General features: G+C 70.5%; 55 protein-coding genes, 2 pseudogenes and 1 riboswitch (1 of these 58 only partly in view). Of the genes and pseudogenes, 38 read left to right on the plus strand and 19 right to left on the minus strand.

From position 1 onward, the window contains the following. Positions 1-18: 18 nt before the first annotated feature. From rplS to ACIBJG_RS17915, 12 genes are all read left to right on the plus strand, one after another. Positions 19-369 (plus strand): 50S ribosomal protein L19, encoded by a 351-nt coding sequence (gene rplS, locus ACIBJG_RS17860; RefSeq protein WP_399308457.1) that lies wholly within the window; start codon positions 19-21, stop codon positions 367-369. Positions 370-414: 45 nt separating this feature from the next. Then, the gene (lepB, locus tag ACIBJG_RS17865; RefSeq protein ID WP_399308458.1) at positions 415-1,185 is read left to right on the plus strand and encodes a signal peptidase I; all 771 of its coding nucleotides are present in this window, start codon (positions 415-417) and stop codon (positions 1,183-1,185) included. Next, positions 1,178-2,257: a signal peptidase I gene (lepB, locus tag ACIBJG_RS17870; RefSeq protein ID WP_399308459.1), complete on the plus strand. Its 1,080-nt coding sequence runs from the start codon at positions 1,178-1,180 to the stop codon at positions 2,255-2,257. Before lepB (ACIBJG_RS17865) ends, lepB (ACIBJG_RS17870) begins: the two co-directional genes overlap by 8 nt. Further along, the gene (gene lepB, locus ACIBJG_RS17875; RefSeq protein WP_399308556.1) at positions 2,154-3,071 is read left to right on the plus strand and encodes a signal peptidase I; all 918 of its coding nucleotides are present in this window, start codon (positions 2,154-2,156) and stop codon (positions 3,069-3,071) included. Before lepB (ACIBJG_RS17870) ends, lepB (ACIBJG_RS17875) begins: the two co-directional genes overlap by 104 nt. Before the next feature lie 49 nt (positions 3,072-3,120). Next, positions 3,121-3,870: a signal peptidase I gene (gene lepB / locus ACIBJG_RS17880; protein WP_399308460.1), complete on the plus strand. Its 750-nt coding sequence runs from the start codon at positions 3,121-3,123 to the stop codon at positions 3,868-3,870. Next, positions 3,860-4,348 (plus strand): NUDIX hydrolase, encoded by a 489-nt coding sequence (locus ACIBJG_RS17885; protein WP_399308461.1) that lies wholly within the window; start codon positions 3,860-3,862, stop codon positions 4,346-4,348. Before lepB (ACIBJG_RS17880) ends, ACIBJG_RS17885 begins: the two co-directional genes overlap by 11 nt. Positions 4,349-4,412: 64 nt before the next feature. Then, entirely contained in the window at positions 4,413-4,721 is a 309-nt protein-coding gene (locus tag ACIBJG_RS17890) for a DUF2469 domain-containing protein (RefSeq protein WP_003965949.1), read from the plus strand. Between the two features lie 84 nt (positions 4,722-4,805). Further along, on the plus strand, positions 4,806-5,165 hold the full coding sequence (locus ACIBJG_RS17895; RefSeq protein ID WP_399308462.1) for a YraN family protein: 360 nt from the start codon (positions 4,806-4,808) through the stop codon (positions 5,163-5,165). Continuing rightward, the gene (locus ACIBJG_RS17900) at positions 5,165-6,790 is read left to right on the plus strand and encodes a YifB family Mg chelatase-like AAA ATPase (RefSeq protein ID WP_399308463.1); all 1,626 of its coding nucleotides are present in this window, start codon (positions 5,165-5,167) and stop codon (positions 6,788-6,790) included. The genes ACIBJG_RS17895 and ACIBJG_RS17900 overlap by 1 nt, the downstream gene beginning before the upstream one ends. 29 nt (positions 6,791-6,819) lie before the next feature. Beyond that, on the plus strand, positions 6,820-7,974 hold the full coding sequence (dprA, locus tag ACIBJG_RS17905; RefSeq protein ID WP_399308464.1) for a DNA-processing protein DprA: 1,155 nt from the start codon (positions 6,820-6,822) through the stop codon (positions 7,972-7,974). Positions 7,975-8,263: 289 nt separating this feature from the next. Then, entirely contained in the window at positions 8,264-9,100 is an 837-nt protein-coding gene (gene whiG, locus ACIBJG_RS17910) for an RNA polymerase sigma factor WhiG (protein ID WP_399308465.1), read from the plus strand. Positions 9,101-9,272: 172 nt separating this feature from the next. Beyond that, complete coding sequence (locus ACIBJG_RS17915; RefSeq protein ID WP_399308557.1) at positions 9,273-9,848, plus strand: TetR/AcrR family transcriptional regulator; 576 nt, start codon at positions 9,273-9,275, stop codon at positions 9,846-9,848. Positions 9,849-9,893: 45 nt separating this feature from the next. On the opposite strand, the gene ACIBJG_RS17920 is transcribed toward ACIBJG_RS17915, so the two are convergent. After that, positions 9,894-10,496 (minus strand): peptidoglycan DD-metalloendopeptidase family protein, encoded by a 603-nt coding sequence (locus ACIBJG_RS17920; RefSeq protein WP_399308558.1) that lies wholly within the window; start codon positions 10,494-10,496, stop codon positions 9,894-9,896. On the opposite strand from ACIBJG_RS17920, the gene ACIBJG_RS17925 reads away from it, so the two are divergent. The 10 genes from ACIBJG_RS17925 (at position 10,411) to ACIBJG_RS17970 (ending at position 20,855) form a co-directional block, all read left to right on the plus strand. Next, a complete protein-coding gene (locus tag ACIBJG_RS17925) occupies positions 10,411-10,647 on the plus strand; it encodes a hypothetical protein (RefSeq protein WP_399308565.1) in 237 nt (78 codons plus the stop codon). The genes ACIBJG_RS17920 and ACIBJG_RS17925 overlap by 86 nt on opposite strands. Positions 10,648-10,949: 302 nt before the next feature. Next, positions 10,950-11,888 (plus strand): 30S ribosomal protein S2, encoded by a 939-nt coding sequence (gene rpsB, locus ACIBJG_RS17930; protein ID WP_399308466.1) that lies wholly within the window; start codon positions 10,950-10,952, stop codon positions 11,886-11,888. A 100-nt stretch (positions 11,889-11,988) separates the two neighbouring features. Continuing rightward, the gene (gene tsf / locus ACIBJG_RS17935; RefSeq protein WP_399308467.1) at positions 11,989-12,825 is read left to right on the plus strand and encodes a translation elongation factor Ts; all 837 of its coding nucleotides are present in this window, start codon (positions 11,989-11,991) and stop codon (positions 12,823-12,825) included. Positions 12,826-12,983: 158 nt separating this feature from the next. Then, a complete protein-coding gene (gene pyrH / locus ACIBJG_RS17940) occupies positions 12,984-13,760 on the plus strand; it encodes a UMP kinase (protein ID WP_359135755.1) in 777 nt (258 codons plus the stop codon). Between the two features lie 171 nt (positions 13,761-13,931). Beyond that, positions 13,932-14,489, plus strand: a complete 558-nt coding sequence (gene frr, locus ACIBJG_RS17945; protein ID WP_362966856.1) for a ribosome recycling factor — start codon at positions 13,932-13,934, stop codon at positions 14,487-14,489. Then, positions 14,489-15,574, plus strand: a complete 1,086-nt coding sequence (locus ACIBJG_RS17950; RefSeq protein ID WP_399308468.1) for a phosphatidate cytidylyltransferase — start codon at positions 14,489-14,491, stop codon at positions 15,572-15,574. Before frr ends, ACIBJG_RS17950 begins: the two co-directional genes overlap by 1 nt. 104 nt (positions 15,575-15,678) lie before the next feature. Next, positions 15,679-16,785 (plus strand): 23S rRNA (adenine(2503)-C(2))-methyltransferase RlmN, encoded by a 1,107-nt coding sequence (gene rlmN / locus ACIBJG_RS17955; RefSeq protein WP_399308469.1) that lies wholly within the window; start codon positions 15,679-15,681, stop codon positions 16,783-16,785. Between the two features lie 41 nt (positions 16,786-16,826). Then, positions 16,827-16,943, plus strand: a riboswitch (TPP riboswitch). An 80-nt stretch (positions 16,944-17,023) separates the two neighbouring features. Continuing rightward, complete coding sequence (locus ACIBJG_RS17960; protein ID WP_399308470.1) at positions 17,024-18,127, plus strand: thiamine ABC transporter substrate binding subunit; 1,104 nt, start codon at positions 17,024-17,026, stop codon at positions 18,125-18,127. An 86-nt stretch (positions 18,128-18,213) separates the two neighbouring features. Continuing rightward, the gene (locus ACIBJG_RS17965) at positions 18,214-19,827 is read left to right on the plus strand and encodes an ABC transporter permease (RefSeq protein ID WP_399308559.1); all 1,614 of its coding nucleotides are present in this window, start codon (positions 18,214-18,216) and stop codon (positions 19,825-19,827) included. A gap of 2 nt (positions 19,828-19,829) precedes the next feature. Further along, on the plus strand, positions 19,830-20,855 hold the full coding sequence (locus ACIBJG_RS17970) for an ABC transporter ATP-binding protein (protein ID WP_399308471.1): 1,026 nt from the start codon (positions 19,830-19,832) through the stop codon (positions 20,853-20,855). A 13-nt stretch (positions 20,856-20,868) separates the two neighbouring features. Here the strand turns inward: ACIBJG_RS17970 and ACIBJG_RS17975 are convergent, their stop codons facing one another. Together ACIBJG_RS17975 and ACIBJG_RS17980 are read right to left on the minus strand one after the other, a co-directional pair. Continuing rightward, a complete protein-coding gene (locus ACIBJG_RS17975) occupies positions 20,869-21,570 on the minus strand; it encodes a response regulator (RefSeq protein WP_399308472.1) in 702 nt (233 codons plus the stop codon). Beyond that, positions 21,564-22,784, minus strand: coding sequence for a sensor histidine kinase (locus tag ACIBJG_RS17980; RefSeq protein WP_399308473.1), 1,221 nt, complete (start codon positions 22,782-22,784; stop codon positions 21,564-21,566). Before ACIBJG_RS17980 ends, ACIBJG_RS17975 begins: the two co-directional genes overlap by 7 nt. Before the next feature lie 141 nt (positions 22,785-22,925). Between ACIBJG_RS17980 and ACIBJG_RS17985 the strand changes: the two genes are divergently transcribed. The 5 genes and pseudogenes from ACIBJG_RS17985 to ACIBJG_RS18005 all read left to right on the plus strand — a co-directional run bounded on the left by ACIBJG_RS17985 (position 22,926) and on the right by ACIBJG_RS18005 (position 27,261). Beyond that, the gene (locus ACIBJG_RS17985; RefSeq protein ID WP_399308474.1) at positions 22,926-24,185 is read left to right on the plus strand and encodes a glycosyltransferase 87 family protein; all 1,260 of its coding nucleotides are present in this window, start codon (positions 22,926-22,928) and stop codon (positions 24,183-24,185) included. Then, entirely contained in the window at positions 24,110-25,252 is a 1,143-nt protein-coding gene (locus ACIBJG_RS17990; protein ID WP_399308475.1) for a glycosyltransferase family 4 protein, read from the plus strand. Before ACIBJG_RS17985 ends, ACIBJG_RS17990 begins: the two co-directional genes overlap by 76 nt. A gap of 121 nt (positions 25,253-25,373) precedes the next feature. Further along, positions 25,374-25,661 (plus strand): annotated as a pseudogene (locus ACIBJG_RS17995) (transcriptional regulator); the annotation flags it as partial. Positions 25,662-25,779: 118 nt separating this feature from the next. Further along, the gene (locus ACIBJG_RS18000) at positions 25,780-26,910 is read left to right on the plus strand and encodes a serine/threonine-protein kinase (RefSeq protein WP_399308476.1); all 1,131 of its coding nucleotides are present in this window, start codon (positions 25,780-25,782) and stop codon (positions 26,908-26,910) included. Between the two features lie 63 nt (positions 26,911-26,973). Beyond that, positions 26,974-27,261, plus strand: coding sequence for a hypothetical protein (locus tag ACIBJG_RS18005; RefSeq protein ID WP_399308477.1), 288 nt, complete (start codon positions 26,974-26,976; stop codon positions 27,259-27,261). Here ACIBJG_RS18005 and ACIBJG_RS18010 read toward each other — a convergent pair. From ACIBJG_RS18010 to ACIBJG_RS18040, 7 genes and pseudogenes are all read right to left on the minus strand, one after another. After that, positions 27,227-27,763, minus strand: coding sequence for a hypothetical protein (locus ACIBJG_RS18010; RefSeq protein WP_399308478.1), 537 nt, complete (start codon positions 27,761-27,763; stop codon positions 27,227-27,229). The genes ACIBJG_RS18005 and ACIBJG_RS18010 overlap by 35 nt on opposite strands. 24 nt (positions 27,764-27,787) lie before the next feature. Continuing rightward, a pseudogene (locus ACIBJG_RS18015) lies at positions 27,788-28,470 on the minus strand (transposase). 335 nt (positions 28,471-28,805) lie between these two features. After that, positions 28,806-29,927 (minus strand): LOG family protein, encoded by a 1,122-nt coding sequence (locus ACIBJG_RS18020; RefSeq protein ID WP_399308479.1) that lies wholly within the window; start codon positions 29,925-29,927, stop codon positions 28,806-28,808. 69 nt (positions 29,928-29,996) lie between these two features. Continuing rightward, entirely contained in the window at positions 29,997-31,178 is a 1,182-nt protein-coding gene (locus ACIBJG_RS18025; RefSeq protein WP_399308480.1) for a hypothetical protein, read from the minus strand. Next, complete coding sequence (locus ACIBJG_RS18030) at positions 31,160-31,897, minus strand: ABC transporter ATP-binding protein (RefSeq protein WP_399308481.1); 738 nt, start codon at positions 31,895-31,897, stop codon at positions 31,160-31,162. The genes ACIBJG_RS18025 and ACIBJG_RS18030 overlap by 19 nt, the downstream gene beginning before the upstream one ends. Positions 31,898-32,152: 255 nt before the next feature. Further along, entirely contained in the window at positions 32,153-33,532 is a 1,380-nt protein-coding gene (locus ACIBJG_RS18035) for an aspartate aminotransferase family protein (protein WP_399308482.1), read from the minus strand. Then, the gene (locus ACIBJG_RS18040; RefSeq protein ID WP_399308483.1) at positions 33,517-34,008 is read right to left on the minus strand and encodes an Lrp/AsnC family transcriptional regulator; all 492 of its coding nucleotides are present in this window, start codon (positions 34,006-34,008) and stop codon (positions 33,517-33,519) included. Before ACIBJG_RS18040 ends, ACIBJG_RS18035 begins: the two co-directional genes overlap by 16 nt. A 178-nt stretch (positions 34,009-34,186) precedes the next feature. Here ACIBJG_RS18040 and ACIBJG_RS18045 point away from each other — a divergent pair, with 178 nt between their 5' ends. After that, on the plus strand, positions 34,187-35,626 hold the full coding sequence (locus ACIBJG_RS18045) for a gamma-aminobutyraldehyde dehydrogenase (protein ID WP_399308484.1): 1,440 nt from the start codon (positions 34,187-34,189) through the stop codon (positions 35,624-35,626). Between the two features lie 185 nt (positions 35,627-35,811). Beyond that, positions 35,812-36,975 (plus strand): PotD/PotF family extracellular solute-binding protein, encoded by a 1,164-nt coding sequence (locus ACIBJG_RS18050; RefSeq protein WP_399308560.1) that lies wholly within the window; start codon positions 35,812-35,814, stop codon positions 36,973-36,975. 86 nt (positions 36,976-37,061) lie between these two features. On the opposite strand, the gene ACIBJG_RS18055 is transcribed toward ACIBJG_RS18050, so the two are convergent. The 6 genes from ACIBJG_RS18055 to ACIBJG_RS18080 all read right to left on the minus strand — a co-directional run bounded on the left by ACIBJG_RS18055 (position 37,062) and on the right by ACIBJG_RS18080 (position 42,937). Beyond that, on the minus strand, positions 37,062-38,258 hold the full coding sequence (locus ACIBJG_RS18055; protein ID WP_399308485.1) for a serine hydrolase domain-containing protein: 1,197 nt from the start codon (positions 38,256-38,258) through the stop codon (positions 37,062-37,064). Between the two features lie 84 nt (positions 38,259-38,342). Then, positions 38,343-39,071, minus strand: a complete 729-nt coding sequence (locus tag ACIBJG_RS18060; RefSeq protein ID WP_399308486.1) for a response regulator — start codon at positions 39,069-39,071, stop codon at positions 38,343-38,345. Next, positions 39,068-40,276: a sensor histidine kinase gene (locus ACIBJG_RS18065; RefSeq protein ID WP_399308487.1), complete on the minus strand. Its 1,209-nt coding sequence runs from the start codon at positions 40,274-40,276 to the stop codon at positions 39,068-39,070. Before ACIBJG_RS18065 ends, ACIBJG_RS18060 begins: the two co-directional genes overlap by 4 nt. Beyond that, positions 40,276-41,082 (minus strand): SAM-dependent methyltransferase, encoded by an 807-nt coding sequence (locus ACIBJG_RS18070; protein WP_399308488.1) that lies wholly within the window; start codon positions 41,080-41,082, stop codon positions 40,276-40,278. The genes ACIBJG_RS18065 and ACIBJG_RS18070 overlap by 1 nt, the downstream gene beginning before the upstream one ends. Positions 41,083-41,146: 64 nt before the next feature. After that, positions 41,147-41,878 carry a glycerophosphodiester phosphodiesterase gene (locus ACIBJG_RS18075; protein WP_399308489.1) on the minus strand — a complete coding sequence of 244 codons (732 nt, stop codon included), beginning with the start codon at positions 41,876-41,878 and terminating at the stop codon, positions 41,147-41,149. Positions 41,879-41,902: 24 nt separating this feature from the next. Then, the gene (locus ACIBJG_RS18080) at positions 41,903-42,937 is read right to left on the minus strand and encodes an adenosine deaminase (RefSeq protein WP_399308490.1); all 1,035 of its coding nucleotides are present in this window, start codon (positions 42,935-42,937) and stop codon (positions 41,903-41,905) included. Between the two features lie 121 nt (positions 42,938-43,058). On the opposite strand from ACIBJG_RS18080, the gene ACIBJG_RS18085 reads away from it, so the two are divergent. Continuing rightward, a complete protein-coding gene (locus ACIBJG_RS18085; protein WP_399308491.1) occupies positions 43,059-43,850 on the plus strand; it encodes a DUF4190 domain-containing protein in 792 nt (263 codons plus the stop codon). Positions 43,851-43,895: 45 nt separating this feature from the next. Here the strand turns inward: ACIBJG_RS18085 and ACIBJG_RS18090 are convergent, their stop codons facing one another. After that, positions 43,896-44,474: an NADAR family protein gene (locus ACIBJG_RS18090; RefSeq protein WP_399308492.1), complete on the minus strand. Its 579-nt coding sequence runs from the start codon at positions 44,472-44,474 to the stop codon at positions 43,896-43,898. 206 nt (positions 44,475-44,680) lie between these two features. Between ACIBJG_RS18090 and ACIBJG_RS18095 the strand changes: the two genes are divergently transcribed. From ACIBJG_RS18095 to ACIBJG_RS18130, 8 genes are all read left to right on the plus strand, one after another. Next, a complete protein-coding gene (locus ACIBJG_RS18095) occupies positions 44,681-46,195 on the plus strand; it encodes a gamma-aminobutyraldehyde dehydrogenase (RefSeq protein ID WP_399308493.1) in 1,515 nt (504 codons plus the stop codon). A 42-nt stretch (positions 46,196-46,237) separates the two neighbouring features. After that, on the plus strand, positions 46,238-47,488 hold the full coding sequence (locus ACIBJG_RS18100; RefSeq protein ID WP_399308494.1) for a spermidine/putrescine ABC transporter substrate-binding protein: 1,251 nt from the start codon (positions 46,238-46,240) through the stop codon (positions 47,486-47,488). Between the two features lie 82 nt (positions 47,489-47,570). After that, positions 47,571-48,719: an ABC transporter ATP-binding protein gene (locus tag ACIBJG_RS18105; RefSeq protein WP_399308495.1), complete on the plus strand. Its 1,149-nt coding sequence runs from the start codon at positions 47,571-47,573 to the stop codon at positions 48,717-48,719. Continuing rightward, positions 48,716-49,642: an ABC transporter permease gene (locus tag ACIBJG_RS18110; RefSeq protein ID WP_399308496.1), complete on the plus strand. Its 927-nt coding sequence runs from the start codon at positions 48,716-48,718 to the stop codon at positions 49,640-49,642. The genes ACIBJG_RS18105 and ACIBJG_RS18110 overlap by 4 nt, the downstream gene beginning before the upstream one ends. Then, complete coding sequence (locus tag ACIBJG_RS18115; protein WP_399308497.1) at positions 49,642-50,442, plus strand: ABC transporter permease; 801 nt, start codon at positions 49,642-49,644, stop codon at positions 50,440-50,442. The genes ACIBJG_RS18110 and ACIBJG_RS18115 overlap by 1 nt, the downstream gene beginning before the upstream one ends. Positions 50,443-50,465: 23 nt before the next feature. Then, positions 50,466-51,881, plus strand: coding sequence for an NAD(P)/FAD-dependent oxidoreductase (locus ACIBJG_RS18120; RefSeq protein ID WP_399308498.1), 1,416 nt, complete (start codon positions 50,466-50,468; stop codon positions 51,879-51,881). A 137-nt stretch (positions 51,882-52,018) separates the two neighbouring features. Next, positions 52,019-52,468, plus strand: coding sequence for a hypothetical protein (locus tag ACIBJG_RS18125; RefSeq protein ID WP_399308499.1), 450 nt, complete (start codon positions 52,019-52,021; stop codon positions 52,466-52,468). A gap of 264 nt (positions 52,469-52,732) precedes the next feature. Then, complete coding sequence (locus ACIBJG_RS18130) at positions 52,733-54,562, plus strand: chitinase (protein ID WP_399308500.1); 1,830 nt, start codon at positions 52,733-52,735, stop codon at positions 54,560-54,562. Here the strand turns inward: ACIBJG_RS18130 and ACIBJG_RS18135 are convergent. Both ACIBJG_RS18135 and gabT read right to left on the minus strand, forming a co-directional pair. Next, positions 54,513-55,331 carry a phosphatase PAP2 family protein gene (locus ACIBJG_RS18135; protein WP_399308501.1) on the minus strand — a complete coding sequence of 273 codons (819 nt, stop codon included), beginning with the start codon at positions 55,329-55,331 and terminating at the stop codon, positions 54,513-54,515. The two genes, ACIBJG_RS18130 and ACIBJG_RS18135, sit on opposite strands and share 50 nt — an antisense overlap. A gap of 147 nt (positions 55,332-55,478) precedes the next feature. Next, a protein-coding gene (gene gabT, locus ACIBJG_RS18140; protein WP_399308502.1) for a 4-aminobutyrate--2-oxoglutarate transaminase crosses the window boundary here: on the minus strand, positions 55,479-56,552 show its 3' portion. It continues 267 nt past the right edge of the window; only the last 1,074 of its 1,341 coding nucleotides appear in the window; its start codon lies beyond the right edge, outside the window; the stop codon is at positions 55,479-55,481.

Below are 56,552 nucleotides of genomic sequence, written 5' to 3' on the forward strand. Positions count from 1 at the left end.
GCGAAGAAAGCAGACACCATGACTTCCCTGCTCGATAACGTCAACGCCGCTTCGCTGCGTACCGACGTCCCGGCGTTCCGCCCCGGCGACACCGTCAACGTCCACGTCCGCGTGATCGAGGGCAACCGCTCCCGTATCCAGCAGTTCAAGGGCATTGTCATCCGCCGTCAGGGCGCGGGCATCAGCGAGACCTTCACGGTCCGCAAGGTCTCCTTCCAGGTCGGCGTCGAGCGCACCTTCCCGGTGCACAGCCCGATCTTCGAGAAGATCGAGGTCATCACCCGCGGTGACGTGCGTCGCGCCAAGCTGTACTTCCTCCGTGAGCTGCGCGGCAAGGCCGCGAAGATCAAGGAGAAGCGCGACCGCTGAGCTGACTCCCTGGTCCACAGGACGGCCGGATAAGATCTGGCCCCGATGGACACGGAATCAAAGCCCCTGGAGCGCGACCGCTCCTCCGCACCCGCTACGGGAACGGAGGAGGGGTCGCGCTTCTCGCGTATCGTGAACGGTTTCGCCGCCTCGATGTCGTGGCGGCGCACCCTTGCGCTCGGTGCCGTCTGCGCAGTCGGTGTGCTGCTCTTCAGCAGTTTCGTGGTGCAGCCCTTCCTGATCCCCAGTGGCTCGATGGAGTCCACCCTGCAGGTCGGGGACCGGGTGCTCGTCAACAAATTGGCGTACCGTTTCGGCTCCGTACCCCAGCGCGGTGACGTGGTGGTCTTTGACGGCACCGGCTCCTTCGTCCAGGAGACGCCGCCGGAGAACCCCGTGAGCGGGCTGCTGCACGGCGCGGCGGCTTCCCTCGGGCTCGCGGAGCCCGCCGAGACCGACTTCGTGAAGCGAGTGGTGGGCGTGGGGGGTGACCGGGTGGTCTGCTGCGACAAGCGCGGGAGGGTCGAGGTGAACGGCCGGCCCGTGAACGAGGACTATCTGTTCGCGGGCGACGCGCCGTCACGGGCACCCTTCGACATCGTCGTGCCCGACGGGACGCTCTGGATGATGGGCGATCACCGGAGCAATTCCCGCGACTCCCGCGACCACCTGGGCGAACCGGGCGGCGGCATGGTGCCCGTCGACCGTGTGATCGGCCGGGCCGACTGGCTCGGCTGGCCGCTTGGCCGGCTGGGGTCCGTACCGGACACGGCGGCCTACGACGGCATACCGGCGCCCGGCTCGGCGCATGGGTAACCGCGGGCGGAGGCCCGGCGCAGCGGATCCGGAGGTTCCGCTGCCCACCGGCACCCGGCCCACAGCAGCCCGCTCGCTGCCCACCCGCGCGGAGCGGCGCAAGCTGGCCCGCAAGGTGAAGCGGAAGCGGCGCAGGTCGGCGGTGAAGGAGATTCCCGTCCTCGTGGTCGTGGCGCTGCTGATCGCGCTCGTCCTCAAGACCTTTCTGGTGCAGGCCTTCGTGATTCCGTCGGGGTCGATGGAGCAGACCATCCGGATCGGTGACCGGGTGCTCGTGGACAAGCTGACGCCCTGGTTCGGGTCCAAGCCCGAGCGGGGCGACGTCGTCGTGTTCAAGAACCCCTCCGACTGGCCGCCGCCGAACCCGGTGGAGACGCCCGAGGAGTCACCCGTGGTCATCAAGCAGGTGAAGGAGGTGCTGACCTTCATCGGGCTGCTGCCCTCCGACGACGAGCAGGATCTGATCAAGAGGGTGGTCGCCGTCGGCGGCGACACGGTGAAGTGCTGCGAGAACGACGGCAGGCTCATCGTGAACGGAGTGGCGGTCGACGAGCCCTACATCTATCCCGGCGATTCGCCCTCCACGATCAAATTCGAGGTAAAGGTTCCAGCCGGAAGAATCTTCGTGATGGGGGACCATCGCTCCAATTCCGCCGATTCGCGTTTCCACCTGGACAAGACGGGTCACGGCACGGTTTCCGAAGATGCGGTAGTGGGACGGGCCGTGGTGATCGCCTGGCCCTTCGGACACTGGCGCGAACTGGAGGAACGATCGGCCTTCTCCTCGGTCCCGGACGCGCGCGCCGGGACGGCGGCTGCCCCTCGGCTGTCGAATAGTGTGTCCCCGGATCCCAACGGAATGATCCGGCTCCCGACCCCTGCGGAACTCCCGCTCGTTATGGGAGTGGTGGGCCTGCACCGGCTAGGGCGCAGGCGGTGGCACGGAATAAGGAGTGGATGTGGGGGATTTGGCGGTCGGCGCACGATCCGGACACGACGAACCCGAGGACCGGCCGGACATTCCGGGGAATGCCGAGCCTGCGGGGACGACGGCGGACCCGACGGAGAGTGACGGCGGCTCGGAGAGTGACGGCGGCTCCCCGGGCAGTGGCAGCACGGCGCAGAAGAAGCCCCGCTCCTTCTGGAAGGAGCTGCCGCTCCTCATCGGCATCGCGCTCATCCTCGCTCTGCTGATCAAGACATTCCTGGTGCAGGCGTTCTCGATTCCCTCGGACTCGATGCAGAACACGCTGCAGCGGGGCGACCGGGTGCTGGTCGACAAGCTGACACCGTGGTTCGGCTCCGAGCCCGAGCGGGGCGAAGTGGTGGTCTTCCACGACCCGGGCGGCTGGCTGGAGGACACCGCGGCACCCGACCCGAACGTGGTGCAGAAGTTCCTGAGCTTCATCGGCCTGATGCCGTCGGCCGAGGAGAAGGACCTGATCAAGCGTGTCATCGCGATCGGCGGCGACACGGTGGAGTGCAAGAAGAACGGGCCCGTCACGGTCAACGGCAAGGCGCTGGACGACAAGTCGTTCATCTTCGAGGGCAACACTCCCTGCAACGACGAGCCGTTCGGGCCGATCAAGATTCCCAAGGACCGTATCTGGGTGATGGGTGACCACCGCCAGAACTCCCTCGACTCGCGCTACCACCAGGAACTGCCGGGTGGCGGCACCGTCTCCACGGACGAGGTGGTCGGCCGGGCCGTGGTCATCGCGTGGCCGGTCAACCGCTGGGCGACCCTGCCGGTCCCGAAGACCTTCGACCAGCCGGGGCTGAACGCCGCGATGGGGCTGGCGCCGGGAGCACTCGGTGTAGCCGGGGCGCTGCCCCTCGTGTTCTGGCGACGACGGAGGCTGACCAGCGGGCGTACCGCCGGGTAGGGTGCCGACTCGGATCAGCGATTGTCGATCTCCGATGGGGGACGCTGCGATGAGTGCAACAGGACGTACGGGAGACGGCCGCGGCCGGCTCGGCAGCAAGCTGTCGGGGCTGGCCGTGGCCGTCGGCTGTGTGCTCTTCCTCGGAGGCTTCGCCTGGGCGGCCGTGGTGTACCGGCCGTACACGGTGCCGACCGAGTCGATGACCCCGACGGTGAACGCCGGTGACCGGGTCCTCGCGCAGCGGGTGGACGGCAGCGAGGTGCGCCGGGGCGATGTGGTGGTGTTCACCGACAAGGCGTGGGGTGACATGCCGATGGTGAAGCGGGTCGTCGGGATCGGCGGCGACAAGATCGCCTGCTGCGAGAAGGGCGGCCGGCTCACGGTCAACGGCATACCCGTCGCGGAATCGTATCTCCGTGCGGGAGACCCGGCCTCGGTGAACGACTTCACGGCCGAGGTACCGGAGGGCAAGCTCTTCCTCCTGGGCGACGACCGCACGTCCTCGCTGGACTCCCGGGTCCACCTGGAGGAGGGCGGGCAGGGCTCGGTGCCGCGGAGCGCCGTACAAGCCCGGGTTGACGCCGTCGCCTGGCCGCTGGGCGGCATGATCGGACGGCCGCAGGCCTTTGCCGCCCTGCCCGGCGGGGTGTCGGCCGAGGGGCCGCTGAAGCTTCAGCTCGGGGCCATGGCCGGGGGTGTGGTGCTCATCCTGGGCGGTGCCGTGTACGGACCCGTCGCGGCGCGGTCCGCCCGGCCGAAGCGGAACAATCCGGGGAAGGTGACCGCCGGTGCCCGCTGAGACGCGCAAGGTATCCCGCCTGGTGCTCCTTGATCCGGAGGACCGCATTCTGCTGATGCACGGCTTCGAACCGGAGGACCCGGCGAGTACCTGGTGGTTCACCCCGGGCGGCGGCCTCGAGGGCGATGAGACCCGCGAGCAGGCCGCCCTGCGCGAGCTGGCCGAGGAAACCGGGATCACGGACGTTCAGCTCGGCCCGCTGCTCTGGCAGCGGATGTGCTCCTTCCCGTTCGACGGGCGGCGCTGGGAGCAGGACGAGTGGTACTTCATGGCCCGCACGACACAGACCACGACGGACACCAGCGGGCAGACCGGGCTGGAACGCCGCAGTGTCGCGGGTCTGAGGTGGTGGACCTCCGCCGAACTGTCGGCGGCGCGTGAGACGGTGTACCCGACCAGACTCGCCGAGCTGCTGCGCACGCTGCTCGATGAGGGTCCTCCGCGTACGCCGCTGGTGCTGGCCCCCGAAATCGCCTGAGCGACCGGGGGCGCAGGGCCCTGGCGCACAATGGGGGAACGCACGGCTGAAGGGGAACATGCCAATGAGCGCCGAGGACCTCGAGAAGTACGAGACCGAGATGGAGCTGAAGCTCTACCGGGAGTACCGCGATGTCGTCGGTCTTTTCAAATATGTGATCGAGACCGAACGGCGCTTCTACCTCACCAACGACTACGAGATGCAGGTGCACTCGGTCCAGGGCGAGGTGTTTTTCGAGGTGTCCATGGCGGATGCCTGGGTCTGGGACATGTACCGGCCCGCACGGTTCGTCAAGCAGGTACGGGTGCTGACGTTCAAGGACGTCAACATCGAGGAGCTCAACAAGAGCGATCTCGAGCTTCCGGGTGGCTGAGTTGTCCACAACAGCTGAGTTGTCCACCAAGATCCACTAGTTGGGGGCGGACGCGTCACAGTCGGTGCCGGAGGTGGTGCCGATATGAACGCACGGGGGGCACTCGGGCGGTACGGCGAGGACGTGGCAGCTCGGCTGCTGACCGACGCCGGCATGTCCGTACTGGAACGGAACTGGCGCTGTCGCGCCGGCGAGATCGACATCGTCGCGACGGACGGTGACGCGCTCGTCATCTGCGAGGTGAAGACCCGCAGGGCGGGTGCCTTCGAGCACCCGATGGCCGCGGTCACACCGGCCAAGGCGGACCGCCTGCGCCGGCTGGCCGAACTCTGGCTGGCCGGGCACGGCGGCCCGCCGCCCGGCGGGGTGCGGATCGATCTGGTCGGTGTGGTGCTGCCCCGACGCGGTGCGCCTCTGGCCGAGCACGCGCGGGGGGTGGCCTGATGGCGTTCGCGCGAGCCTGCTCGGTGGCACTCGTCGGTGTCGAGGGCGTAGTCGTGGAGGTCCAGGCGGACCTGGAGGCCGGGGTGGCGGCCTTCACTCTGGTGGGGCTGCCGGACAAGAGCCTGGTGGAGAGCCGGGACCGGGTCAGGGCCGCGGTGGTGAACTCCGGGGCGGAGTGGCCGCAGAAGAAGCTCACCGTGGGTCTGTCACCGGCCTCGGTGCCCAAGGGCGGCTCCGGTTTCGATCTCGCCGTCGCCTGCGCCGTGCTCGGCGCCGCGGAGCGGATCGACCCCGCCTCGATCGCCGACGTGGTGATGATCGGGGAGCTGGGGCTCGACGGCAGGGTGCGGCCGGTGCGCGGGGTGCTGCCCGCCGTCCTGGCCGCGGCGGAGGCCGGGTACCGGCAGGTGGTGGTCCCCGAGCAGACCGCGGGCGAGGCCGCTCTGGTTCCCGGGGTCTCCGTGCTCGGGGTCCGGAGCCTGCGGCAGTTGATCGCCGTGCTCTGCGACGAACCGCTGCCCGACGAGGCGGAGGCCCACGACCAGGGGCGCCCGGACACGATGCTGGCCGGGCTCATGGTGCCCGGCGCCGGTATGGGCACCGGGATCGCCAGGGGCTCCGCGCAGGGCGAGGGCAGCCGGCCGGATCTGGCCGACGTGGCCGGTCAGGAGCGGCCGCGCATGGCCCTGGAGGTCGCTGCGGCGGGCGGCCACCACCTCCTGCTGTCGGGACCGCCGGGGGCGGGAAAGACCATGCTGGCCGAACGGCTCCCGGACATCCTGCCGCCGCTGACCAGGCAGGAATCCCTTGAGGTGACCGCGGTCCACTCGGTGGCGGGCATCCTGCCACCGGGCGAACCGCTGGTCTCCCGCCCGCCCTACTGCGCACCGCACCACTCGGCGACCATGCAGTCGCTGGTCGGCGGGGGCAACGGACTGCCGCGACCGGGCGCGGTCTCGTTGGCCCATCGCGGGATTCTCTTTCTGGACGAGGCGCCGGAGTTCTCGGTACGGGCGCTGGACGCGCTGCGCCAGCCGCTGGAGTCGGGGCACGTCGTGGTGGCCCGCAGCGCCGGCGTGGTGCGGCTGCCGGCCCGGTTCCTGATGATGCTCGCCGCCAACCCCTGCCCGTGCGGGCGGCACACCCTGAGCGGGGCCGGGTGCGAATGCCCGCCCTCGGCGGTCCGGCGGTACCAGGCCAGGCTCTCCGGGCCGCTGCTCGACCGGGTGGACCTGCGGGTGACCGTCGACCCTGTCAGGCGCGAGGACCTGATGGGGCGGGGCGGCCGGGGCGAGTCGACCCAGGCGGTCGCCGCCCGGGTGCGCAGGGCCCGGGCGCGGGCCGCGGAGCGGCTGGCGGGCACCCCGTGGACCACGAACAGCGAGGTGCCGGGGCATGAGCTGCGGACCCGGCTGGCCGCGGCACCGGGTGCGCTGATGGCGGCCGAGCGGGACATGGAGCGGGGCATGCTCACGGCGCGCGGTCTGGACCGGGTGCTGCGGGTGGCGTGGACCGTCGCGGATCTGCGTGGCGCCGACCGCCCGGACGCCTCGGACATCGGGGTGGCCCTGGAGCTGCGCACCGGGATTCCGCGCGGGGCGCCGATGGGCGCGGGGGCGTCGTGACCGGGCAGCGGACAGGGGTCCGCGGCGGCGTGAGCGACGGGGAGCGGCTGGCCCGGGCGGCGCTGGCCCGCGTCCTGGAACCGGGGGACGTGCGCGGCGGGCGCTGGCTGCGCGAATGCGGTGGTACGGAGCTGATGCGACGGATCACCACCCCGGACGGTTCGGCCGAGCAACTGAGCGGGATGACGGCGAGAGTGCTGGCCGGCTACCGGCTGCGGGCCGGGAACGTCGAGCCCGAACGGGACCTGGCGGCGGTGGCCTCGGTCGGCGGGCGCTTCATCTGCCCCGGTGACCGGGAGTGGCCCAGCCAGCTCGACGACCTGGGGGACGCCAGGCCGACAGGGCTCTGGGTGCGGGGGACGCCCGACCTGCGGCTCTGGGCGCTGCGCTCGGTCGCCGTGGTCGGGGCCCGCGCCTGCACACCGTACGGAGCCCACATGGCGACGACCCTCGGCGCGGGGCTCGCCGAACGGGGATGGGTGGTCGTCTCGGGGGCGGCCTTCGGAGTCGACGGGGCGGCTCACCGGGGCGCCCTGGCCGCCGGTGGCGCGACGATGGCCGTACTGGCCTGCGGGGTGGACGTCGCCTACCCCCGCGGTCATGCCGAACTCATCGGACGCATGGTCGAACAAGGGATCGTCCTCGGTGAACTGCCACCGGCCGATCACCCCACCCGCAGCAGATTCATCCTCCGGAACAGAGTGATCGCCGCGTTGACGCGAGGCACCGTCGTCGTCGAGGCCGAGTACCGCAGCGGTTCCCTGGTCACGGCCCGCTGCGCGCAACGGCTCGGACGCCACACCATGGGCGTACCGGGTCCGGCCACCAGCGGTCTGTCGGCAGGCGTCCACGAACTGCTGCGGGGCGAGGGCGTGCTGGTGACGGATGCCGCCGAAGTCGCGGAGATGGTGGGTGATATCGGGGATCTCGCTCCGTCCAGGCGCGGTCCGATGCTGCCCCGCGATCATCTGGATCCCGTCTGCGGCAGGGTGCTTGACGCCCTGCCCGCCCACGGTCCCGTCAACGCACGGGAGGTGGCACGTGCTGCGGGAACAAGTGCGGACGAGGCACTCGGCAAGCTGTACGAACTGCACTCACTGGGGTTCGTCGAACGCGAAGGCGACGGATGGAGGTTGACGAAGCGGCCGACATGCAATGGCGACGCGCGGCGAGGCGGTTCTTGACCTGGGGCATTCGGGTGAAAAGGTGATGCCGATGACCTCGGTGGATCCTTCGGCGACGCCTCCGGGGCCGGCGCACGACGCGACGGCCCCGGATGCCTGCCATGTCCTCGCCCGGGTGCGCCGGCCTCTCCGTCGCCGCATCCTGCTCCATGTCCGTTCGCCGGGAAGCGCACGGCATCGATCCCTTATCCTGCGCGGACCGCGACACTCAGTCACGCTACGCTCACAAGGATTCCGGCCCAGACAAAAGTCCCCCAGCACTTCACGGCAGAACGGCTCAAGGCACCACATGCCCCAGCACACCTCCGGGTCTGACCGCGCGGCAGTACCACCGGCTGCGCGTGGCACTGTGCGCCCGCCCGCCCCCTCCTCGCTCGACGAGTTGTGGCGTTCGTACAAGACCACGGGCGACGGGCGGCTGCGGGAACAGCTGATCCTGCACTACTCGCCCCTGGTGAAGTACGTCGCCGGCCGGGTGAGCGTGGGCCTGCCGTCCAACGTCGAGCAGGCGGACTTCGTCTCCTCGGGGGTCTTCGGTCTGATCGACGCGATCGAGAAGTTCGACATCGAGCGAGCGATCAAGTTCGAGACGTACGCGATCACCCGCATCCGGGGCGCGATGATCGACGAACTGCGGGCGCTGGACTGGATCCCGCGCTCCGTCCGGCAGAAGGCGCGGGCGGTGGAGCGCGCCTACACCACGCTGGAGGCGCAACTGCGACGCACGCCCTCGGAGGCGGAGGTGGCCGCCGAGATGGGCATCGCGCTGGAGGAACTGCACGCGGTTTTCAGCCAGTTGTCACTCGCCAACGTCGTCGCGCTGGAGGAGCTGCTCCATGTGGGCGGTGAGGGCGGCGACCGGCTGAGCCTGATGGACACCCTGGAGGACACCGCCGCCGACAACCCGGTGGAGGTGGCCGAGGACCGCGAGCTCAGAAGGCTTCTCGCCCGCGCGATCAACACCCTCCCGGACCGTGAGAAGACGGTCGTCACGCTCTACTACTACGAGGGGCTCACCCTCGCCGAGATCGGCAACGTTCTCGGGGTCACCGAGAGCCGGGTCAGCCAGATCCACACCAAGTCGGTGCTGCAGCTGCGCGCGAAGCTGGCCGACGCCGGACGCTGAGACGGTCCGTCCAGGCCCCGAGCGGCCCCCGTCGAAACCCCGGGCGGCCCCTGGACATGCCCTGGGCGGGCCCGAGGCAGGGGTGCTTCGGCCAACGATCGGTGCCGCCCGCCCTCCTCGCGCACAGCGGCCGCCGTAGAGTGGTCGTGTGCCCAGGATTCGAGCGGCCTCCGTGGCCGAGCACCGGACCATGCAGCGCAGCGCCCTCCTGGACGCAGCGCGCTCCCTGCTGTCCGAGGGAGGCACGGAGGCGTTGACCTTCCCCGCCCTCGCCGAACGCACGGGCCTCGCACGGTCCTCCGTCTACGAGTACTTCCGTTCCCGCGCCGCCGTCGTCGAAGAGCTCTGCGCCGTCGACTTCCCCGTGTGGGCGGCCGAGGTCGAGAGCGCGATGGAGCGGGCGGGGACGCCCGAGGAGAAGATCGAGGCGTACGTCCGGCGCCAGCTCGACCTCGTCGGGGACCGTCGCCATCGGGCCGTCGTCGCGATCTCCGCGAGCGAGCTGGACGCGGGCGCGCGCGAGAAGATCCGGGCGGCACACGGCGGTCTGATCGCCATGATCGTGGAGGCGCTCGGCGACCTCGGACACGAGCAGCCCCGGCTGGCGGCCATGCTGCTCCAGGGCTCCGTGGACGCGGCGGTCCGCCGCATCGAGCTGAGCGTGGCGGAGGAGCCCGGCGTGATCGCGGACACCGCCGTCGCGATGATCCTGAACGGCGTCCGGGGCATCAGCGGCGGCCAGGACTGACCGGTCCTCGCTCACGCGGGCCGGCCAGGGGTTCACGGCCGAGGCCTACGCGGGGCCGGGTACGGGCACACCCGACACCGGCAGCAGCCGGGACGGCCCGCGTCGCAGCAGCGAAGGCGGCAGCAGCGACAACGGGTCCAGATAGGCCTCCGCGCGCCGCAGGCCCCAGTGCAGACAGTCGGACGGGCAGTGGAACGGCCCGTCCGACAGGACCGCCACTACCTGGCCCGCCGTGACCTCGTCCCCCTTCGCGACCAGCGGGCGCACCGGCTCGTAGGTGGTCCGCAGCGGCGGATCGCCCGTCCCCGCAAGCTCGATCACCACCACTCCGCGCCCTGCCACGCCGCCCGCGAAGGACACCCGGCCCGCCGCGGCCGCGAGCACCCGCGCGCCCGGTCCGGCACCGAGGTCGACCCCGCGGTGCCCCCGCCCGTACTCGGTGGCGGGCGGCTCCCACCCCCGCAGGACCGGGGGCCGCCCCTCCAGAGGCCAGCCTCGTCCACCGACCGGCTCCGGATCCGTGGGCACAGGTGCACGCTCATCCGCCGCACCGGACAGGGCGATGCCCGAAGCGCCCGACCCGCTCGGCGGCGGCCGCTGCGCCGCCAGGGCGTACAGCCCGCCGCACGCCGACGCGAGCAGCGCCATGAGCAGCAGCCCCGAGGCCGCCACCACGGCCCGGCCGGCCCGCCTCCCGCTCCCGCCGGCCCGCCTCCCGCTCCCGCCGACGGGCCTCGCGCTGCTGCCGACAGGCACGCCGCGGCGCACGGCAGGGCGGCGACCGGACCGGATCCGGTGACCACCACGTTCCGATGTGAATCGCATGCCGCCACCGTCCCCCGCCCCGCGGATCCGCGGGGATCATGGACCGTATCTGTGGACTACCGGCCGGTTGTGGACAGCGCCGTCACCCGGCACCCGGCTGGTCCCGTACACTTCTTCTGGCGATCCGGGTCACCGGGTCGACTTCGCACGCCCCGCCACCTCCCTCTCTGCGGAGGTGGCCGCGCTCCTCGGTCCTTCGTGGCACGGCGCGTCGGGGCGTCAGGCGCGACAGCAAACCTGCGGTCGCGATAACCGAGCACCTCAAGGAGTACGGCCATGGCCGTCGTCACGATGCGGGAGCTGCTGGAAAGCGGCGTCCACTTCGGTCACCAGACCCGTCGTTGGAACCCGAAGATGAAGCGCTTCATCTTCACGGAGCGCAACGGCATCTACATCATCGACCTGCTCCAGTCGCTGTCGTACATCGACCGCGCCTACGAGTTCGTCAAGGAGACCGTCGCCCACGGCGGCTCCATCATGTTCGTGGGTACGAAGAAGCAGGCCCAGGAGGCCATCGCCGAGCAGGCGACGCGCGTCGGCATGCCGTACGTCAACCAGCGTTGGCTCGGTGGCATGCTCACCAACTTCTCGACCGTCTACAAGCGCCTTCAGCGTCTGAAGGAGCTCGAGGTCATCGACTTCGACGACGTGGCGGCCTCCGGCCTCACCAAGAAGGAGCTCCTGGTCCTCTCCCGCGAGAAGGCCAAGCTGGAGAAGACCCTCGGTGGTATCCGCGAGATGCAGAAGGTGCCGAGCGCCGTCTGGATCGTCGACACCAAGAAGGAGCACATCGCCGTCGGTGAGGCGCGCAAGCTCCACATCCCGGTCGTCGCGATCCTGGACACCAACTGCGACCCCGACGAGGTCGACTACAAGATTCCGGGCAACGACGACGCGATCCGCTCCGTCACCCTGCTCACCCGCGTGATCGCCGACGCCGTCGCCGAGGGCCTCATCGCCCGCTCCGGCGCTGCGACCGGCGACTCGAAGCCGGGCGAGAAGGCCGCCGGCGAGCCGCTCGCCGAGTGGGAGCGCGACCTGCTCGAGGGCGACAAGAAGGCCGACGCCGAGGTCCAGACCTCCGCCGAGACCGAGAAGGTCGCGGACGCGGAGGCCACCGAGGCCCCCGCCGCCGAGGCTGCTGCCGAGGCCCCCGCGGCTGAGGCCCCCGTCGCCGAGGCTCCGGCCGCGGACGCGGACGCCGAGCAGGCCTGACACCCCGTCACGGCTGAAGACGGCGGGGGCCGGTGCCACTGGCACCGCCCCCGCCGTTCACCCGTAGATCTTTCAGACTTCGAGAGAGAAATACAGACTCATGGCGAACTACACCGCCGCTGACGTCAAGAAGCTCCGTGAGCTCACCGGCGCCGGCATGATGGACTGCAAGAAGGCACTCGACGAGGCCGACGGCAACGTCGACGGAGCCGTCGAAGCCCTCCGTATCAAGGGCCAGAAGGGCGTCGCCAAGCGCGAAGGCCGTTCTGCCGAGAACGGCGCGGTCGTCTCCGTCGTCTCCGAGGACAAGACGTCCGGCGTCCTGGTCGAGCTGAAGTGCGAGACGGACTTCGTCGCCAAGGGTGACAAGTTCCAGGCCGTCGCCAACACGCTCGCCGCTCACGTCGCCGCGACCTCCCCGGCCGACATCGAGGCGCTTCTCGCCTCCGAGATCGAGCCCGGCAAGACCGTCCAGGCGTACGTGGACGAGGCCAACGCCAACCTCGGCGAGAAGATCGTCCTGGACCGCTTCGCGCAGTTCAAGGGCGCCTTCGTCTCCGTGTACATGCATCGCACCATGCCCGACCTGCCCCCGCAGATCGGTGTCATGGTCGAGCTGGACAAGGCCGACGCCGACCTGGCGAAGGGCATCGCCCAGCACATCGCCGCCTTCGCGCCGAAGTACCTGTCCCGCGAGGACGTCCCGGCCGAGGTCGTCGAGGCCGAGCGCCGTGTCGCCGAGGAGACCACGCGCGCTGAGGGCAAGCCCGAGGCCGCGCTCCCGAAGATCGTCGAGGGTCGCGTCAACGGCTTCTTCAAGGAGGCCACTCTCCTTGGCCAGCCGTACGCGCTGGACAACAAGAAGTCCGTCCAGAAGGTCCTGGACGAGGCCGGTGTCACCCTGAAGCGCTTCTCGCGCATCAAGGTCGGCATCTGAGTCCGTCCGCGAAAAACGGTGGACCCCGATAGGGTCTGGTGCAGTCGACGGCCGCACACCGCCGTACGACCGCAGATCTGACGAGGAGGCCATTGCCGCTGAGGGACACCAGACCCACCGGCAATGGCCTTCTTCGTATGTGCACGAGGAGAATCTCCATGAACAAGGGCGCGGACGCCGCAACAGGTGACCACAAGCGCGACGACGGCAAGGTGCGCGGACGCTTCATGCTGAAGCTGTCCGGAGAGGCGTTCGCCGGCGGCGGCGGCCTCGGTGTCGACCCCGACGTCGTGCACGCCATCGCCCGCGAGATCGCCGCAGTCGTCCGCGACGGCGCGGAAATCGCGATCGTCATCGGCGGCGGCAACTTCTTCCGCGGTGCCGAGCTCCAGCAGCGCGGCATGGACCGGGCGCGGTCCGACTACATGGGCATGCTCGGCACCGTCATGAACTGCCTCGCTCTCCAGGACTTCCTGGAGAAGGAGGGCATCGATTCCCGGGTCCAGACCGCCATCACCATGGGCCAGGTCGCGGAACCGTACATTCCGCTGCGCGCCGTACGGCACCTGGAGAAGGGCCGCGTCGTCATCTTCGGTGCCGGCATGGGCATGCCGTACTTCTCCACCGACACCACCGCGGCACAGCGCGCCCTGGAGATCGACGCCGAGGCACTGCTGATGGGGAAGAACGGCGTGGACGGGGTCTACGACTCCGACCCGAAGACCAACCCCGCGGCCGTGAAGTTCGACGCGCTGGAGTACAGCGAGGTGCTCGCCCGCGATCTCAAGGTCGCCGACGCCACCGCCATCACGCTCTGCCGTGACAACCAGCTGCCGATCCTCGTCTTCGAGCTGACCACCGCGGGCAATATCGCCCGCGCGGTCAAGAGTGAGAAGATCGGCACGCTCGTGAGTGACCAGGGCACCCGGGCCTGACAACCGGGGGGACCGCACCGGGGTAATCCCGGTGGGCCCCCGGGGGCGCAGGGGGCGCCCCCGAAGGATGGACAACGGCCTGCCGGTCGGACACCGTGCAGGTGAGGACGCGACGCAGGACCCGCCGGGCCCGAGCACGCCGGGCCCACTCAAGACACGCAGGAGCACGTGGTGATCGAAGAAACCCTCCTCGAGGCCGAGGAGAAGATGGAGAAGGCCGTCGTGGTCGCGAAAGAGGACTTCGCCGCGATCCGCACCGGCCGTGCGCACCCGGCGATGTTCAACAAGATCGTCGCCGACTACTACGGCGCGCTGACCCCGATCAACCAGCTGGCCTCGTTCTCGGTGCCGGAGCCCCGTATGGCCGTCGTGACGCCGTTCGACAAGACCGCGCTGCGCAACATCGAGCAGGCCATCCGCGACTCGGACCTCGGCGTCAACCCGAGCAATGACGGCAATATCATCCGGGTGAACTTCCCCGACCTCACCGAAGAGCGCCGTCGCGACTACATCAAGGTCGCGAAGACGAAGGCCGAGGACTCCAAGATCTCGATCCGGGCCGTCCGCCGCAAGGCCAAGGAGATCCTGGACAAGCTGGTCAAGGACAAGGAGTCCGGCGAGGACGAGGTCCGCCGCGCCGAGAAGGAGCTCGACGACACCACCGCGAAGTACGTCGCGCAGGTGGACGAGCTGCTGAAGCACAAGGAAGCCGAGCTGCTCGAAGTCTGATGAACGACTCTTCCTGGGGCGTCCCGCAGGGCGCCGGTCACCGGGCAGCGCCCGAGATGCGGGCCGCTCCGGCGGGTCCTGCATATGATGTGCATGACGCCCAGCAGACTCGGCCCATGCCCATCGTGCCGGACGTTCCCGACGCAGGTAGAGACGCTGAGAGCCGTGATGACCGGGACCAGGGGGCCGGACGCCTGAGCGGCGGCCCCCTGTTCCGTGACGAGAAGCCGCAGGAGCCCATGTCCACCGCGCCGCCACCTCCGCAGAAGAAACGTGCGGGCCGTGATCTGGGAGCCGCCATAGGGGTCGGCCTGGGGCTCGGGGCCGTCGTCGCTGCGTCGCTCTTCATCGTCAAGGCCGTCTTCGTCGGCGTCGTCGTGGTCGCCGTCGTCGTGGGCCTGTGGGAGCTCACTTCCCGGCTGGAGGAGCGCAAGGGCATCAAAGCGCCCCTCGTGCCACTCGCGATCGGCGGCGCGGCCATGGTCGTGGCCGGTTACGCGCGGGGCGCCGAGGGCGCCTGGATCGCCATGGCGCTGACCGCCCTGGCGGTGCTCGTCTGGCGGATGACCGAGCCGCCGGATGGCTACCTCAGGGACGTCACGGCCGGAGTCTTCGCCGCGTTCTACGTGCCGTTCCTGGCGACCTTCGTCGCCATGCTCCTGACCGCCGACGACGGACCCCAGCGGGTTCTGACCTTCCTGCTGCTGACCGTGGTCAGCGACACGGGTGCGTACGCCGTCGGCTGGCGGTTCGGCAAGAACAAGCTCGCTCCGCGCATCAGCCCCGGAAAGACCCGCGAGGGCCTGTTCGGAGCCGTGGCCTTCGCGATGGTGGCCGGTGCGTTGTGCATGCAGTTCCTGATCGACGACGGGACCTGGTGGCAGGGGCTGCTGCTCGGCCTCGCGGTCGCTGCCAGCGCCACCCTGGGCGACCTGGGCGAGTCCATGATCAAGCGGGATCTCGGGATCAAGGACATGGGCACGCTGCTGCCCGGGCACGGCGGCATCATGGACCGGCTCGACTCGCTCCTGCCGACCGCGCCGGTGGTCTGGCTGCTGCTGGTGATTTTCGTCGGCTCCGGCTGACAGGCGCGTAGATCACCCCTTCTGACCTGCTGTTTTACGAGTGAGGGTCCGTTGTCCACAGGGCGGCAGGCCCTCACTGTTCTGTCTGCGACACTGGAAGAACCATGCCTAAGCCCGGAGAACTCCAGTTTGTCGCGCCCCGCGGAGCCAAGAAGCCGCCGCGGCACCTCGCCGACCTCACGCCCGCCGAGCGCAAGGAAGCAGTCGCCGCGACCGGCGAGAAGCCGTTCCGCGCCCAGCAGCTCTCGCAGCACTACTTCGCGCGGTACGCGCACGACCCGGCGGAGTGGACCAACATCCCGGCCGGATCGCGGGACAAGCTCGCCGAGGCGCTGTTCCCCGATCTGATGTCCGTGGTGCGGCACATCAGCTGCGACGACGACACGACCCGCAAGACGCTGTGGAAGCTGCACGACGGGACGCTGGTCGAGTCCGTCCTGATGCGTTACCCCGAGCGCGTCACGATGTGCATCTCCTCGCAGGCCGGCTGCGGCATGAACTGCCCGTTCTGCGCCACCGGACAGGCCGGTCTCGACCGCAACCTGTCGACCGCCGAGATCGTCCACCAGATCGTGGACGGCATGCGCGCGCTGCGCGACGGCGAGGTCCCCGGCGGCCCGGCCCGGCTCTCCAACATCGTCTTCATGGGCATGGGTGAGCCGCTTGCCAACTACAACCGCGTGGTCGGTGCGATCCGCCGGCTGACCGACCCCGAGCCCGACGGGCTGGGGCTCTCGCAGCGTGGGATCACGGTCTCCACCGTCGGCCTCGTCCCGGCGATGCTGCGCTTCGCCGACGAGGGCTTCAAGTGCCGCCTCGCCGTCTCGCTGCACGCCCCGGACGACGAGCTGCGCGACACCCTCGTGCCGGTGAACACCCGGTGGAACGTGCGCGAGGTGCTGGACGCCGCGTGGGAGTACGCGGAGAAGTCCGGCCGCCGCATCTCCATCGAGTACGCGCTGATCCGCGACATCAACGACCAGGCGTGGCGGGGCGACCGGCTCGGCCGGCTGCTCAAGGGCAAGCGGGTCCACGTCAACCTGATCCCGCTGAATCCGACGCCCGGCTCGAAGTGGACCGCCTCGCGGCCCGAGGACGAGAAGGCGTTCGTCGACGCCATCGCCGCCCACGGGGTGCCGGTGACCGTCCGGGACACCCGGGGCCAGGAGATCGACGGGGCCTGCGGACAGCTGGCGGCCTCCGAGCGCTGAGGCCGAAACCGGCCGTGTAGCCTGGGCTCGAAATCAACTTCATATTCCGACAGGGGAGCGCCACAGCGCTGAGAGTGCGGCACCAAGGACAGGTTGGCCGCAGACCCTCTGAACCTCGCCCGGGTCATTCCGGGTAGGAAGTTCGGACCTTACTCAAGCTGTTGCGCCCTGCCCGCTTCCGGTTTCCGCCGGCGCGGGCAGGGCCGCGTCTCTTCCTGGTCATCCCAGGAGGAATCACATGAGCACCACCAAGAAGATCGCGGCGGGGGCCGTCGCCGCCGCGCTCGGCGCGACCGCGCTCGCCGGATGCGGAAGCTCCGACGACTCGGCCGCCGGCACCGGCGGTACCAAGGGCACCGGCTCCAAGACCGTCACTCTCGTCAGCCACGACTCCTTCAACGCCTCCATGGACGTACTGAAGGAGTTCACCCGGCAGACCGGCTACACCGTCAAGGTGCTGAAGAGCGGTGACGCGGGCGCCGCGCTCAACCAGGAGATCCTGACCAAGGGCTCGCCGCGCGGCGACGTCTTCTTCGGCGTCGACAACACTCTGCTCTCGCGCGCCCTCGACAACGGCCTGTTCACGCCCTACGAGGCCAAGGGCCTCGACCAGGTCGCGGCCGACGTCCAGCTGGACGCGGGCAAGCACCGGGTCACTCCCGTCGACACCGGCGACATCTGCGTCAACTACGACAAGCAGTACTTCGCCGACAAGAAGCTGGCGCCACCGCAGTCCTTCGACGACCTGGCGAAGCCCGCGTACAAGAACCTGCTCGTCACCGAGAACGCGGCGACCTCCTCGCCGGGCCTCGGCTTCCTCCTCGGCACCGTCGCCACCTATGGCGAGGACGGCTACCAGGACTACTGGAAGAAGCTGAAGAGCAACGGCGTCAAGGTCGTCGACGGCTGGGAGCAGGCGTACAACGAGGAGTTCTCCGGCTCCGCGGGCGGCAAGAAGGCCAAGGGCGACCGGCCGCTCGTCGTCAGTTACGCCTCCAGCCCGCCCGTCGAGGTGCTGTACGCGGACCCGCAGCCGAAGACCGCCCCGACCGGCGTCGCCACCGGAACGTGCTTCCGGCAGATCGAGTTCGCCGGTCTGCTCGACGGGGCGAAGAACGAGGCGGGCGGCAAGGCTCTGCTGGACTTTCTGATCGGCAAGCAGTTCCAGGAGGACATGCCGCTCAACATGTTCGTCAGCCCGGTCACCAAGGGTGCGAAGGTGCCGGATCTCTTCACGAAGTTCGGCGCCACGGTCGACAAGCCGACGACCGTCGCCCCGGACACGATCGCCAAGAACCGTGAGCAGTGGGTCCAGTCGTGGTCCTCGCTCGTAGTGAAGTAGCGAAGACTCCCGTACGCGGACCGGGCGCGCGCGGGAAGGCCGCGCGCGCCCGGTCGCTGCGCGGGGGCGCGGTACGGCTCGGTCTGATGGCCGTGCCCGTGGCGTTCTTCGCGTTGTTCTTCGCTTATCCCGTCGTCGCGATCGTGGGACGCGGGCTCAAGGCCGGCGGCGTATGGCAGTTCGGGCGGTTCGGCGAGGTGCTGAGCCGGCCGGACATCACAGACGTCCTCTGGTTCACCTTCTGGCAGGCCCTCGCCTCGACCGCGCTGACGCTGCTGGTCGCGCTGCCCGGCGCGTACGTCTTCGCCCGGTTCGACTTCCCCGGCAAACAACTGCTGCGGGCGATTGTCACCGTGCCGTTCGTCCTGCCGACCGTCGTCGTCGGCACCGCGTTCCTCGCGCTGCTGGGTCGCGGTGGCTTCCTCGACGAGCTGTGGGGCGTACGGCTCGACACGACGGTGTGGGCGATCCTGCTGGCCCATGTCTTCTTCAACTACGCCGTCGTCGTACGCACAGTCGGCGGACTCTGGTCGCAGCTCGACCCCCGGCAGGAGGAGGCCGCGCGGGTTCTCGGAGCGGGGCGTTTCGCCGCTTGGCGCCGTGTCACCCTTCCCGCACTGGGACCCGCTGTGGCGGCTGCCGCGCTGATGGTCTTCCTCTTCACCTTCACCTCCTTCGGTGTCGTACAGATCCTCGGCGGTCCCGGCTTCTCCACGCTGGAAGTGGAGATCTACCGGCAGACCGCGCAACTGCTCGACCTGCCCACGGCCGCCGTGCTGACGCTGATGCAGTTCGTCGCGGTCGGCGCCGTGCTCGCCGTGCACGCGTGGACCGTGCGGCGCAGGGAGACCGCGCTGAAACTCGTCGACCCGGCGCAGACGTCCCGCAGACCGCGCGGCGCGGGGCAGTGGACGCTGCTCGGCGGGGTGCTGCTGACCGTGCTGGTCCTGATCCTGCTGCCGCTCGCCGTCCTGGTGGAGCGGTCGCTCGATGTGTCCGGCGGGCACGGATTCGCCTACTACCGCGCACTCGGCTCGGCGGAGGCGAACAGCGGTACGTTCCTGGTCGCGCCGATCGAAGCGATCGGGAACTCGCTGCGCTACGCCCTGGTCGCGACCCTCATCGCCCTGGTCGTCGGGGGACTGGCGGCGGCGGCCCTGACCAGGAAGGCGGGCCGGCTCGTCCGCGGGTTCGACGCGCTGCTGATGCTGCCGCTCGGCGTCTCCGCCGTCACCGTCGGCTTCGGCTTCCTGATCACCTTGGACAAGCCGCCGCTGGACCTGCGGACCTCCTGGATCCTGGTGCCGCTCGCCCAGGCGCTCGTCGGCGTGCCCTTCGTCGTACGTACCATGCTGCCGGTCCTCAGAGCGGTGGACGGGCGGCTGCGCGAGGCGGCCGCGGTGCTCGGTGCCTCGCCGCTGCGGGCCTGGCGCGAGGTGGACCTGCCGCTGGTGCGCCGGGCACTGCTGGTCGCCGCCGGTTTCGCGTTCGCCGTGTCGCTCGGCGAGTTCGGGGCCACGGTGTTCATCGCACGGCCCGACAACCCCACGCTTCCGGTGGCCGTCGCCCGGCTGCTGGGCCGGTCCGGGGAGCTCAACTACGGCCAGGCGATGGCCCTCAGCACCATCCTGATGCTCGTGTGCGCGGTATCGCTGCTGCTGCTCGAACGTATCCGCACGGACCGATCCGGGGAGTTCTAGAGATGCTGACACTGGAATCGGCCACCGTGCGCTTCGGTGAACGTGCGGCGCTGGACGCCGTGGACCTGGAGGTCGCCGAGCACGAGGTCGTCTGCGTCCTGGGACCGAGCGGCAGCGGGAAGTCCACCCTGCTGCGGGTGGTCGCAGGACTCCAGGAGGCCGACGGCGGACGGGTGCTCCTCGACGGCGCGGACCAGGACGGTGTGCCGGTCCACCGACGCGGCCTGGGCCTGATGTTCCAGGACCACCAGCTGTTCCCGCACCGCGACGTCGGCGCCAACGTCGCCTTCGGTCTGCGGATGCACGGTGTGAAGCGGGCTGAGCAGGACCGCCAGGTCGCCGAACTCCTCGACCTGGTGGGCCTGCCCGGCGCCGAACGGCGTGCCGTCGCCGCGCTCTCGGGCGGCGAACAGCAGCGCGTCGCCCTCGCCCGGGCCCTCGCCCCCCGGCCCAAACTGCTGATGCTGGACGAACCCCTGGGCCAGCTGGACCGCAGTCTGCGCGAACGGCTCGTCGTCGAACTGCGCACACTCTTCGGCAGGCTGGGTACGACGGTGCTCGCCGTCACCCACGACCAGGGCGAGGCCTTCGCGCTCGCCGACCGGGTCGTCGTGATGCGTGACGGACACATCGCCCAGGTGGGCACGCCTCTGGAGGTCTGGCAGCGTCCCGCCTCCGCTTTCGTCGCCCGTTTCCTCGGCTTCGACAACGTGGTGGACGCGACGGTCACCGGTGAGGCCGCGGCCACGGACTGGGGCAAGGTGCCGGTGCCGGCCGGATCGCCGCAGGGGGCCTGCGATCTGCTGGTCCGTCCGGCCGGGGTCCTCATCGGCGGCCCGCAGGGCGGTCTGCGCTGCACCGTGGGCGCGCGCACCTTCCGCGGCAACCACGTGGCCGTGAAGCTGCACCCGGACCGCGGCCCGGTCCTGGACGCGGAGTGCCCGTTGAACAGCACTCCGGACGAGGGAGCGCAGGTCGGCGTCACCTTCGACGCGGCGGAGAGCGTCGTGCTGCCCGCCGTGGCGTGACCCGGGCGCGGGATCACCGGCCCGCGCCCGGGCCCCGCGGGCGGATTCCGCCGGCACCGGACCCGGCCACGACCAGCCCCAGTTCGTACGCGAGGATCACGGCCTGAGCACGGTCCCGCAGCTCCATCTTCGCGAACACCCGGTTGATGTGGGTCTTGACCGTGTGCGCGGTGATGGTGAGACGGTCGGCGATGTCCACGTTCGACAGACCCTGGGCGATCAGGACGAGCACTTCCACCTCCCGGCCGGTCAGACCCTCGATGGAGCGCGCGGGAGGAGCGGCGATCCGCTGCCGGGTGAACTCCGCGATCAGCCGGCCGGTGATGTCCGGGGAGAGCAGTGCCTGGCCCTCGGCCACCACCCGTACCGCGTGCAGCAGTTCGGGGAACGTCGCGTCCTTCAGCAGGAACCCGCTGGCCCCCGCCATCAGGGCGTCGTACACGTACTCGTCGAGCCCGAACGTCGTCAGCATCAGCGCTCTGGTCGCACCTGCGGACGCGGCGATGATCTCGCGGGCCGCGTCGATGCCGTTCAGCCCCGGCATCCGGATGTCGAGCAGCGCGAGGTCCGGACGGTGTGCCGCGGCGAGCCGGACCGCCGCCGCCCCGTCCTCCGCCTCGCCGACCACCTCGATGTCGGGCTGGGTGGCGAGCAACCCGGCGAAAGCGGTCCGGACGACGGCCTGGTCATCGGCCACCACCACCCGGATCACCACGGCAGTTCCGCCTCGACGAGGAAGCCGCCGGCCGGGCCTCGGCCGGCGGTGAGCCTCCCACCGAGCAGCGCAGCCCGTTCGTTCATCCCCACCAGCCCATGGCCCGTGCCCTCGCCCAGCGGCCCGGGCGGCCCCGGCCCGTCGTCACCGACCCGGACGGACAACAGACGGGGTCCGTAGACGAGTTCCACCACCGCCCCCGCCCCCGGCGCGTGGCGGCGCACGTTCGTCAGAGCCTCCTGCACGATGCGGAAGGCCGACAGCTCCCAGGACGGGGGCAACTCGGGCTGCTCGCCGCTGATCCGCAACTCGGCCGTGCCGCCCACCGCCCGGTGCTGCTCCACCAGGTCGTTCAGCCCGGCCAGCGTCGGCTGCGGCGCCGTCACCGCCCCCGCCTCCCGGTCGGTGCGCAGCACACCGAGCATCCGCCGCAACTCGGTCATCGACGTACGCGCAGTCCCGGCGATCTGCTGGAAGGCGTCCCTGGCCTGCGGCGACAGGCCGGGGGTGGTGTAGGTCGCCCCCTCCGCCTGGACAGCGATCATGGATACGGAATGGGCGATCATGTCGTGCAACTCCCTCGCGATGGCGGCCCGTTCCGCCTCCGCCGCCTGGCGGCGCTCCATCGACAGCAGCCGGGACTGCGCCGCGGCCCGCTCCTTGCGGGTCTCCTCCCGTGCGCGCACCGCGTCCCCCATGCTCACGGCCCCCAGGATCGCCACCGTCAGGGCCAGTGTCTCGGCGTACAGCCCGAGGCTGAACCGGTCGCTGCCCTGGAGCACGGGCAGCTGAGGCGATCCGTCGCGTGCCCAGCGGTCGATGTGCACGAGGTTCACCGTGAGCGAGGCCAGTGCGCCGCCGACGACGAGCAGGGCCGGGTGCTGCACGCGGTGGCGCCCCAGGGTGTAACTGGCGATCAGGGTGCCGGCGATCGTCGCGTAGGCCATGTTCCCGTCGGTCCCGAAGCTGAGCAGGGCGGCGCCGACGGTCAGGAAGCAGACGGCGGGCCGCGCGACCCGCCACATCAGGGAGGCCGTGCAGACCAGCACCCCGAACGTGGTGATCGTCGAGCCCGGTACGGCGATGAGCTCCGCAGCCGCGAACAGGGTCAGCGCACCCCCCGTCAGCCAGGGGTACGCGGGCGCCGACGCCCACCGGCGCGCGCGCACGCGTACCCGCTGGACGTCGGCGCGGGGTGTGATCGTGCTGCTCATACCAGGATTGTTCGGCACGGGGCCCGCCCTCGCATCGGAGCAGGGGTGGATTTCCCCACCGCGTCTCATGCCACGGGTTGAGCGCGAACACCAAATCGGGGTGTGACGTGCCGAGGGAGCCGCGTTCCTAGCCTCGGGATCATGGACGGAACAGCAGATCCCGCGACAGCCGCAGGGTCCGTACCCACCCGGCAACGCGGCACCCTCGCCGACCGGATCGGCCCGGGGGCCTGGGCGGGATGTGCGGTGGCGGCGCTGGCTCTCGCCCTGTGCTCCGGACTTGGTCCGCACCGGATCTGGGGCGCATCGGCCGCCGTCGGATACGCGGCGGCGGCCTGGTCGGCCGCTCGCGGGCGGCGCCGTGCGGCGTCCGCTGCCGCGGCCGGCGGAGCGGTGGGGCTGCCGTTGCTCCTCCTCGTGCTGACGCGCCGGGCACAACTGGAGGTGGACGTCGTCGCGCACTCGGCACAGTTGCTGCTCACCACCGGTTCTCCGTACGCCCCCGAACCCGCGGCGGTGGCGGACTTCGATCCGTACCTTCCCGCCATGGCGGTCTTCGGGATTCCGCACGCCCTGCTCGGTGACGGCCCGTTGACCGATCCCCGGCTGTGGACCGGGGCTGCCTTCCTCGGAGCGCTCGCCCTCTGCGCCCGGCGGCCGCCGCTGCTTGCGCTGGCCGCCTGCCCCCTCGTCGCCCTGCCGCTGGCGGTGGGCGGCGTCGACCTGCCGGTGGCGGCGCTGATGTGTCTGGGCCTCTCGCTGGCCGGGCGGGGCAGGCCCGTTGCCGCAGGGCTGGTGACCGGACTGGCCGCCGCCCTCAAGTGGACGGCCTGGCCCGCGCTGCCCGTGGCCTCCCTGCTCCTCATCTCGATGCGGCGGCGCGGTGCCACCGAGCCCATGGCGGCGCTGCGCTACGCCGCCGTGGCGGTGTTCACCGCCGCGGCACTCGTACTCCCTGCCGCACTGCGCGATCCGTCGTCCTTCGTCACGCACGTCGTCGCCTACCCGCTCGGTCTGACCGATGCCGTCTCACCGGCTGCCAGCCCGTTCCCCGGCCGTCTGCTCGCCGTCGGCCTGCCCGGAGGGCGGACTGTCGCCCTCGTCCTGCTCGGCTGCTGCGCCCTGGCGGTGGCCGGTTCGCTGCTCGTCCGCCCACCGGGAACGGCGGCCGCCGCCGCCCTCCGGCTGGCTCTCGGGCTGGGCCTGGCGATCGCGCTCATGCCCGCCACCCGCTTCGGCTACCTCGTATACCCGCTGGTCCTCGCCGCCTGGGCCGTGTCGCAGCGCGGCGGAGCGGTCCGGCCCGACCCCGAAGGAACGCCCCGATGGCCCGTACTCTCGTCGTCACCAACGACTTCCCGCCCCGCCAGGGCGGCATCGAGACGTTCGTCCACGCGATGACCAGCCGGTTCCCCGCCGATTCCGTGGTCGTCTACACCTCGTCCGAGCCCGGGGCCGCCGCCCACGACGCCGCGCTGCCGTACCCGGTGATCCGTGACCGGGCCCGCATGCTGCTGCCCACCCCGCGGGTCGCGGGCCGGGCCGCCGCCCTGGCCCGGCAGTACGGCTGCGACCGGGTCTGGTTCGGCGCCGCCGCGCCCCTCGCGCTGATGGCGGACCGGTTGCGCCGGGAGGCCGGGATCCGGCGGATCGTGGCCACCACGCACGGCCACGAGGTGTGGTGGGCCCGCACCCCCGGCACCCGGGCGCTCCTGCGGCGGATCGGGGCGGTCACGGACACCGTCACCCATCTCGGCGAGGCGACCCGTGTACCGATCGCCGCCGCCCTCGGGCCGGTGGCCGCGCGCCGGATGGTGCGCCTGGTGCCCGGTGTGGACTCCGAGGCCTTCCGTGCCCGCCCCGGGGGGAGCGCCGTCCGCCGGAGCTACGGGCTGGGCGGCGGACCGGTGATCCTCTGCGCGGCGCGGCTCGTCCCCCGCAAGGGCCAGGACATGCTGGTACGCGCGCTGCCGGAGGTCCGCCGGGCGGTGCCGGGGGCCACCCTCCTGCTGGTCGGCGACGGTCCCGGTGCGTCCTGTCTGCGGCGTGCGGCCGCGGAGGCGGGGCTCGCGGACGCGGTCGTTCTGGCGGGCGGGCATCCGCATGCGGCGATGCCCGGGTTCTTCGCGGCGGCCGATGTCTTCGCGATGCCGTGCCGCACCCGGCGTCGGGGCCTGGAGGTGGAGGGCCTCGGGATCGTGTTCCTGGAGGCCGCCGCGGCCGGACTGCCGGTGCTGGCGGGGGACTCGGGCGGTGCGGCGGACACGGTGTGCGACGGGGTGACCGGTCACCTGGTCGACGGGCGGGACGTGCCGGCCATCGCGGCCCGGCTCGTCGAACTCCTGCGGGACCGCGACACCGCCGCCGCGATGGGGGAGAAGGGCCGTGAACGGGTGCGGACGGACTGGGGATGGGAGACGACGTACGAGCGGCTGGCGGGGCTCCTGGCCGGGGGCCGGCAACGGTGAGTGCCGCCCGGAGCCCAGCATGGTCCGAACACGAGGTCCTAGCTTGATCTTTAACCTGCGCGGTCGTGGTGCTGGTCGAGCCCGCGCAGGGGGCAACTTGTGTGCGGGAAGGGGCTGTTCCCCGCGTCTGCGGCACCTCGTGGACACGCTGACCGAGCACAGTGCCGAATTCCGGCGGCTGTGGGAGCAGCACACCGTGCGGGGCAAAACACAGGACGCCAAGCAACTCCTCCACCCGGACGTCGGCCCGCTCTCCCTCACCTACCAGTCCTTCGACGTCCGCGACGCCCCGGCCCGGCAACTCGTCATCTACCATGCCGAACCGGGCAGCGCCTCCGCCCAAGCCCTGGCCCTTCTTGGCTCCCTGCACGCCGATGGCCGGCGGTGTCCGAGCCAGGGCATTGGCTAGACCTCACATGACCTGAGGGGAGACCGTCGATCCGGCAGGGGTGCTCGCTGGGTCCGTCGAGGCGTGCGCCATGATGGTCGGGCCCGTCGAACAGGGCCCTGAGTGAGGAGTCCGACCGGTGAACGGGAACGGTGGCGGTCCACGTGTGATCGACGGCCGATTCGAGCTGACGCAACGGCTCGGGGGCGGCGGCATGGGCACCGTATGGCGTGCTCGCGACCTGGCGCTCCATCGCGACGTTGCCCTCAAGGAGGTCCGCCCGCAGGCCGCCGACGAGGACCCGGACGCCGTGCGGACCTTGCGCGCCCGCGTCCTGCGCGAGGCCCGGGCCCTGGCCCGCGTCGACCACCCGAACGTGGTCACCATCCACCACATCATCGACGGCGGCTCCGACACATACCCGTGGCTGGTGATGGAACTGGTCACCGGCGGCTCGTTGCAGGACCGTCTGGACCGTGGCCGGATGACGCCGGTGGAGGCGGCCCGGCTCGGCCGCGACCTGCTCGCCGCTCTCGTCGCCGCGCACGCGCACGGCATCGAGCACCGCGACGTGAAACCGGCGAACGTACTGCTGCGCCCCGACGGCCGCCCCGTCCTCACCGACTTCGGTATCGCCGCCGTCCAGGAGTCCACGCGTCTGACGGCGACCGGATCGGTCATCGGCTCGCCGGACTACATGGCGCCGGAGCGGGTCCGTGGGCTTTCCGGCGGCCCGGCCGCCGACCTCTGGTCGTTGGGCATGCTGCTGTACGTCGCCGTGGAGGGCCGGCACCCGCTGCGCCGGAACAGCACCCTGGCGACGCTCGCCGCCGTGCTCTACGACGAGGTGCCGAAGCCCCGGTACGCGGGCCCGTTGGCCGACATCGTGATGTCGCTGCTGGTACACGAGCCGCAGGCGCGGCCCGACGCGCGCACGCTGGACCGTGAACTGGGCCGGGTGGCAGGCGAGTTGAAGGACGAGCCGGACGAGCCGGACGAGCCGGACGAGCCGGACGAGCCGGAAGTGCCCGTGACGGCCGAGTCCGTGCAGGACGCGATCCCGACCTCGTTCCGGATCGCCCCACCCGGGCCTGCCGAGCCGGAACCGGCCGCGCTCGATCCGGAGTGGCGCCTGCCGGCGCCGACGGGGCCGCGCACGTGGCAGGACTGGGTGGACGTGATGCCCCGCATCATCAGCTGGGTCGCCATCGTCGCCGTCGTCGTGGCGGGGGCCGTCATCTTCTACGACGCCTTCTCCTGGTCGTGGTGACCGGCGGCGAAAGGCGACGCGACGGATCGCCCGGCGTCCACCAATTCCCTTGAGAACAAGGACTTGTTGACCACGGACGGCATCCGCGCATCCATCGCCGAACTGAAACCGGTGAGGGGCACGTCCAAGTTCACCAGCTTCGTCGTCCACCCGGACTCGGTCTCCGCACAGGCCCTCGTCAAGGGAAGCACCAAGCGCTACGGCCGGTTCTCCTACGCGGGCGGTGGCGCCGCCGACCGCGAGGGTGCGGGCGGCACCGTCATGTCGGGGGTGGAGGCCACCGACGTCGAGGACATCAACTGGGTTTGTTCCTTATCTACCAAGATCTTCCAGGCTTGCCGATGGCCTTGAGGGTCTCGGGGCGTTTGACGGTCTTGCCGACGTCGTAGCGGGGCGCCCGGTGCTTGTTCTTGGTGCCGAGTGGCCGTCCGGGACCGGCGCCACGAGGTTGGGGAACACGGGCGGGGCAGAGCAAGTGTGCGCGGATGTTCCTGAACGTCCGGCGGACCCGGGCCGGGGTGAGCCGGTTGGGTAGGGCGGGCTTCTCCCAGGGCCGGCGGAGGTCTTCGGCAAGCGGACGGGCAAGCCTGAGCTGAGTGTGAGCGGCGATCAGGATCCAGGTCCAGCGGTCCGCCGCCTCGGGAGTGCGGAGTTTCGGTGTGGTCCAGCCGAGGGTCTGCTTCGCGAAGCGGAAGGTGTGCTCCAGATCGAAACGGCGGAGAAATGCCTGCCGGAATCGGTCCACGTCGTCGGGGGTGGCGCCGGCCTTGGAAGACCACAACCACACGGGCGGGGCATTCCGGTCCTTCGATAGATGCTCGACCTTCAACCGGATCAACGTCCCTTCAATCACCGGTAGTTCACCGTCGTGGTCGAGTCAGGAGGAGCGGTGGGTGAGCCGGGGATGGACCCGGTCCCACGCCTGGGTCTCGGCCTTGCCGTAGTTGCTCGTGTCGGTGACCGTGGTGATCGCGGGCTCGGGCCAGGTCTCCGGCTTGGTGAAGCGGAACTCCGGACCGTGCTTGGGCGGCCGGCCGTTGACGCCGTGCATCCTCGGTGGTTTCGGCAGGCGCATGACGCGGTCTGAGCGGACCCGGCCGACCAGCTCGACGGGAGGTCGCGCAGGACCCAGGCCAGGCGGGTGACGTCGTAGCCGGCGTCGCTGACGATCACGATGGCCGGGTCCCCGGCCTGCCGGTGGCCTGCGGCGATGAGTCGCTCGACGACACCCCTCAACTGGGTGGCGGTGGCCGCGGTCGCGTCGTCAACCGGTCCCAGCCGCACCGCGTCCAGGATCGCGGTCCATGACGTGGCGCCCGGCTCCAGCACGGCGACGAAGGAGTAGGGCCAGCCCGGGATGAACTGCGACGCCGTCTTCGCCCGGCCATAGACGTGACAGAACAGGCGCTCAGCCGAGCACGGCGCGTCCGAGCGAAGCCATGGCGACACATCGACCGCCAGGACCAGGCGCCCGCTGTCGAAACGCGGCAGCGACAGCCCGGCCGGCACCGCCCGCAGCTGGTCGACGTCGATCCGGCCGTGGTTGAGGCCGCCGTACATCGCTCCGTGCCCACGTCGATGTTCGGGCAACAGAGTCAGGTCCACCGGGGGACTTCACCGCCCCGTCCGCACACAACACAGCGTCCACCAGCTCGAACAACTCGTCGCGCCGGGCAGTGAGACACTCGTAGAACTCGCCTCGGAAGCGTGACGCTTCCGCGAACGCTTCCCTCCGCACAACATCAGACAGCAGACTCACTCTCACGGCCTTCGTCGTGGTCACGTGCACCTTGGTCGGAGCACAGGATCAGACGAAGGCCGCCCCACGTCCGGCAAACCCCCAGGTGAGCGACTCAGTACGAGACACCGTTCGAGGCCGGAAGAAAAAGAACAAGCTAGGCGACCGACAGCCGGGCGAGCGCCTCGGCTGCTTCCTCCACCGTGTCGACGAGGGTGATCCGGGACTCCATCGGCCGGCCGGCCGCGAGGGCCCGGAGCAGTGGCCAGGCGGGCAGCTCCCGCGTCCAGTGGTCACGGCCGACCAGCACCATCGGGGACGGCTCGCCGCGTGAGCCGTAGTAGTTCGGGGTGGCGCTGTCGAAGATCTCCTGGACGGTCCCGGCCGCGCCCGGCAGGAAGATCACGCCCGCGGTCGAGCGGGCCAGCAGGCCGTCCTCGCGCAGGGCGTTGGCGAAGTACTTGGCGATGCTTCCAGCGAACGGGTTCGGCGGCTCGTGGCCGTAGAACCAGGTGGGGACCGACACGGAGGGGCCGCCGTCCGGCCAGCGCTCCCGTACGGCGAACGCGGCCAGCGCCCAGTCGGTGACCGACGGGGTGAACGAGGGGACCGCGCCCAGGAGCTCGCAGGCCTTGTCCAGCATCGCGTCGGGGTGCGGGGCCGCGTAGGCGCCGAGGTTCGCCGCCTCCATCGCGCCCGGGCCGCCGCCGGTGGCCACCGTCAGGCCGCTGCGGGCCAGGGTCCTGCCGAGGCGGGCCGCCGCCGCGTACTGGTGGCTGCCCCGGGGTGTCGCGTGGCCGCCCATCACACCGACCACCCGCGCCCCGACGAGGAGTTCGTCCAGCGCGTCGGAGACCGCGTCGTCGTGCAGCGCGCGCAGCATCGAGGCGAAGGCGTCGCCGTCCGACCGGGTGCGGCAGAACCAGCGGTAGGCGCGGGCGTCGGGCGTCGCCTCGTAACCACCCCGCGCCAGCCCGTCGTAGAGGGCGTCGGGCGAGTAGAGCAGACCACGGTACGGATCGAAGGGGAGACCGGGCACCGGAGGAAAGACGAACGCGCCGTCGGCCCGCACCTTCTCGGCTGCCCCCGGCTCCATCCGGCAGCCGAGGAACACGGCGCCGGACGTGTCCGCGGCCAGCAGTGCAGCGCTGCGGTCCGTCAGGTCGACGGACTGGACGCGGTGGCCCGCCAGTGAGCCGGCGGCGACCGCCGCGTCGAACTCGGCGAGCGACTCGATCTCGGCGCCGGGGGCGGGAATGCTGACTTCCGGACTCTCCACGCCCTCATGCTACGGACCGGAGTCCTCCCGCACGGACCGGCCGGGGACGACGCCCCGGCCGGCACCCGGTCAGGCCGTCAGCGGCAGCGCGGCCAGCTCGGCGATCGCCCAGGTCAGCGGGGCGAAGACGAGCAGCAGCGCGGCCGCGCGCAACGCCGTCGCCGCGCGCAGGGCCGAGGCCGGTGCGCCGAGCCGCAACAGCGACCTGGCAGTCTCGGCACGCGCCTGCTTCGCCTCCAGGGCCGACGTCAGGAGCGTCGCGGTGGTGCAGCCGATGACGAGCACGGCGCCGAGTGCGGTGAGCGGGCCGAAGGGCCGCGGCCCGGTCCCGTACAGCGCGTACGCGGCGACGACCGCGGAGAGGACCGCGCAGACGACGCCGAGCGGCCGGCCGATCCGGTGCGCCTCGTTCATCAGGACGCGGCCCGCCAGCAGGCGTACCGCTCCGGGACGCACCGCCTGGAGCAGGCGCCCGCACAGGTAGGTCAGTCCCGGGCCGGCCGTGGCGAGACCGATCGCGGTCAGGGTCCATCCCACCAGGACCCAGGCGGGTGTGGAGTCGAGCTTGCCGGGGAGCGGAAAGGGGCTGCCGGTCGAACCGCGGTTCGCGTACGCCTCGACGGCGAGTCCGGCGGCGGTCAGGGCGACACCCCAGGGCAGCCCTGCGGGTGCCGCCATCAGGGCCGGGATCTGCTCCTCGGGCAGCAGGTCCTCGGTGTCCTGCGCCGCCGTGGCCCGCACCGGAGCGGTCCGGAGGGCCAGAGCGCTCGCCGTCGCGGCGGCCACGGGGACCAGGGTCAGCAGGACGAGGACGGCGGCCAGGGGCAGCGGTGCCGCGGCGCCGAGCAGCCCCGCCGCGGCACCGTCGAACGGCAGCCCGGACAGGTCGCCACGCAGGTGGAGGAAGAAGAGCAGCGCCACCATCGAGCCGAGGGTGCACGAGACGGCGGTGGACACCGCGGCGAGCACGCTGAGCCGCACCGGCCCGAGGCCGACGGCGGACAGTCCGGCGCGCGGTCGGGTGCTCGGGTCCGTACGCGCCACCGCGACCGCGAACTGCACCGTGGCGGCCATCGGTACGAAGCACCACAGCAGCCGCAGTACGGAGCCGGCGGAGTGCGCCGGGTGCCCGGAGGCGTAGCCGAGCGTGCACAGCAGCAGGAAGCCGACCCCTGCGGAGGCGGCCGCGACCAGCAGCCGCCGCATCAGGACCAGTGGATGGGAACCGCGGGCTAGACGGAGAGCGAGCACGCCGAGCGGCCCTCCGCATCGGTCACGGCGGGCAGGGCGACCGTGGCGACCCGGCGTCCGTCCAGCAGCGGCACCACGCGGTCGGCGAGAGCCGCGATCTCCGGGTCGTGCGTGGCGAGCACCACCGTGATGCCGTGCGAGCGGGCCGCGCTGGTCAGGGTGCGCAGCACATGGGCGCGGTCGGTACGGTGCAGCGTCGCGGTCGGCTCGTCGGCGAAGATCACCGAGGGTGCGGCGGCCAGCGCGCGGGCCACCGAGATCCGCTGCCGCTGGCTCTGCTGGAGGGCGTGCGGCCGCTTCCGCGCGCACATGCCGATGTCGAGGCGCTCCAGCCACTCCATGGCGGCCTTCTTGGCCTCCCGATGCCCGGTGCCCCGCAGCATCAGCGGCAGGGCGGTGTTCTCCCAGGTGTTCAGTTCCGGGACGAGCTGGGGCTCGGGGGCGATCCAGCCGAACTTGTCGCGGCGCAGCCGTTCGCGCAGCCGCGGGCCCATGGTGTGAACGGGGACGCTGTTGAACCACACCTCGCCCTGCTGGGGCACGAGCTGACCGGAGAGGCAGTGCAGCAGCGTCGTCTTGCCGCTGCCGCGCGGGCCGGTCACCGCGAGGATCTCGCCGTCGCGGATCCCCAGGGAGACTCCGCCGAGCGCGGGTGAGCCGTTGTGGGAGTGCTGCAGGGAACGCGCCCAGATCACGTCGTTGTCCGGCGGGGCCACCATGGCGTACACCTCGGTTCAGATCAGATATCCCGTTCCCCCGTACGGGGGAACGAAGGCGGGGCCGATCGGTCACTCGGCACCGTAAGGATTCGGATCGCGGTGTGCGCACAGCACGCGGCCCGGGTGCGCTTCTTCCCACTCGAATGGGCGCATCCGGGCCGCGTGGGCCGTATGAAATGACCGCTGGAGGGCCGCCCGGGGACGGTCAAGCGGCGGTCAAGCCGGTGCCGGCCGCTGGGCCGTCCCGGCTCATGCTCAGAGCTTCGTCCAGGCCTCCGTCAGGACGGACCGCAGGATGCCCTCGATCTCGTCGAACGTGGACTGGTCGGAGATCAGCGGCGGGGCGAGCTGGACGACCGGGTCGCCGCGGTCGTCGGCCCGGCAGTACAGGCCGTTGTCGTACAGCGCCTTGGAGAGGAAGCCGTACAGGACGCGCTCGGTCTCCTCGTCGGTGAACGTCTCCTTGGTGACCTTGTCCTTCACCAGCTCGATGCCGTAGAAGAAGCCGTTGCCGCGGACGTCGCCGACGATCGGCAGGTCGTGGAGCTTCTGGAGCGTGGTGAAGAAGGCGTTCTCGTTGTCGAGGACGTGCTGGTTGAGGCCCTCGCGCTCGAAGATGTCGAGGTTGGCGAGGCCGACGGCCGCGGACACCGGGTGGCCGCCGAAGGTGTAGCCGTGCAGGAAGGTGTTGTCGCCCTCGTAGAACGGCTCGGCGAGCTTGTCCGAGATGATGCAGGCACCGATCGGCGAGTAGCCCGAGGTCATGCCCTTGGCGCAGGTGATCATGTCCGGGACGTAGCCGAACTTGTCGCAGGCGAACATCGTGCCGAGCCGGCCGAAGGCGCAGATGACCTCGTCCGAGACCAGCAGCACATCGTACTTGTCGCAGATCTCGCGGACGCGCTGGAAGTAGCCGGGCGGGGGCGGGAAACAGCCGCCCGCGTTCTGTACGGGCTCAAGGAAGACGGCGGCGACGGTGTCCGCGCCCTCGAAGAGGATCTCCTGCTCGATCTGGTCGGCGGCCCAGCGGCCGAAGGCCTCCGGGTCGTCGCCGAAGAGCGGGGCGCGGTAGATGTTGGTGTTCGGCACCTTGTGCGCGCCGGGGACCAGCGGCTCGAAGGGCGCCTTGAGAGCGGGCAGACCGGTGATGGACAGGGCCCCCTGCGGGGTGCCGTGATAGGCGACCGCGCGCGAGATGACCTTGTACTTGGTCGGCTTGCCCTTGAGCTTGAAGTACTGCTTGGCCAGCTTCCAGGCGGTCTCGACGGCCTCGCCGCCACCGGTGGTGAAGAAGACCTTGTTCAGGTCGCCCGGAGCGTAGTCCGCGAGGCGCTCGGCCAGCTCGACGGCCTTCGGGTGGGCGTAGGACCACACCGGGAAGAAGGCCAGCTCCTGGGCCTGCTTGTACGCGGCCTCGGCGAGCTCGTGACGGCCGTGACCGGCGTTCACCACGAACAGGCCGGACAGCCCGTCGAGGTAGCGCTTGCCCTTGTCGTCGTAGATGTAGGTGCCCTCGCCACGCACGATGGTGGGAACGGGCGCGTTCTCGTAGTCCGACATGCGGGTGAAGTGCATCCACAGGTGGTCGTACGCGGTCCGGCTGAGGTCCTTGCTCACGGCTATCGGGTTCCCCACATATAGGTCTGCTTCTTGAGCTTGAGGTAGACGAAGCTCTCGGTGGAGCGCACGCCGGGAATGGCCCGGATGCGTTTGTTGATCGTCTCCAGCAGGTGGTCGTCGTCCTCGCAGACGACCTCCACCATCAGGTCGAAGGAGCCCGCGGTCATCACCACGTACTCGCATTCGGTCATGGCCGACAGGGCCTCCGCGACGGGGTCGAGGTCACCCTCGACGTTGATCCCGACCATCGCCTGCCGCCGGAACCCCACGGTGAGCGGGTCGGTGACGGCGACGATCTGCATCACGCCCTGGTCGAGCAGCTTCTGGACGCGCTGGCGCACGGCCGCCTCGGAGAGGCCCACGGCCTTGCCGATCGCGGCGTACGGGCGACGCCCGTCCTCCTGGAGCTGCTCGATGATTGCGAGGGACACGGCATCGACCGCTGGGGACGATCCGTTCCCGTTCCTGGAGTCTGCGCTGCGACTGGCCACGGAGCCACTCTGCACCGGGACTCGTCTGTCTCGCAACCCTCAATCGATGAAATTCGTTGTGAAGAGGCTTGGATCTCACTGAATCCGAAGTTCGCGGCGGTTGGGTATGTCGAAACCGTTACCCATGCGACTAGGCTGGGCGTCTCACCCATTGGACGTGTCGACAGGAGGGGTGGTTGTGACCACCGAGGTGCGCCGTCTGCGCAACTACATCAATGGAGAGTTCCGGGACGCCGCCGACGGGCGGACCATCGATGTGGTCAACCCGGTGACGGAGGAGGTCTACGCGACCTCCCCGCTGTCCGGTGAGGCCGACGTCGATGCCGCGATGGGCGCAGCCGCCGCTGCCTTCCCCGCCTGGCGCGATGCCACGCCCGCCGAGCGCCAGCGTGCCCTGCTGAAGGTCGCGGACGCCTTCGAGGAGCGCGCCGAGGACCTCATCGCGGCCGAGTCCGAGAACACCGGCAAGCCGATCGGGCTGACCCGCACCGAAGAGATCCCGCCGATGGTGGACCAGATCCGCTTCTTCGCGGGCGCCGCCCGGCTGCTGGAGGGCCGCTCGGCCGGCGAGTACATGGAGGGTCTGACCTCCATCGTCCGCCGCGAGCCGGTCGGTGTCTGCGCGCAGGTCGCGCCGTGGAACTACCCGATGATGATGGCCGTCTGGAAGTTCGCCCCGGCGCTCGCCGCGGGCAACACCGTCGTCATCAAGCCGTCGGACACGACCCCGGCGTCCACCGTGCTGATCGCCGAGATCATCGGGCAGATCCTGCCGAAGGGCGTCTTCAACGTCATCTGCGGCGACCGCGACACCGGTCGCGCGATGGTCGAGCACCGGACGCCGGCCATGGCCTCCATCACCGGTTCGGTCCGGGCCGGCATGCAGGTCGCCGAGTCCGCCGCCAAGGACGTCAAGCGGGTCCACCTGGAGCTCGGCGGCAAGGCTCCCGTCGTCGTCTTCGAGGACACCGACCTCGCCAAGGCCGTGGAGGACATCTCGGTCGCGGGCTACTTCAACGCCGGACAGGACTGTACGGCCGCGACCCGCGTGCTCGTCCACGAGTCGATCCACGACGAGTTCGTCACCGCGCTGGCCAAGGCCGCCGCCGACACGAAGACCGGGCAGCCGGACGACGAGGACGTGCTCTACGGCCCGCTCAACAACGCCAACCAGCTCGCCCAGGTCAGCGGCTTCATCGAGCGGCTCCCCGCCCACGCCAAGGTCGAGGCCGGTGGCCACCGGGTGGGCGAAAAGGGCTACTTCTACGCCCCGACCGTAGTCTCCGGGCTCAAGCAGGACGACGAGATCATCCAGAACGAGGTCTTCGGCCCGGTCATCACCGTCCAGTCGTTCACGGACGAGGCCCAGGCCCTGGAGTGGGCGAACGGCGTCGAGTACGCGCTCGCCTCCTCCGTCTGGACCAAGGATCACGCCCGCGCCATGCGGATGTCCAAGAACCTCGACTTCGGCTGTGTGTGGATCAACACCCACATCCCGCTCGTCGCGGAGATGCCCCACGGCGGGTTCAAGAAGTCCGGCTACGGCAAGGACCTCTCCGCCTACGGCTTCGAGGACTACACCCGTATCAAGCACGTCATGACCTCCCTCGACGGCTGACCGTCGCGGCACTTCGGTACGGATACGGCCCCGGGCGCACTGTGCGAGTGCCCGGGGCCGTATCCGTACCCCCGGCCCTCGACAGGGTGTGCGCGGGGGGCGGGCACCGCTGGACGGTTGGTCCATTGCCCGCGACACCGGCCGACCGGCATCCTGCGCAGGTGCGAGCGATCCCGAACCACCCCATGTCCCGCCGGTCCCTGCTCCGTGCCTTCGGGGCGGGAGCGGCCGGCGTCACGCTGGCCGGCTGCGGAGTCCCCGCCGCCTACGTGGAGCCGGGCGACCGTGCCGGACGCGACTACTCCACCGGCGATCACGCCCTGCACTTCGCCAACTGGCCCCTCTACATCGACACGGACGACGAGGACGAGTCGAAGAGGCCCACCCTCGACGCGTTCAGCAAGAGGACCGGGATCTCCGTCACGTACACCGAGGAGATCAACGACAACGACGAGTTCTTCGGCAAGATCAGCCCGGCCCTGATGAACCACCAGCAGACCGGCCGCGACCTGATCGTCATGAGTGACTGGATGGCCGCGCGCTTCGTCCGGCTCGGCTGGGTCCAGGAGATGGACCGGGCGAAGCAGCCCAACGTGACGAAGTATCTCGACCCGCAGCTGCGCTCGCCCGCCTTCGACAGGGGCCGGACGCACAGCGTGCCCTGGCAGTCCGGCATCACCGGCATCGCGTACAACCGTAAGAGGCTCGGCCGGGAGATCAAGCACACGAGCGACCTGTGGGCGCACGACCTGCGCGGCAAGGTCACCCTGCTGTCCGGGCTCGACGAGTCCTTCGCCCTGCTGATGCAGGGCAACGGCGTCGACGTCACCCGCTGGAAGCGCGACGACTTCTACGACATCTGCGACCAGGTGGAGAAGCTCGTGAAGAGCAAGCACATCCGCCGCTTCACCGGGAACGACTACATCAAGGACCTCTCCACCGGAGACGTGCTCGCCTGCCAGGCCTACTCCGGCGACGTCATCCAGCTCCAGGCGGACAACCCCGACATCGAGTTCGTGGTGCCCGAGGAGGGGGCCGAGCTCTGGGCGGAATCGCTCATGATCCCCAACCTCGCCCGCCACAAGCGCAATGCGGAGAAGCTCGTCGACCACTACTACGAGCCCGAGGTCGCCGCTGAGCTCGCCACCTGGGTCAACTACGTCTGCCCCGTCCCCGCCGCCAGGGACGTCCTGGCCTCCTCCAAGGACGAGGAGACCGCCGCTCTGGCCGAGGACCCGCTGATCTTCCCCGACGACCGTATGCGCAAGCGGCTGGCGATCGCCCGCGACATCACCTCGGACGAGCGCACCGAGTTCGCCAAGAAGTGGAACTCCATCGTCGGCCTCTGACGGCGCGCCCCCGGCCGGGCTGCGGCCGAGTCCGATGCGCGATGCCGATGCCGATGCCGGTCGGGAGGGCCGCCCGGCGGTCCGAGTCACCCGGACGACGGGGCGCCGAAGGCGGCCACCACGATGTCCAGTGCCGTGGAATTCATGTCCTGGCCCTTCGCGTCCGTCGAGTTGACGCCGTAGACGAGGGTCCGGGAGAGATCACGGGTGGCCGCTATGGCCGTGTTGTACCCCCAGCGGCCACCCGTCTTGCCCCAGACCTCGCGTCCGCCCAGCATCATCACGGAGAGACCCGCACTGAACGCGGCCGGCCTGCCCGTGCCGTATTCGCGCACCGAGGCGTCGGGGAGCGTGAACATCGCCTGGAGCAGCGGTCCGCGCACCACCTGCCCGCCGAACAGCGCCCGGGTGAACCGCTCCAGGTCGGTGGTGTTGGAGATCAGGTCGCCCGCGGCCCAGGCGTCGCTCACCCCCCACACCGTCACGTCGCGCAGCTCGCCATCCGTGCCGAAGACCTGGTAGCCGTGGTTGTGCCGCCCGCGTATCGACGGGTCGGTGCCGGGGAAGTAGGTGTTCTTCAGGTGCAGGGGCTTCAGGACACGGCGGGAGACCTGAGAGGCGTACGTGTCACCGGTGACCCGCTCGATCAGCAGGCCGGCCACGGTGTATCCGATGTTGGCGTAGTGCTGCTGGGTGCCGGGGGCGAAGTCCGGCCGGTGCGCGGTGGCTTCGCGCACGACGTCCGCCGGGTCGATCAGGTCGAAGCGGTGCGCGTACGCCCCCTCCAGCGTGTCGGTGCCGGCCGGGCCCACGGACGGGATGCCGCTCGTGTGGTTCAGCAACTGGCGCACCGTGACCTTCGCGTACGCCGCCGGGATCAGGTCCGGCAGATAGTGCCGGGCCGGCCGGTCCAGGCTGATCCTTCCCTCGCCGGCCAACTGGAGCACCACGGCCGCCGTGAAGACCTTGGTGACCGAACCGGCCGGGAAGCGCCCGGCCGGGTCCGCCGGCGATCCGGACGCCAGGTCGTGGACGCCGGTGCTGCCCCGCCAGACGCCCGCGGTGCCCGAGACGCGCACCAGCGCGGCCGTGGCGTCGTCGGTCGGGAGCCCGCTGATCGCGGCGCGCAGCGCCTCGGCTTCGGATGCCCCGACGGTCGGTGACTGCTGTGCGGCCGCGCCCGCCGGTGGGGTGGCCGCTGCCAGGGCCGGTGCGGCGGGGCCCGCGGCGATGCCGAGGAGCAGGGCGGCTGCGATGACGGTGCGGGACGTGCGGGCGTTCATGTCCGGTGCCTCCTGGGCGTGGAATCGGGTGGAGTCCTCAACTGCTGATGGAATCCATCCTGTTGGTGCACGCGCCCGGGCGGATCACCCGTCCGAGGGTTTCCTCGGGGGAGGCCTCCTCCCCTGCGCGGGGGAGGGGACGGCCGGCCCTCCCTCCGGGGAGGGCGTGACGACACCGCACTCGTACGCGCAGATCACCGCCTGGATCCGGTCGCGCAGGCCCAGCTTGGACAGCACATTGCCGACGTGCGTCTTCACCGTGTGCTCGCTGACGACCAGCGCGGCCGCGATCTCCGCGTTCGACAGCCCGCGCGCCAGAAACAGGAGCGTCTCGTGCTCCCGCGCGGTCAGCACGTCCAGGCGCGCCGACGGTTCCACGGCCGCGGCGGGCGGCCGCGAGGTGTACTCGGCGATCAGCCGACGGGCCACCGAGGGCGCCAGCAGCGAGTCCCCGGCCGCCACCACCCGTACCGCGTGCACCAGGTCGTCCCGGCGGACGTCCTTGAGCAGGAATCCGCTCGCGCCCGCGTGCAGCGCCTCGTAGACGTACTCGTCCGAGTCGAACGTGGTCAGCATGACCGTCCGGCAGTCGCTCCCGGCCGTGATGGCGCGGCACGCCTCGATGCCGTCCGTGCCAGGCATCCGGATGTCGAGCAGTGCCACCTCGGGAGCCAGCCGCCGCACGGCTTCGTACGCCGCGGCGTCGTCGCCGGCCTCGGCCACCACCTCGATGTCCGGCTGCGCGTCCAGGATCATCGCGAAGCCGCTGCGCACCAGTTCCTGGTCGTCGGCCACCACCACGCGGATCGTCACTGCTGCCCCACTCCTGTCCGTCGTCCCGCTCCCGGTGCCGTCTCGGGCCGCGGGTGCGGGATCGTCACGTCGACCCGGAAGCCCCGGCCACCCGGACCGGGGCCGGTGCGGGCCGTGCCACCGTGGGCGGCGGCACGTTCCCGGATGCCGGTGAGCCCCAGCCCCGACCCGCCCCCGGGACCGCGTCCGTCATCGGTGACCGTGAGGGTCAACACGTCGGGCCCGTGCTCCAGCCGCACCCGAACGGAGGTCGCTTCCGCATGTCTGACCACGTTCGTCAGGGCTTCCTGAACAATCCGGTAAACGGTGGCCTCGACCGCCAGACCGGGCGGCCGGGCATGGCCCGTGACCTCGTACGAGACCGCCGGACCGCCCGCACGTACCCGCTCCACCAGGCCGGGCAGTCCGTCCAGCGCGGGCTGCGGCTCGCGCGGCGCGTCCGGTGCGCCCTCGTCGTCACGCAGCACGCCGAGCATCCGGCGCAGCTGAACCATCGCGTCCCGGCCCGTCTCCGAGATCGCGTCGAAGGCCGCCTCGGCACGCTCCGGTGCCACCCGCACCGCCACCGGCCCGGCCTCCGCCTGCACGATCATCAGGCTCACAGCATGGGACAGGATGTCGTGCATCTCCCGGGCGATCCGGGCCCGTTCCCGGGCCGCCGCCTGCTCGGCCTCGATGCGGTGCGTCAGCTCCAGCTGACGCGCCCGGTCCTCCACGGCCCGCAGATAGGCCTTGCGCGTCACGGCGAGCCGGCCGAAGGCGTAGGCCGCGGCGAACACGAAGAGGGAGAAGAGCAGCTCCCGCAGGGCGTTGCCGTCGAGACCGACCGAAGCCAGCACCGCCAGTGCGGTGAGCGCCGCGATCGCGGTCCGCTTCGGCGGGGAGGAGAGTTCGGCCACCGTGTAGAAGGCCACGAGGCCGGTGTACGGCAGCGGCTGGCCCGGACCGTCGATGGCGAACTTGTACAGACCGCCGGCCGCGAGCACGGCCAGCAGGACCGCGACCGGCGCCCGGCGGCGGACCGCCAACGGCACCACCATCAGGGTCGTCAGTCCGTACGCCGTCCACGTCGCCTCCGGCAGGTCCGGGGCGCGCGGAACGACGAACGGCATGGTCATGGCCGCCAGGACCAGCAGTGCGATGAGCAGGTCGACGGTGCGTGGCCCGGCCCCGAGCGCTTTCGCCGTGAGGCCGCGCAGACGCATCAGGGCTTCCGTGCCACAGCGCCGAACTGAGCGACCTCGGCCCCGGCCGGGCCGGGACCGGGGCGCCAGCGCGCGCACGAGACGATGCCCGGATCGATGATGTCCAGCCCGTCGAGGAACGTGGCGAACTCGAAGCGGCCGCGGGCGGTGATCGGGGGAGTGGCGTTCTCGTTCCAGAACCGCATCGCGGCCTCGTTGCCTTCGCCGCCCAGCTCCAGCGTGGGGTGGGTGAGGACCAGATAACTGCCGGAGGGCACCGAGTCCATCAGCTGCCGGACGATCCGCAGTGCCTCGTCCGTGTCCAGGACGAAGTTCAGGATGCCCAGCAGCATGACCGCGACCGGACGCTCCAGGTCGAGCGTGGGCTGCGCCGCCCGCAGGATCCGGTCCGGATGACGGGCGTCCGCGTCGATGTACTCGGTCGCACCCTCCGGCGAACTGGTCAGCAGCGAGCGGGCGTGGGCGAGGACGATCGGGTCGTTGTCGACGTAGACGACGCGGGCGTCCGGCGCGGTGTGCTGGGCCACCTCATGGGTGTTGTCCGCCGTCGGCAGGCCGGTGCCTATGTCCAGGAACTGGCCGATGCCCGCGTCACCGGCCAGATACCGGACCGCCCGCCCGAGGAACGCCCGGTCCGCCCGCGCCACTTCGCCGATGCTCGGATACATGCCGGTGACCCGGTCGCCGACCGCCCGGTCCACCGGGAAGTGGTCCTTGCCACCGAGCCAGTAGTTCCAGACCCGGGCGTTGTGGGCGACGTCGGAACGGACGCGGGCGGGAAGCGAATTGCTGCGGGGGGCGGTCACTGCGGACTCCTTGGCGCCGGCCTGGCATCGGGACGATGAGGTCCCGTACATGATGCCGGACCGGTCAAGAACCGCGGACGGCCGTGGTGTTGAGGATCACCTTGTGCAGGACGTCGATCCGGTTGGTGGTGATGGAGTCCACGCCCTGCCCGATCAGCCGGCGCATCGTCCGTCCGGTGTCCGCCGTCCACGCCGACACCAGCAGCCCGTCCCGGTGATTGCGGTCCGTCAGCTCCCGGCTCACCAGACCGAACCGGTAGTTCAGCCAGCGCGGCCGAACCGCCTCCAGCAGCCCGGCCCGGGGCGGCGCGAGCGTCGTCCAGGTCATCGCGATCTCGGCGGACGGGTCGGCCGCCCGCACCCGCAGCATCGCCTCGGGCCCCGCGCAGTAGTAGGCGCGCTCACCGGCCCCGCACTCCCGGACCACGCCGACGGTCTTTCGTACGGAGTCGTCGGTGGAGCCGGGCAGATCGACCATGACACGGTGCGCCCCGGCGGCGAGCAGGGCCTCGCGCAGGGTCGGCACCGCGCCCGCGGTCAGCTCGGTCAGCTCCTGATGGGTGAGCCGGTCAAGCCGCAGGTCATGACCCCACAGCCGCTCCAGTGTGGCGTCGTGCAGCAGGACCGGCACGCCGTCGCGGGTGACCCGGACGTCGATCTCCACCGCGTCCGCCCCCCGTTCGAGGGCGGAGCGGATCGAGGGGAGCGTGTTCTCACGGGCACGGTAGGGATCGCCGCGGTGCGCGACGGCGGTGACAGGGGCGACGCGGGCGACGGGGGTGACAGGGGTGGCCATGGGGACATTGTCACCACCGAGGGCTCACCGACCGGTGTGCTCCAGCCAGTCCGTTGTGTACGTGTCGATCTCGGCGGACAGCGTGCGCTTGCCGGCCGTGTCGAGGAACGACGCCTCGACGGCGTTCTTCGCGAGCGCGGCGAGGCCCCGCTCGTCGAGGCCCAGGAGGCGGGCCGCCACCCCGTACTCGCTGTTGAGGTCGGTGCCGAACATGGGCGGGTCGTCGCTGTTGATGGTGACCAGGACACCGGCCTCCACCATCTCCCTGACCGGGTGCTGCTCGATGTCCGCGACCGCGCGGGTCGCGATGTTGGAGGTGGGGCACACCTCCAGCGGGATGCGGTGCTCGGCGAGATGGGCCAGCAGCTTCGGGTCGCGCACCGAACTGGTGCCGTGGCCGATGCGCTCGGCGCGCAGCGAGGTCAGCGCGTCCCAGATCGTCTGCGGTCCCGTGGTCTCCCCGGCGTGCGGCACGGAGTGCAGGCCCTCGGCGATCGCCCGGTCGAAGTAGGGCTTGAACTGCGGGCGGTCCACGCCGATCTCCGGGCCGCCGAGACCGAAGGAGACGAGGCCCTCCGGCCGCAGGTCCACGGCGAGGCGGGTGGTCTCCTCCGCGGCCTCCAGACCGGCCTCGCCCGGAATGTCGAAGCACCAGCGAAGCACGGTCCCGAGCTCGGACTCGGCGGCCTTGCGGGCGTCCTCGATGGCTTCCATGAAGGCATGCTCGGGGATGCCGCGGCGGGTGGAGGAGAAGGGGGTGACGGTCAGCTCCGCGTAGCGGATGTTCTGCCGCGCCATGTCGCGGGCGACCTCGAACGTCAGCAGCCGGACGTCCTCCGGGGTGCGGATCAGGTCCACGACCGAGAGGTACACCTCGATGAAGTGGCCGAAGTCGGTGAAGGAGAAGTAGTCGGCCAGCGCCTCTGGGTCGGTGGGGACCTTGGAGTCGGGGTGGTGCGCGGCCAGTTCGGCGACGATGCGGGGCGAGGCCGAGCCGACATGGTGGACATGGAGCTCGGCCTTGGGCAGCCCCGCGATGAAGGGGTGCAGATCGGTCATCGGATCCTCCGGGGGCGGGGGTGATGCGGGCCCCGTACGTCGGGGGCCCGGGCAGGGGACGGGAGTCATCGTAGGACGGGGGCGGCCCGTAGCATGACGGGCATCACGATGGGGGAGGCCCATGTCAGACAGCTCAGAACGGCCCGCTGACGGGTCCGCGCCGCGCGATCCGTGGGCTCCGCCGGACAACAAGGTGCCGCTGGAGAAGAACACCGGGGACACCCGACCGGCACCGGACGACGCCACCGGGGATCCCGCCCCGCCGCCCGTACACGACCAGCAGACGGTCATCTCGATGCCGAACGCTGAATCGGGCCCGATACCCACGGCCGGTTTCGGCCCGCCCGGCCAGGGACAGCCGGCCGGGCCCTGGCAGGGCCCGGGGTCGGTACCGCCCCCGCCGGTCGGACCGAACGGTCCCGGCCAGGCGACCCCGCCGCCCGGGGGGCAGTACGGCTACCCGGCCCCGCCGCAGTCGCAGTACGGCTACCCGGCCCCGCCGGGCCCGCAGCCCGGCGGGTACCCGAGTGCCCCCGGTGCCCCGGGGTACCCCGGGTATCCGGGCTATGCCCAGAACACCTGGGGCGGACCCGGGCCCGCGAACGGGATGGGCGTCGCCTCCCTGGTGCTCGGCATCATCTCGGTGGTCACGTTCTGCATGTGCGGCCTGGGCATCGTCCTCGGCCTCCTCGCGCTGATATTCGGCCTGATAGGGCGGGGCCGGGCCACTCGGGGCGAGGCAGACAACGGCGGTGTGGCCCTGGCCGGGATCATCACCGGTGCCGTCGGCCTCGTCATCAGTGCGGTGTTCCTGGGAATGGTTCTCGCCAGCGACGACTTCCGTTCCGGCTACGAGGACAGCTCGCTCCAGCCGTCGGTCTCCGTGGTCGTCGACGCGACGCACCCGTGGTGATCCCGCGGGGCGGTGGGAGGACATCCCGCCGCCCCGCGGGCCGTTTCATCTGCCGGACGCCTCGTCCCGCAGCGCGGCTCGCGCCTCCATCAGCGCGAAGCCCAGCAGATTGAGGCCCCGCCACGTCGCCGGATCCTCCGCACGCGGATCGTCCGCCGCGAGCCCGATCCCCCAGATCCGGTCCATCGGGCTCGCCTCCACCAGTACGCGGTCGCCCGTGCCCAGCAGGAATCCGCCCAGATCGGGGTTCTGGCCGAACTTGTGGACGCTGCCCGCGACCACCAACCCGTACCGCTCGCGCTCCCAGACGGTCCCGTCGAACGCGCGGACCAGGCGGCCCACCTTCTTCGCTTCGGCCGGGCTCTTCGCCGCCACCGCCCGCTCCGCGGCCTCCGCGTCGCCGAACAGTCTCGCCTTGCCGGCCATCATCCAGTGCTCGGCCGACGCATACCTCACCCCGTCGACCGTGAACGGCGACGGCCACCACTGACTGAGGCAGCTCGCACCGATCCGGCCGTCCGGCCGCGGCCGGTGGCCCCAGAACAGCAGGTACTTCACCCTGTCGCCCCCGCCGGCCCGCGACACGAGAGCGTCGACATCCCGGACATCCCCGATGTGTTCCATGACACGCGAGTCTGGCATCCGCCACTGACACTCCGTACGGGGAAGTCGGCATCGACGCGACACATGGTCGACAGATTCCGTCGCGTAACCAAAAGGCAACAACGGAATCACTTGTTGGGCTCGGTCCCCTCTGTCAGGATCGGCACTCAACTCGAGCAGAAGCTACGCCGCCCCCGGTCTGCGGGGCAGCGGCGGAGGAGAGCGTGATGGGCAACATCTTCCAAGTACAGGACCGCTTCGCGGACGGCGCGCAGTACATCGGCGGAAGACTGCGGCCCGGCACATCGGGACGAAGGCACGAGGTGGTGAATCCGGCCACCGGCGAGACCGTCTACACCTATGAGCTGGCCGGCACCGCCGATGTGGACGCGGCCGTCGCCGCAGCGCGCGAGGCGTTCCCCGGCTGGTCCGGAGCCACCCCGGCCGAGCGGTCCGAGGCCATGCACCGGTTCGCCGCCGTCCTCGCCGAGCAGGCGGACGACTTCGCGTACGCGGAGTCCCTCCAGTGCGGCAAGCCGGTCAAGCTCTCCACCGAGTTCGATGTCCCGGGCACGGTCGACAACACCTCCTTCTTCGCCGGCGCCGCCCGCCACCTGGAGGGAAAGTCCGCCGCCGAGTACGACGGCGACCACACCTCGTACGTACGGCGTGAGGCGATCGGGGTCATCGGCTCCATCGCCCCCTGGAACTACCCGCTCCAGATGGCTGCGTGGAAGGTCCTCCCGGCCATCGCCGCCGGCAACACCATCGTGCTGAAGCCCGCCGAGATCACCCCGCTGACCTCGCTGATGTTCGCGCAGGCGGCCACGGAGGCCGGCATCCCGGACGGCGTGATCAACATCGTCACCGGCGCCGGCAAGGACGCGGGCGAACACCTCGTCGGCCACCCCGACGTCGTGATGACCTCGTTCACCGGCTCCACCGCGGTCGGCAAGCGCGTCGCGGAGATCGCCACCTCCACCGTCAAGCGCCTCCACCTCGAACTCGGCGGCAAGGCCCCCTTCGTGGTCTTCGACGACGCCGACCTGGAGGCCGCGGTCAACGGAGCCGTCGCCGGATCCCTCATCAACACCGGCCAGGACTGCACGGCGGCCACCCGCGCCTACGTCCAGCGCCCGCTCTACGACGCCTTCGTCGAGGGCGTCGCCGCGCTGATGGAGACCGTCCGGGTCGGCGACCCGTTCGACCCGAAGACCGACCTCGGTCCGCTGATCAGCCACGCCCAGCGCGACCGGGTCGCCGGCTTCGTCGAGCGCGCCCGCGCCTACGCCACCGTCGTCACGGGCGGCGAGGCTCCCGGTGGCGCACTGGCGGACGGCGCCTACTACCGGCCGACCCTGGTCGCGGGCGCGGCACAGGACAGCGAGATCGTCCAGTCCGAGATCTTCGGCCCGGTCCTGGTCGTGCTCCCCTTCGACACCGACGACGAGGGCATCGCCCTGGCCAACGACACCCCCTACGGACTCGCCGCCTCCGCCTGGAGCCGCGATCTGTACCGCGCGAACCGCGCCACCCGCGAGATCAAGGCGGGCTGCGTGTGGATCAACGACCACATTCCGATCATCAGTGAGATGCCGCACGGCGGATACAAGGCCAGCGGCTTCGGCAAGGACATGTCGTCGTACTCCTTCGAGGAGTACACGCAGGTCAAGCACGTGATGTACGACAACACCGCGGTCGCCCGGAAGGACTGGCACCGCACGATCTTCGGGGACCGATAGCCCGGCCGTCCGGCCGCACACCCACCCGAAAGGGCAACGCGTATGGAGAGTTACGAGCCCGAGCGTCTCTCGGCGGCCCAGCTGGCCGCCATGCGCCGGAGTCTGACCAGTGGCAGGGGAGCCCTCACCCGCCGATCGCTGCTGCGTGCCTCGGGCATGGGCGCGCTCGCCATCGGCGGCCTGGGGACGCTGAGCGCGTGCGGCATCCCGGCCGCCAAGCGGGAGGGCGACGCCGCGGCGGCCTCCGACGACCACTCGGCCAAGGAGAAGCAGGTCAACTTCTCCAACTGGACCGAGTACATGGACGTCACCGACGACGGCAAGCACCGGCCCACTCTGGAGCAGTTCACCGAGCGGACCGGAATCAAGGTCAAGTACACCGAGGACATCAACGACAACGTCGAGTTCTTCGGCAAGATCAAGCCGCAGCTCGCGGCCGGCCAGGACACCGGCCGCGACATCATCTGCGTCACCGACTGGCTGGCCGCCCGTATCGTCCGCCTCGGCTGGGCGCAGAAACTCGACCCCTCGAACCTGCCGCACGCCTACGCCAACCTCTCGGCCCAGTTCCGCTCCCCGGACTGGGACCCCGGCCGCGCCTACTCCTACCCGTGGGCCGGCATCCCCACCGTCATCGCCTACAACTCCAAGGCAACCGGCGGCCGCCGGATCGACTCCGTCAGCCAGCTGCTCGACGACCCGAAACTCAAGGGCCGGGTCAGCTTCCTCTCGGAGATGCGCGACTCCATCGGCATGACCCTGCTCGACATGGGCAAGGACCCCGGCTCCTTCAGCGACGCCGACTACGACGCCGCGATCGGCCGGCTCCAGAAGGGCGTCGACCGGAACCAGATCCGCCGCTTCACCGGCAACGACTACACCGCGGATCTGGACAAGGGCGACATCGCCGCCTGCGTCGCCTGGGCCGGCGACATCATCCAGCTCCAGGCCGGCAACCCGGACATCAAGTACGCGATCCCCGCCGCGGGCTACGTCATATCCAGCGACAACATGCTGGTCCCGGTGAAGGCGCGGCACAAGACGAACGCCGAGAAGCTCATGGACCACTACTACCGGCCGCCGGTGGCTGCCGAGCTCGCCGCATACATCAACTTCGTCTGCCCCGTCGACGGCGTACGCGCGGAACTCGCCAAGATCGACCGGTCGATGGCGGACAACCCGCTGATCCTCCCGGACAAGAAGATGGCGTCCGCCTCGCATGCCTTCCGCTCCCTCACCGCCGAGGAAGAGACGGCGTACGAGGAGAAGTTCGCCAAGCTCATCGGCGCCTGACCGCCTCGCCCCATCGGCGCCTGACCGCCCCGCCCTCCCTCCCTCTCCTGATCTCCCTCTGACACCACTGGGACTGCGATCCATGACACAGCAGCAGACAGGCGGCGACGTCCGCCTCACCGGGATCAGCAAGACGTACGGCTCCTTCGCCGCCGTCCGGCCGCTCGATCTGACCGTCCCGCAGGGCTCCTTCTTCGCGCTGCTCGGCGCGTCCGGCTGTGGCAAGACCACCACTCTGCGGATGATCGCGGGGCTGGAGGAGGCCACCACCGGCACCGTCTCGCTCGGCGGCCGGGACATCACCGGACTCCCCCCGTACAAGCGGCCCGTCAACACGGTCTTCCAGAGCTACGCGCTCTTCCCGCACCTCGACATCACGGAGAACGTCGCCTTCGGACTGCGCCGGCGCGGCATCAAGTCGGTCAAGAAGCAGGTCGACGACATGCTGGAGCTCGTCCAGCTCGGCGACTTCGCGAAGCGCAAGCCCCACCAGCTCTCCGGTGGCCAGCAACAGCGCGTCGCCGTAGCCCGCGCCCTGATCAACCACCCGCAGGTGCTGCTCCTCGACGAACCGCTCGGCGCCCTCGACCTCAAGCTGCGCCGCCAGATGCAGCTCGAACTCAAGCGCATCCAGACCGAGGTCGGTATCACGTTCATCCACGTCACCCACGACCAGGAGGAGGCCATGACCATGGCCGACACCGTCGCGGTGATGAACGCGGGCCGGGTGGAGCAGCTCGGCGACCCCGCCGACCTCTACGAGAATCCGCGGACGACGTTCGTCGCCAACTTCCTCGGCACCTCGAACCTCATCGAGGGCGAAGTCCTCTCCACCGGCACGGACATCGTCGTATCGGCCGGCGGCGGCAAGCTCCGGCTGCCCGCCGGCCGGTGTCCGGCGCCGACCGTGAGCGGCGGCAGGCTGCTGCTCGGCATCCGCCCCGAGAAGATCTCGCTCACGCACCGCGACGACGCCGACGCGATACCGGAGGGCCGCAACCGGGTCACCGGCCGGATCGTCGACTCCAGCTTCATCGGGGTCTCCACGCAGTACGTGGTGGAGAGCCCGGCCGGCAAGGCCCTGCAGGTCTACGAGCAGAACATCGAGCGCGACACCCGGCTCACCGCCGGAGCCGAGATCGTCCTGCACTGGAACCCGGCGCACACCTTCGGCCTGGACGCCGCCCAGGACATCGACGCCGGTGTGGAGACGGTGGAGGACGCGGCGTGAGCCTCACCAAGGAGGCACCACCGGCCCCCGCCACCGAGCCGGTCCTGCGGGAGCCCTCCACCCGCAAGCGCCTCGTCCCGTACTGGCTGCTGCTCCCCGGCATCCTGTGGCTCGTCGTCTTCTTCGCGCTGCCGCTGGTCTACCAGGCCTCGACCTCCGTACAGACGGGATCCCTGGAGAAGGGGTTCGAGGTCACCTGGCACTTCCAGACGTACTGGGACGCGCTGACCGACTACTACCCGCAGTTCATCCGGTCCCTGCTGTACGCGGGCACCGCGACGATCCTGTGCCTGCTCCTCGGCTACCCGCTCGCCTACCTCATCGCGTTCAAGGCGGGCCGCTGGCGCAACCTGGTGCTGGTGCTGGTCATCGCACCGTTCTTCACCAGCTTCCTGATCCGTACGCTCGCCTGGAAGACGATCCTCGCGGACGGCGGCGCGGTCGTCGACGTACTGAACACACTGCACGTCCTGGACGTCACCAGCTGGCTCGGCTGGACCGAGAGCAACCGCGTCCTGGCCACCCCGATGGCGGTCGTCTGCGGTCTCACGTACAACTTCCTGCCGTTCATGATCCTCCCGCTCTACACCTCGCTGGAGCGGATCGACGGGCGGCTGCACGAGGCGGCCGGGGACCTGTACGCGACCCCCGCCACCACCTTCCGCAAGGTGACGTTCCCGCTGTCGATGCCGGGTGTCGTCTCCGGGACGCTGCTGACCTTCATTCCGGCCAGTGGTGACTACGTCAACGCGGAACTGCTGGGCTCCACCGACACCAAGATGGTCGGCAGCGTCATCCAGACCCAGTTCCTGCGCGTCCTCGACTATCCGACCGCGGCCGCGCTCTCCTTCATCCTCATGGCGGTCGTCCTGATCGCGGTCACCTTGTACATCCGCCGCTCCGGGACGGAGGACCTGGTCTGATGCCCGTACTGCGCTGGCTGCGACGCCATCTGATCGTCATCGCGGGTCTGCTGACCCTCGCCTACATGATCCTTCCGAACATCGTCGTGATGGTGTTCTCCTTCAACAAGCCCAACGGGCGCTTCAACTACTCCTGGCAGCGCTTCTCGCTGGACGCCTGGAAGGACCCCTGCGGCGTCGCCGACATGTGCGGCTCGCTCTCCCTCTCCCTCCAGATCGCCGTCTGGGCCACGGTCGGCGCGACCGTGCTGGGGACGATGATCGCCTTCGCCCTGGTCCGCTACCGGTTCCGGGCACGCGGTGCGATCAACTCGCTGATCTTCCTGCCGATGGCGATGCCCGAGGTCGTCATGGCCGCGTCGCTGCTCACGCTGTTCCTCAACATGGGCGCGCAGCTCGGCTTCTGGACGATCCTCATCGCGCACATCATGTTCTGCCTCAGCTTCGTCGTGACGGCCGTCAAGGCGCGCGTCATGTCGATGGACCCGAAGCTGGAGGAGGCCGCCCGCGATCTCTACGCGGGGCCCGTCCAGACGTTCGTACGGGTGACGCTGCCGATCGCCGCCCCCGGAATCGCCGCGGGAGCGCTGCTCGCCTTCGCGCTCTCCTTCGACGATTTCATCATCACCAATTTCAACGCGGGTTCCACCGTCACCTTCCCCATGTTCGTCTGGGGCTCGGCGCAGCGTGGCACACCCGTCCAGATCAACGTCATCGGTACGGCGATGTTCATCATTGCGGTACTGGTGGTTCTCGTCGGCCAGCTGATCGCGAACCGGCGGAAGAACGCACGACCCTGAAAGTCCCGAAGGAGTTGGAAACCATGGCCCCAGCTGCCATGCGTACTGCTGCACGATCACTCGCCGACGCGAAGCCGGTGTCGTTCTGGCTGGACGACCCCGGCAGGCCCGAGGCACTTCCCGCGCTCACCGGCGACGAGCACTGCGATCTGCTCGTCATCGGCGGCGGCTACAGCGGACTGTGGACCGCGCTGCTCGCCAAGGAGCGCGAACCGGAACGCGATGTCGTACTGATCGAGGGGCACGAGACGGGCTGGGCCGCCTCGGGCCGCAACGGTGGGTTCTGCGCGGCCTCCCTCACCCACGGCCTGCCCAACGGTCTGGAGCGCTGGCCCGACGAGATCAAGACGCTGGAGGAGCTGGGCGCGCGCAACCTCGACGCCATCGAGGAGGCCGTGGCCCGCTACTCCATCGACTGCGAGTTCGAGCGCACCGGCGAGATCGACGTCGCCACCCAGCCCCACCAGCTCGAAGAGCTGCGCGAATGGAATGAGCAGGCCGAACGGCACGGCTTCGGCGGGGTCGAGTTCCTCGACGGTGACGCGCTGCGCGCAGAAGTCGACTCACCGACATTCCTGGGTGGCCTGTGGGACCGGCAGGGCGTCGCGATGCTGCATCCGGCCAAACTGGTCTGGGGTCTGAAGCAGGCCTGTCTCGACCTCGGCGTGCGGATCTACGAACACACCCGCGGGCTGGAGCTGGCCAGAACCGGAACCGGAATGGCGGTCCGCACGCCGTACGGAAAGGTCCTCGCCCGCCGCGTCGCCCTGGGAACGAACATCTTCCCCTCGCTCGTGAAGCGGGTCCGCCCGTACACCGTCCCGGTCTACGACTACGCGCTGATGACCGAGCCGCTGACCGAGGACCAGCTCGCCGCCATCGGCTGGAAGAACCGGCAGGGGCTCGGGGACAGCGCCAACCAGTTCCACTACTTTCGGCTTTCCGCGGACAACCGGATCCTGTGGGGCGGGTATGACGCGATCTATCCGTACGGCGGCCGGCTCAGCGCCGAACTCGACCAGCGGCCCGAGACGTTCCTGAAACTCGCCGGACAGTTCTTCGAGTGTTTCCCGCAATTGGCGGGCGTGCGTTTCAGTCATGCCTGGGGCGGTGCGATCGACACCTGTTCCCGCTTCTCCGCATTCTTCGGAACGGCCCATCGGGGCCGGGTCGCCTATGCCGCCGGATTCACCGGACTCGGCGTCGGGGCCACCCGGTTCGGTGCCGATGTCATGCTCGACCTCCTCGCGGGCGCACCGACCGAGCGGACCGCTCTGGAGATGGTGCGGACCAAGCCGATGCCGTTCCCGCCGGAGCCCCTCGCGTGGGCCGGGATCGAACTGACGAAGCGGTCGCTGGCCAGGGCGGACGACAACGGCGGCCACCGCAATCTGTGGCTGCGGACGATGGACCGCGTGGGCCTCGGCTTCGACAGCTGAGTCACCGGGTGCGCCCTCGTGACCCAGCTCACTACCGATTGGTAGCCGAACCCGCGTAATGGATCGGCCCGCCGCCTCTCTCTCCGGGTGAACGCACCGGCAACTCGTGCCGGTGCGACACGGAACGGAGGCCGGCCATGACGGGCACGGGGGTCAAGGCAGCAGTCGAATGGCTTGCGTCGGTGGCACCGGATCCCGACGCCTGCCGGTGGGAATGGGAGCGCAATCCGCGGGGGATCGCGCTCCTGCCCGCCGGCCGGCGCTGGGATGTGCTGATTCTGCCGGGGGAGCTGGGCTATCCGACGCTCGACGTGCTCACCCGCCTCATCGACCGGCCCGGGCCGGTCCTCTCCGACTTCGGCGACGCCCGCATGGGCTTCTTCGTGCCGCCGGGCACGGTCGCCCGCTGGATGGGCACGGGGGTACGGGGCGCGGGTCAGGGCACCTGGATCGTCGTCCCGCACCCGGGGCGGGCCGTCGTCGGAGGGGTGCGCTGGCTGATCCCGCCGGACGGATCCGGCACGCTCACCGACGCCACGCTGCTGGAGCTGGCGATGCACGAGGCCGCGGCGGGAGGGAGGTCCTAGGTCCTGTCTGGAGTTCCCCCGCGGCGTCACGGCGTCACGGCGTCACGGCGTCCGGCACCGCCGTCTCCGGCGGTGTCGTCAGTCGCCGACGCTCCGCGTCGACTCCCTCCTCCGCCTTGGATTCGACGGCACCGGACGCCGCTCCTTCTCCCGCGCTGGAACTCCAGACAGGACCTAAGGGCAGACGCCAGAGGTCTTGACAACCCGATTGGTCTGGACCATGTTGTGCGCCACCACCCAATTACCCCCTGCACGGAGGCCGTTGTGGAACGCACGGGACCCCCCGCCCGCATGACCGGACTTCTGGCCGCCTTCTCGGCCGTCCTGCTGGCCGCCGGCGGCCTGGCCGCCACGGCGCCGAGCGCCGCCGCGGCCGACGCCGATCTGGCTCGCAACGGCACCTTCGAGGCCGGCCTGACCGGCTGGGACTGTACGGGCGGCAGCGGAGCCGCCGTCAGCACGCCCGTACACGGCGGCACCTCGGCGCTGAAGGCGACCCCGGCCGGCAGCGACAACGCCAAGTGCTCCCAGACCGTGAAGGTCAAGCCCGACTCCACGTACACGCTGAGCGCCTGGGTGCAGGGCAGTTACGTCTACCTGGGCGCAGCGGGCACCGGCACCACCGACGTGTCCACCTGGACGCAGTCCGCCGGGGACTGGAAGCAGCTCACCACGACGTTCACGACAGGTGCGTCGACCACCTCGGTCACCGTGTACACGCACGGCTGGTACGGCACCCCCGCCTACTACGCCGACGACCTCACCCTCGTCGGCCCCGGCGGCGACCCGGTCGTGCTCCCGGCGGTCCCCGCGGGCCTCAGGGCCGGCACGCCCACCTCGTCCTCGGTCCCGCTGTCCTGGACCGCCGCCCCGGGGGCCACCGGCTACACCATCTACCGGGGCGGTACGAAGGTCCTCTCCGCGACCGGCACCTCGGTGACCGTGACGGGCCTCGCCGCCTCGACCGCGTACAGCTTCCAGGTCACCGCCACCAACGAGGCGGGCGAGTCGGCGAAGTCCGCCGCCGTCTCCGCCACCACGACAGCGGGTGGCGGCGGAGGGGGCGGTGGCTCGGACCTGCCGGCCCACGCGCTCGTCGGCTATCTTCACTCCAGCTTCGCCAACGGCTCCGGCTACACCCGAATGGCGGACGTGCCCGACTCCTGGGACGTCATCGACCTGGCCTTCGGCGAGCCGACCTCCGTCACCTCCGGCGACATCCGCTTCTCGCTCTGCCCGGTCACCGAATGCCCGAACGTCGAGTCCGCGGCCGAGTTCAAGGCGGCCATCAAGGCCAAACAGGCCGCGGGCAAGAAGGTGCTGATCTCCATCGGCGGCCAGAACGGCCAGGTGCAGCTCGCCACCACCGCTGCCCGTGACACCTTCGTCTCCTCGGTCAGCAAGATCATCGACGACTACGGTCTGGACGGCCTGGACATCGACTTCGAGGGCCACTCGCTCTCGCTCGACACCGGCGACACCGACTTCCGGAGCCCCACCACACCGGTCGTCGTCAACCTGATCTCCGCGGTGAAGACCCTCAAGGCCAAGTACGGCGAGAAGTTCGTCCTCACCATGGCCCCCGAGACCTTCTTCGTGCAGCTCGGCTACCAGTACTACGGCTCCGGGCCGTGGGGCGGTCAGGACCCGCGCGCCGGGGCCTACCTCCCGGTGATCCACGCCCTGCGCGACGACCTCACCCTGCTGCACGTCCAGGACTACAACTCGGGTTCCATCATGGGTCTGGACAACCAGTACCACTCGATGGGCGGCGCCGACTTCCACATCGCGATGACCGACATGCTGCTGACCGGCTTCCCGGTGGCGGGCGACCAGACGAAGATCTTCCCCGGTCTCCGCCCCGACCAGGTCGCGATCGGCCTGCCGGCCTCCACCCAGGCGGGCAACGGACACACCTCGCCGGCCGAGGTCACCAAGGCGCTGAACTGTCTGACGAAGAAGACCGACTGCGGAGCCTACGCCACGCACGGGACGTGGTCGGGACTGCGCGGGCTGATGACGTGGTCCGTCAACTGGGACCGCTTCAACAACTGGGAGTTCTCGAAGAACTTCGACGCCTACTTCGTCGGCTGAGCACCCGAAGCACGACGAGCAGCACTCCGCACAGGCACCAGCTGCCGGCCACGTCGAGCGGCCAGTGGTAGCCGCGGAGCACCAGACCGATGCCCGTCGCCACCGTCAGAAGGACGGCGGCGACGGGCATCATCCATGCGCGCCGTACGTACGGGGAGAGCAGGAGGGCAGCGCCGCCGTACGCGACCGCGGCGGTCGCCGCATGACCCGACGGGTAGTAGCCGGTGGCATCGGTCAGCGGCCCCGGGCGGGCGATCCAGTCCTTGAGCGGGACGACGAGCAGCGGCACCGCGGCCATGGTCACGGCGGCGGCCAGAGGCGCCCGGCGCCCACCGCGCACCAGGGCCCAGACGATCGCGCAGCCGAGGACCGGGAGCGCGACCTGCATGTTGCCGAGATCGGCGAGGAGTTCGGTGAGCCACTGCGGGCCGTGTCCGACGAGGGCCCGTCCGGTGCGCTCGTCCAGGCGGCGCAGCGGGCCATCGGCCGCGATCTGCCAGGTGGTGAGAGCGAACAGGGCCGACAGGCCCGACACGACTGAGAGGAAAAGGGCCGTCCGGCCCGGAACAGGGGGGGTTGTTCCGGGCCGGACGGTGGGACCGGTGTGCCGCGCGCCCCGGGGGGTGTGGGACGGGCGGCCATCCGATCGGTGAGGAGTTCCGGAGCCAGAGGCCCCAGTGGTGTGCGCGAAGGCACAACCAGGACGGCGCTGGGGAAGCTCCGACCCGGCATCGCCCGCAGTCCCCTGCGGGCGGGGTGTTTCTCTCATCTGCGGAAACCGTACGTCAGGCGAGGGGGGACCGACAGCGGGAACGGTATCCCGCCATCGCCCCCGCACACCTTCTTCACAGGCTCTCACGCGGTGCATCGGGCATCCCCGGAGGAAACGCCGTGCACTGCCCCGGGGCCGGTCGGATCAGACCCCGGCGAACGCCTGCTCGAGGACGTCGAGGCCCTCGTTCAGCAGGTCCTCGCCGATCACCAGCGGCGGCAGGAAGCGCAGGACGTTGCCGTACGTGCCACAGGTGAGGACGAGGACGCCCTCGGCGTGGCAGGCCTTCGCGAGCTGGGCGGCGGCCTCCGGGTTCGGGTCCTTCGTGCCCGCCTTCACCAGCTCGATCGCGATCATCGCGCCGCGGCCGCGGATGTCACCGATGAGGTCGCCGTTCGGCAGCTTCGCCTGCATCGCGGAGAGCCGGCCCTTCATGATCTCCTCGATGCGCTTCGCCTTCCCGTTCAGGTCCAGCTCGCGCATCGTCTCGATGGAACCGAGTGCACCCGCGCAGGCGACCGGGTTTCCGCCGTACGTGCCGCCGAGGCCGCCGGCGTGCGCGGCGTCCATGATCTCGGCGCGGCCGGTCACGGCGGAGAGCGGAAGGCCGCCCGCGATGCCCTTGGCAGTCGTGATCAGGTCCGGGACGATGCCCTCGTCCTCGCAGGCGAACCACTGGCCGGTGCGGCAGAAGCCGGACTGGATCTCGTCGGCGACGAAGACGATGCCGTTGTCCTCGGCGAACTGCGCGATCGCCGGGAGGAAGCCCTTGGCCGGCTCGATGAAGCCGCCTTCGCCGAGGACCGGCTCGATGATGATCGCGGCGACGTTGTCCGCGCCGATCTGCTTGGTGATCTGGTCGATGGCCTGGGCGGACGCCTCCGCACCGGCGTTCTCGGCGCCCGTCGGCCAGCGGTAGCCGTACGCCACCGGCACCCGGTACACCTCGGGCGCGAACGGGCCGAAGCCCTGCTTGTACGGCATGTTCTTCGCCGTCAGCGCCATCGTGAGGTTGGTCCGGCCGTGGTAGCCGTGGTCGAAGACGACGACCGCGGTGCGCTTGGTGTAGGCGCGGGCGATCTTCACCGCGTTCTCCACGGCCTCGGCGCCCGAGTTGAACAGCGCGGACTTCTTCGCGTGGTCGCCCGGGGTGAGCTCGGCGAGCTGCTCGCAGACCTCGACGTATCCCTCGTACGGCGTGACCATGAAACAGGTGTG

Source organism: Streptomyces sp. NPDC050422 (genome assembly GCF_044458665.1).
Lineage (GTDB): Bacteria > Actinomycetota > Actinomycetes > Streptomycetales > Streptomycetaceae > Streptomyces.

Bases quoted from the DNA above. Each gene is read 5' to 3' on its own strand.
- whiG (WP_399308465.1), top strand. From the start codon at position 8,264: ATGCCCCAGCACACCTCCGGGTCTGACCGCGCGGCAGTACCACCGGCT.
- ACIBJG_RS17895 (WP_399308462.1), top strand. From the start codon at position 4,806: ATGAACGCACGGGGGGCACTCGGGCGGTACGGCGAGGACGTGGCAGCT.
- ACIBJG_RS17950 (WP_399308468.1), top strand. From the start codon at position 14,489: ATGAACGACTCTTCCTGGGGCGTCCCGCAGGGCGCCGGTCACCGGGCA.
- ACIBJG_RS17970 (WP_399308471.1), top strand. From the start codon at position 19,830: ATGCTGACACTGGAATCGGCCACCGTGCGCTTCGGTGAACGTGCGGCG.
- ACIBJG_RS18115 (WP_399308497.1), top strand. From the start codon at position 49,642: ATGCCCGTACTGCGCTGGCTGCGACGCCATCTGATCGTCATCGCGGGT.
- ACIBJG_RS18075 (WP_399308489.1), bottom strand. From the start codon at position 41,878: ATGGCCACCCCTGTCACCCCCGTCGCCCGCGTCGCCCCTGTCACCGCC.
- ACIBJG_RS18055 (WP_399308485.1), bottom strand. From the start codon at position 38,258: ATGAACGCCCGCACGTCCCGCACCGTCATCGCAGCCGCCCTGCTCCTC.
- ACIBJG_RS18105 (WP_399308495.1), top strand. From the start codon at position 47,571: ATGACACAGCAGCAGACAGGCGGCGACGTCCGCCTCACCGGGATCAGC.
- lepB (WP_399308458.1), top strand. From the start codon at position 415: ATGGACACGGAATCAAAGCCCCTGGAGCGCGACCGCTCCTCCGCACCC.
- tsf (WP_399308467.1), top strand. From the start codon at position 11,989: ATGGCGAACTACACCGCCGCTGACGTCAAGAAGCTCCGTGAGCTCACC.
- ACIBJG_RS17990 (WP_399308475.1), top strand. From the start codon at position 24,110: ATGGCCCGTACTCTCGTCGTCACCAACGACTTCCCGCCCCGCCAGGGC.
- ACIBJG_RS18100 (WP_399308494.1), top strand. From the start codon at position 46,238: ATGGAGAGTTACGAGCCCGAGCGTCTCTCGGCGGCCCAGCTGGCCGCC.
- ACIBJG_RS17965 (WP_399308559.1), top strand. From the start codon at position 18,214: ATGGCCGTGCCCGTGGCGTTCTTCGCGTTGTTCTTCGCTTATCCCGTC.
- ACIBJG_RS17980 (WP_399308473.1), bottom strand. From the start codon at position 22,784: ATGAGCAGCACGATCACACCCCGCGCCGACGTCCAGCGGGTACGCGTG.
- ACIBJG_RS18135 (WP_399308501.1), bottom strand. From the start codon at position 55,331: ATGAGAGAAACACCCCGCCCGCAGGGGACTGCGGGCGATGCCGGGTCG.
- rlmN (WP_399308469.1), top strand. From the start codon at position 15,679: ATGCCTAAGCCCGGAGAACTCCAGTTTGTCGCGCCCCGCGGAGCCAAG.
- ACIBJG_RS17960 (WP_399308470.1), top strand. From the start codon at position 17,024: ATGAGCACCACCAAGAAGATCGCGGCGGGGGCCGTCGCCGCCGCGCTC.
- ACIBJG_RS18030 (WP_399308481.1), bottom strand. From the start codon at position 31,897: ATGGTGGCCCCGCCGGACAACGACGTGATCTGGGCGCGTTCCCTGCAG.
- ACIBJG_RS18085 (WP_399308491.1), top strand. From the start codon at position 43,059: ATGTCAGACAGCTCAGAACGGCCCGCTGACGGGTCCGCGCCGCGCGAT.
- ACIBJG_RS18095 (WP_399308493.1), top strand. From the start codon at position 44,681: ATGGGCAACATCTTCCAAGTACAGGACCGCTTCGCGGACGGCGCGCAG.
- ACIBJG_RS18120 (WP_399308498.1), top strand. From the start codon at position 50,466: ATGGCCCCAGCTGCCATGCGTACTGCTGCACGATCACTCGCCGACGCG.
- ACIBJG_RS17925 (WP_399308565.1), top strand. From the start codon at position 10,411: ATGCCCGAAGCGCCCGACCCGCTCGGCGGCGGCCGCTGCGCCGCCAGG.
- ACIBJG_RS17900 (WP_399308463.1), top strand. From the start codon at position 5,165: ATGGCGTTCGCGCGAGCCTGCTCGGTGGCACTCGTCGGTGTCGAGGGC.
- ACIBJG_RS18080 (WP_399308490.1), bottom strand. From the start codon at position 42,937: ATGACCGATCTGCACCCCTTCATCGCGGGGCTGCCCAAGGCCGAGCTC.
- ACIBJG_RS18065 (WP_399308487.1), bottom strand. From the start codon at position 40,276: ATGCGTCTGCGCGGCCTCACGGCGAAAGCGCTCGGGGCCGGGCCACGC.
- rpsB (WP_399308466.1), top strand. From the start codon at position 10,950: ATGGCCGTCGTCACGATGCGGGAGCTGCTGGAAAGCGGCGTCCACTTC.
- ACIBJG_RS17890 (WP_003965949.1), top strand. From the start codon at position 4,413: ATGAGCGCCGAGGACCTCGAGAAGTACGAGACCGAGATGGAGCTGAAG.
- ACIBJG_RS17985 (WP_399308474.1), top strand. From the start codon at position 22,926: ATGGACGGAACAGCAGATCCCGCGACAGCCGCAGGGTCCGTACCCACC.
- lepB (WP_399308459.1), top strand. From the start codon at position 1,178: ATGGGTAACCGCGGGCGGAGGCCCGGCGCAGCGGATCCGGAGGTTCCG.
- pyrH (WP_359135755.1), top strand. From the start codon at position 12,984: ATGAACAAGGGCGCGGACGCCGCAACAGGTGACCACAAGCGCGACGAC.
- ACIBJG_RS18090 (WP_399308492.1), bottom strand. From the start codon at position 44,474: ATGGAACACATCGGGGATGTCCGGGATGTCGACGCTCTCGTGTCGCGG.
- ACIBJG_RS17920 (WP_399308558.1), bottom strand. From the start codon at position 10,496: ATGGCGCTGCTCGCGTCGGCGTGCGGCGGGCTGTACGCCCTGGCGGCG.
- ACIBJG_RS18125 (WP_399308499.1), top strand. From the start codon at position 52,019: ATGACGGGCACGGGGGTCAAGGCAGCAGTCGAATGGCTTGCGTCGGTG.
- ACIBJG_RS18050 (WP_399308560.1), top strand. From the start codon at position 35,812: ATGTCCCGCCGGTCCCTGCTCCGTGCCTTCGGGGCGGGAGCGGCCGGC.
- rplS (WP_399308457.1), top strand. From the start codon at position 19: ATGACTTCCCTGCTCGATAACGTCAACGCCGCTTCGCTGCGTACCGAC.
- lepB (WP_399308460.1), top strand. From the start codon at position 3,121: ATGAGTGCAACAGGACGTACGGGAGACGGCCGCGGCCGGCTCGGCAGC.